Genomic DNA, 54858 nt, shown 5'->3' on the forward strand with positions numbered 1-54858 from the left:
CTTCGGCGACGACCGTCGCGAAGGCACCAGGGTCACCGCGATCTACACCCGTGACCGAGGATTCGGTGACCTCGTCGTCTCACATCAGCTCGCCGCCGCGCACCGGAACGGTGAACCGTCCGGCCAGGACACGGTGTACGTGCGCGCCCTGCCGGGACAGCAGCGGACAGTGGCGGAGGGGCTGGAGGCTCTGCGGCGAAAGCATCCGTCCTGGCAGGTACTCGACCGCACCGCGCACTGGTCCGAGGCGCGCCGCCAGCAGGACGCATCGATGGCCGCCACCTACCTGCTGCTGGTCGTGGTGACCGTGTTCACGTCGATCTCGGTGGTGAACACACTGGTGATGACCACCATGGAACGCGCCGGGGAATTCGCGTTGTTGCGGCTCGTCGGTGCGACGCGCAGGCAGGTCGCCCGCATGATGAGCGCGGAGAACGCCGTCACGGTGCTCGCCGCACTCGGCGTCGGCGCGACGGTGGCCGCAATGGTGCTGACCGGGTTCAGCAAGGCGTTGACCGACTCGCCGTACCCCTCCCTGGAAGGTCCCACCATCGCTCTGATCCTGGGCGCGGCAGGTGTCCTCGCACTCACCACGGGGCTACTGACCACGCACATCGCCCTTCGCCAGCAGCCGGGCACCGCCCTGCGCGGCGGCGAATAGCCCCCGCGCGGGCGACCGGGACGACACGGGCCTGACGGTGGTTCCCACGTGGCCCGCGAGTCACGCGCGGACACGGCCTGGTCGAACAGGGCGACGACCTCGTCCAGTTGGTCGATCGCCGCCTGCGCGACGAACGCCAGCAGGATCGGGTACTTGCGTTCCTCCCGCCGGTCCAGTGCCTGGTTCGTCGACCTCCGCGCCACCGTCGCCAGGAACCGGCGCCGCTCGTTCGGCAGCGCAGACAGATCCACGGTGTGCGCGTCGATCGCCCGCAGCCACAACAGCTTGTCGATCGACGTCTTCACCGCCGACGCGGTGGCCTCCCGCGCCCCCTGCCGCAACCACTCCAGCCGGGTCATCCCCAACCCCACGTCCACGATCGGCAGCCGCTCCAGGTCCGCCCGGACCTCCTCGGTCAGCAGATGCCCCAGCAGCTCCGTGGTCAGCGCGGTCGCACCGGTGCGGGCCTCGCCGACCATCTTGGCCAGCACCGTCGGACCTGGCCGCACCACGTGCGCCGACATCAGATACTCCCGCGCCAGGTTGAACAGCAACGTCGAGCTGTCGTGCTCCATCGCCCTGTCCAGCAGGAACTGGGTCAGCTCCTTCAACGCCTGGCTGCCCGGGGCGGTCGTCTTCCAGCCCAGATACTTGACCACCAGCTTCAGGTGGTCGGTCCGGGTATGGTCCCGCCGCCCGTATCCCTGCAACGCTCCCGGATGCAGCCGCAACTGCTCCGCCAACCGGGCCACCGCCGTGGGCGGCACCGACGCCACATCATCCGGCACGAACCCGAGCCAGGACAACGTTCCCAGCTGGACCGCAAGCCCCAGCTCTAGCTGTATTGACGCGTGCAGGGGGCGGCGGGCGGCTTGCCGATGCCCACCAGGAGGGAGTTCTCGATGAACTGCTTGGCCCGGGTCTCGGATTGGGTGACGGTGCCGGTCATCGCGAGCCGCTTCTTCGGCACGTAGAGCTGGAAGGCGCCGAAGAAGCCGTTGTGTCCGTAGACGGTCTCGCCCGCCAGCGCCATCCGGGAGATGCCCAGACCGTACGGCGAGCCGGCCTTGATGCTCTGCGGGGTGCTGCGCAGCATCGTCCGGAGCGTCGCCGGACGCTTGAAGACCTTGCCCTCGAACAGGCCGCGCATGAACCGGTTGAGGTCGGCCGCGGTGGAGACCAGGCCGCCCCCGCCGAACGTGTCGAACGTCGGGTTGAAGTCGTAGGTGTCGAGTTCGCCGATGTAGTTGTGGGCGCGCGGGCCGCGTGGCGCCTCCCGCCCTTCGAGGTAGGTGCGGTCCATCTTCAGCGGCCGTAGCAGCATCGACCGGTACAACCGGTGCAGCGGCTCGCGGGCGGCCTTCTCGATGACGAGCGCGGCCAGGACGTAGCCGGTGTCGGAGTAGTGGTAGCCCTGGCCGGGCGCGAAGTAGGGCTTGCCCGACCGCAGCGCCCAGTCCACCAGCTCCTGGGGCTTCCAGGTCTTGTGCGGGTGTTCGAGGGCGTACTGGAACCACTTCTCGTCCCGCACGTAGTCGTACAGGCCGGCGGTGTGGTCGAGGAGTTGCCGGACGGTGATCCGCGAGCCGTACGGGATGCGCGCGACCAGCTTCCGGTCCAGGTATCCGCCGATGGGAGCGTCCAGGCGCAGGTCGCCGCGTTCGGCGAGCCGGAGCGCGACGGCTGCGGTCATCGTCTTGGTGACGCTGGCCGTCCGGAAGGCATCGGAGGTGCGCAGGGCGCGTCCGCCCAACTCGTACACGCCGGCCGCGCCGTGGAAGCTCCGGCCGGGCCAGGTCACGGCGAGGATCGCGCCGGGCACGGGCGGCACGACGACGCCGTCCAGCAGGCAGCGGAGCTGCGCGTTCGAGGCGTCCCGGCCCTCGGCGGGGACGCGTGCCGTCCGGGCGCCGGCCGGGACGGCGAGGCCGCCACTGAGCACCACGCCCGCCAGGACGGCGCCGAACACCCGGGACTTCTGGACATGGTGGCTAATTTTTGACCGCATGGCCAGGATTCAATCCAGCTGGTATGAGTGAGACAAGAGGCCCGCGCGAATTCTGCGGTTTCCCGCACCAAGGAGGTGCCGCCATGCCCGACTCCGGCTGGGACGACTCCCTGCTCCCCCGAGAGCGTGAGGTGCTTGCCCTGATGGCCGAGGGCTGGTCCAACACCGGCATCGCCGACCAGATGTACGTGTCGCTGAGCGCGGTCGAGAAACACGTCACCGCGGTGTTCGCCAAACTCGGGGTGCCCGCGTCGGCGGCCGGCAACCGCCGGGTGCTGGCGGTGCTGCGCTACCTCGCGGCGACCGGCCGGACCGGCGAACGGCTCAGTGAACGGCCCGGCGCGGGGTGGGGGAAACCGCACAGTCGCTGACCAGGGCTTGCCGCGCGACGTTTCCCTGGCTTGAATTCTGGCCATGCGGTCAAAAATCATTCAGGACGGCCAGAAGAAGAAGGCCTCGTTCATCGAGGAGGCCCGGCGACGGCAGATCGTGGAGGGCGCCATCTCCACCATCGCCAGCGCCGGGCTGCCGCAGGCGTCGCTGGCCCGGATCGCCCAGGACGTCGGCGTCAGCAAGGGCGTGATCTCCTACCATTTCGCCGGTAAGGACGAACTGATCCAGCAGGTAGTCAACGCCCTGTTCGTCGAGACCAACCGGTTCATCAAGGCCCGGGTGGACCGGGCACCAGACGCCCCGCGCCGGCTACGCGCCTTCATCGAGGCCAGCTTCGAGTTCATGGCGGCCAACCGCGCCAACTTCGTCGCCCTGGTGGACATCTGGGGCAGCTTCGGATCGCCGGAGGCCAAGCGCCGTTTCAACGCCGACATGTACGACCCGTGCCGCCACCACCTGGAGGGCATCCTGCGGCGCGGCCAGGACAGCGGCGACTTTCGCGACTTCTCGCCGGGCACGCTGGCCGCCACCGTCCAGGGCGCGATCGACGGCGTGATGCTCCAGTGGGTCTTCGACGAGGAGGCCATCGACCTGGCCGACTGCGCCGCCGAGCTGGTGACGATGTTCGACCTGGCCACCCGGCGGCGGGCGTGACCGCCGCGCCGCCGTTCTGCGGGAGAACGGCCGAGAACATCGCGGGGGGCCTCGGCGGGTTACTCCGGGACCGGGCCGCCGCCGACGGCGACCGGGTGCTGTTCCGCTTCGCCGGCGTCGAGACCACCGTCGCGCAGGTGGAGGACCGGACCAACCGGCTGGCGGACGTGCTGGCCGCGCACGGCGTCCGCCGCGGCGACCGGGTCGCGGTGATGCTGGGCAACGGCGTCGGCTTCCCGGTCGCCTGGCTGGCGATCGCCAAGCTCGGCGCGGTGATCGTCCCGGTGAACCCCGGCTACCGCAGCGCCGACCTGGCCCACGTCGTCAAGGACTCCGGCGCGGTGCTGGCCCTGGCCGGCTCGGCCACCGCAGCCGAGGCGCTGCTGGCGCTGGACTTCGGCGAGGTCGGGCTGCTCGACCCCGCCGACGCCGGGCCCGCGCCCGAACCCGTCCGAGCCGCCGGCACCTTCGACGCGGGCGCCGAGCTGGCCGCCGCGTCCGGCGTCCGCGACCTGCCCGACATCGGCTGGGACGACCTCGTCAACCTCCAGTACACCTCGGGAACGACCGGGTTCCCCAAGGGCTGCATGCTCACCCACCGCTACTGGCTCCACCTGGCCGAGCTCGCGGCCGACGTCGCCGCCGTCACACCGGACGACGTGGACCTCACCGCGCAGCCCTTCTACTACATGGACCCGCAGTGGAACACGGTGCTGTGCCTGCTGACCGGCATCCCGCTGGTGATCCTGCCGCGCTTCTCCGCCTCGGGCTTCTGGCCGTCGGTCCGCGACCACGGCGTCACCTTCTTCTACGTCCTCGGCACGATGCCGCTGCTGCTGCTCAAGCAGCCGCCCGACCCTGAACTGGACCGGGCCCACCGCGTTCGGCTCGTCATGTGCTCGGGCATCACGCCCGCCCTGCACGCCGCGATCGAGGAGCGTTGGGGCGCGCCCTGGCGGGAAGCGTACGGCAGCACCGAGGCGGGGGTCGTGCTGGCCGTCCGGCCCGAGGACACCGCGTGCATTGGCACCGGTGCGATGGGACGGCCCGTTCCCGGCAAGGAGGCCAAGGTCGTTCGAGAGGACGGGTCCGACGCCGCAGACGGTGAGGTCGGCGAGATCGTGGTACGCGGCGAGCCGATGCTGACCGGCTACTGGAACCGGGACGAGCCGCTGCTACGCGACGGCTGGTACCCCATGGGCGACCTCGGCTACCGGGACGCGCGCGGCCACTACCACTTGGTCGGGCGGCTCAAGGAGATGATCCGGCGCGGCAGCGAGAACATCGCCGCCGCCGAGGTGGAGGCGGTCCTGACCGACCACCCGGCCGTGCGCGCCGCCGCCGTGGTCCCGGTGCCCGACGAGCTGTTCGGCGAGGAGGTCAAGGCGTTCGTACAGACCGCCGAGCCCGTCGAGCCGCACGAGCTGGTGGCGTACGTCCGCGCGCGGCTGGCCGACTTCAAGACGCCGAGGTTCGTGGAGTTCGTCGAGGCGTTCCCGATGACGCCGTCCGAACGCATCGCCAAGCACCTGCTGCCCGCCGGACGGGGCGGCGCCTACGACACCCGGGAGGAAATCCGATGAGCACCGATCTGCGGGTGCGCCGCGCCGGCTCGGCCCTGGTGGTCGCCTTCGATCGGCCCGAGGTGCTCAACGCCTTCCGGCAGCGCACCTACGGCGAGTTGGTCGCCGTCCTGGACGAAGCCGCCCACGACGACACGGTGGGCGCGGTGGTGCTCACCGGCACCGGCCGCGCCTTCTCGGCAGGCACAGACCTGAAGGAGGCCGGCGCGCAGTTGGCCGCAGGGTCCGACGCCGACCTGGTCGAACGGACCGCCGCGCTCCAGGACCTCACCCGCCGCTTCACCGGCCACCCCAAGGTGATCATCTCGGCGGTCAACGGGATCGCGGTCGGTGTCGGCGTGGAGCTGGCCATCGCCAGCGACCTGCGACTGGCCGGCCACGCCGCCTCGTTCGCCTTCAAGGAGGTGCACCGCGGCCTGTTCCCGAGCAACGGGGTACTGTACTCGCTGCCCCGCCTGGTCGGCCACGGTCGCGCGGTGGACCTGCTGCTGTCGGGCGAGACCGTCGGCGCCGCCGAGGCGTACCGCGCCGGGCTGGTCAGCCGGCTGGTCCCCGACGCCGACCTGCTCGACGCGGCACTGGAGCTGGCCGAACGCGTCGCCGCCGCCGCACCCACCCCGGTACGCCTGATCAAGAAGGCCATGCAGCGGGTCTGGGAGCTGGACCTGGAAGAGGTGCTCGACCTGGAGACCGAGGGGCTGCTGGCCTGCCTGCGCGGCCCGGACGTGCTCGAAGGCGTCCGGTCCTTCATCGAGCGGCGCCCCGCCGTCTACCGCGGCGACTGACCGTCCCGCGGCGGGACGCCGACCGCGCCCGCCGCCCGTCCCACCCCTGTGATCAACGAGACCCCGGCCCGCCCATGGGCCGGGGTCCCGACCTCCCCTACCCGAAAACAGCAGGGAGCCGAACGCCATGACCGGGCACGACAGCGGGGGATCGCTCCACCGCGGACTCAAACGACGGCACATGACCATGATCGGGCTCGGCGGCGTCATCAGCGCCGGCCTGTTCGTCAGCAGCGGCAAGGTGATCGCCGACACCGGCCCGGCGGCGCTGGTCGCCTACGCCCTGGGCGGCCTGATCGTCATCCTGGTGATGCGGATGCTCGGCGAGATGGCCGCCGCCCGGCCCTCGGCGGGCTCGTTCGCCGACTACGCCCGCACCGCGCTCGGCCCACGCGCCGGGTTCCTGGTGGGCTGGTGCTACTGGCTGTTTGCGATCGTCGCGGTCGCGTTCGAGGGCGTGGCGGGGGCCAAGCTGCTGCACTCCCTGTCCGGCGGCATCCCGGTGCTGCCGACGGCCGTCGCGCTGCTGGCGGCGCTCACCGCGGCCAATCTGGTCTCGGTGAGGCTGTTCGGCGAGACCGAGTTCTGGCTGGCCTCGACCAAGGTCGTGGTGATCGTGGCGTTCCTCGGCGCCGGGACGCTGTACGTCCTGGGCCTGTGGCCGTCCGACGGCGCCGGCGCCGGCCTCGCCACGCTGACCGAGCACGGCGGGTTCGCCCCCAAGGGCTGGGGCGCGGTCCTCCCCGCCCTCGTCACAGTGCTGTTCTCCTACTTCGGCGCGGAGATCGTCACCATCGCGGCCGCCGAGTCGGCCGAACCCGCCAAGGAGGTCGCGCGGGCCACCCTGCGGGTGGTCTGGCGAGTCCTGATCTTCTATGTCGGCTCGGTGCTGGTCATCCTGGTGGTCGTGCCGTGGAACCGCGTCCCGGCCAACGGCACCGACAGCCCGTTCGCCACCGCCATCGCCGAGCTCGGCGTCCCTGGCGCGGCGACCCTGATGACCTGGGTCATCCTGGTCGCGGTCGTGTCGGTGATGAACGCCGCGCTGTACGCTGCCTCGCGCGTCCTCTGCGCGATGGCCGCCCGCGGCGACGCCCCGGCCGCGGCGGCCCGGGTGCGCGCGTCCGGAGTCCCCGCGCCTGCGCTGCTCGGCGGCGCCGTGCTCGCGCTGGTTCTGATGGTCGCCGCTTTCGCGGTCGGCGACGACGCCTTCGACCTGCTGATCAACACGGCCGGGTTGCTGGTGCTGTTGCTCTACGTCTTCGTGGCGCTCAGCCAGCTGCGGCTGCGCCGCCGCATGGAAACCGAGTCGCCCGAGCTGCTCCGGCTGCGGATGTGGGGCTTCCCCTGGCTGAGCCGCGTCGTGGTGGCGCTGCTGGTCCTGGCGTTCGCCGCTGTCGCCTCGTCCGCCGAGGCGCTCCCAGTCGTCGGCGCGGTCTCCGCGGCCGTCGGCGGCACGCTCCTCGCCTACGAGATCAAGTCACGCCACAAGGAGGCCACCGATGCCGTTGCGTAGGACGTCGTAAATCAGCGGACGAGGCGTCGCCAGCAGATGATCGCTGCGGCGAGGGTCATGAGCGCTTCATGGATGTCGTCGGATTCTGGACGGCGGCGGAGGAGGCGTTCACCGACGGCGGGCCACACGCGTCGATAGAGGAGGTGGCGCGGCGCGCGCGCGTGGCGGTCGTCGTGCGTCGAGATCGCCTGTTGGCGGCTTGTCCGGAGCCTGCGGCGTGGAGGGGCGGGTCGAATGCGTGCTGCGCCCGGTTGCCGAGATCTGGAAATACGTACTAATCTCTAGGATTACTATGAATGAGGTAAATATCTACCGGCGTGACCCGGACGGCACCCTCTACGACCCCCGGGCCAGGGCCGCTATGGCGCAGTTCATCGGCGGCGACGGGGACCTGCTCGCCCTCGAGGCGAGCGCCGCCGTCCGCACCGCGTATCACGCCGTCGAGCGGATGCGCGCCCACGGCTCGGAGGGCAGAGGGGTCAGCGCGGGCGCTCTCGACGTGCTGATCCGGCTCAGCGGCAGTGACCAGGGGATCAGCATCGGCGAACTCGCCCGCGCCGGCGGGGTCAGCTCACGGAACGTCACCGGCTTGGTGGACACCTTGGAGCGCGACGGGCTGGTCCGCCGGGTCCCGGACCCGAAGGATCGCCGTTCGGTCCTCGCCGAGATCACGCCCGCCGGGCAGGCGTGGATCGACGCCTTCCGCAAGCCGTCGCAGCTCGCCATGCGGGCGATGTTCCACGGGTTCACGCCCGAAGAGCTGGTCGTCTTCCGCGATCTGTGCCTGCGGATGGCCGCCAACCAGCAGCGCCTCGCCGACCACCTTCGCCAGAACGGAACCCAGTCATGACTCTGACCGCTCAGGAACAGACCCGCCATGCCGTACGCGGCTATCACGAGGCCCGCTTCCGCGGGGATGCGGCCGGGGCCGCGGCGCACCTCGGGGAGCCGTTCCACTTCCAGAGCCCGTTCATCAGCTCGGACGACCGGACGGGACACCTGGCGACGTTGCCGGGATTCGTGTCGATCGTGACCGGGGTCGATCTCATCAGTGAGCTGTACGGCGAAGCCGAGGCGACTCTCGTGTACGACGTGCACACCACCACACCGGCCGGTACGCAGCGCACGGCCGAGCACTTCCGCCTGGAGAACGGCAAGATCGCCTCGATCATGCTGGTGTTCGACGCCTCGCCCTGGCAGTCGATGAAGGCCCACATCGAGCCGTGAAGTAACGGGGGCGCTCGTCGCGCGCGGAGCCACTGCCGGCCACGGTCATCGCGTCGGACCTGGACGCCGGAGCCGGGTGCGGCCGCCGCGAGCCCGGGCCGTATTATCGGCGGCTCGGACATCCGATGATCCCGCATCCGCGGGACGCCGCGGACGGGACGGTCGCCCCTTCGGCGCGTGACGCCCGGCGAGCGGCACGAGCAGGAGGGGGACGATCGGTGCGATCGGGCTGGACGCTCGCCGTGCTCCTGTCGGCCTGGTTCATGGCCCAGTTCGACTTCTTCGTGGTGAACGTGGCCGCTCCCTCCATCGAGCGTGAGCTGCAGGCGGGGCCCGCCGCGCTGGAGCTGATCGTGGGCGGGTACGCCTTCACGTACGCCGCCGGCATGATCACCGGCGGCCGACTCGGCGACCGGTACGGCTACCGGCGGATGTTCGTCTGGGGCGTGGTCGCGTTCACGGTGGCGTCCGTCCTGTGCGGCGTCGCGGCCACCTCCGCCCAGCTCGTGGCCGCGCGGTTGCTGCAGGGGTTGGCGGGCGCCGCGATGGTGCCGCAGGTGCTCGCCATGATCTCCGTCGTCTTCCCGCCGCACGAGCGGGCCCGCGCCATCGGCTGGTACGGCGCGGCCGGCGGCCTCGGCTCCATCGCCGGACAGGTGCTCGGCGGCCTGCTGCTGACGGCCGATGTGTTCGGTCTGGGCTGGCGGATCGTCTTCCTGGTCAACCTGCCGATCGGCCTGGTCGTCGTGCCGCTCGCCGCGCGGCTGCTCCCCAGGGCCGAGACCGCTGATCCGGCCAGGCTCGACCTGCTCGGCGCCGCCGGGCTCGCCACCGGCCTGGCCCTGCTGCTCGTGCCCCTCGGCCTCGGCAACAGCGCGGGCTGGCCCGCCTGGACGTGGATCTGCATCGCTTCGAGCGTCCCGGTGCTCGCGCTGAGCGGGCGTTGGCAGTACGTGCTCGGGGCGCGCGGCGGCCGTCCGGTGCTGGACCTGGCCCTGCTGAAGGTCCACTCCTACCTGGCCGGCGTCGGGGCGATCACCGCGTTCATGGCCTACTTCGCGTCGTTCATGTTCACGCTGACGCTGCTGCTCCAGGGTGGACTCGGCCTGAACGCGCTCCAGGCGGGGCTTGCGTTCGCGCCGATGGGCGTGGCCTTCTCGGTCACGTCGCTGCTGGGGAGGCGGCTGGTGCGACGGTACGGGCTGATCGTCGTCGTCTGCGGCGGGGCCGTCACGGCGCTCGGACTCGCGCTGCTCGTCGCCGGGGCCGGGCTCGGCCTGCCGTACGTGATGGTCGCGCTCACCTGCGTGGGCCTGGGCAACGGCCTGGTCCTGCCGCAGCTCATCGGCGCCGCGCTGGTCGAGGTGGCGTCGCACCAGGCGGGCATCGGGTCGGGGTTCCTGACCACGATGCAGCAGTTCGCCGGGTCCGGCGGCGTGGCCGTGATCGGAGCGGTCTTCTTCGCGGTAGGGGAGGGCGGGCGGCAGGTCCAGGCGATGCGCTGGTCGGCCGCGATCGACCTGGGGTTGATCCTGCTGGTGATCGCGATGGTCGCGTACGCCGGGCGCCGGGCCGCCCGGATCGCGCGCCGGGCGCCCTCCACCGCGGCCGCGACCCGCGGCGCCTGACGTCGGCTCGACCGGGTCACCCAGTTCCAGGAGAACGACGCCCGGAACGGCCGGCGAGTGTCAGGGCACCAGCGCGGCGAGCGTCCCCCACGTCGCCGCCGCGCCGGCCGCCGCCCCGGCGACCGCCTGCGCCGCCGTGTGATCGCCGAGCCGTACCCGCCCCCACGCGATGACCGCGACCAGGAGCCCGCCCACGAGATATACCGGCAGGGCCGGCCAGATATGGGCGAGGAACACCACGCTGCCGGAGGCCACCGCCGTGTGGAAGGAGATCTTCCACCAGTGGGTGACCGGACCCACGATCGCGAGCGTCGCGAGCATCGCCGCGACGGCGGCCACCATCACCCGCGGCGCGCCCAGGGCGGCGAGCAACAGCAGGGTGACGACCACCAGAGCGACGATCACGCCGATCAGCCATGGCCGCTGCTTCCGGTCGCCGATGTGCCGGTCCGTGAACCGGCCCGACCGTACGCCCGCCCAGATCACCACGGCGGGGATGCCTCCGCACAGGCCGGAGGCGACCGCGCCCCATGCGACGCCCGCCCAGCCGTTCGTCGTGGCACCCACGACGAGCGGCAGCCCGATCACCAGAGGGGCGGGCGCGAACACCTCCGTCACCGCGCGCGCCGCGACCCGGCCCTGCCTCATCCGGCGTGCTCGGCGAGCAGTCCATCGGGTTCCTGTGGCTTCATCCGTCCCCCTCACCGTCACGCGTCCTATCGATCTTCCTGCGGCACCTTATTACGGGGGTCGGCTGGAATGCGTGGGAAAGGGACAGCGGCTTCGGTCGGGTGGCGGAGGTGGTCACTTCGCCACCCGACCGGCCTCCTCGCACCTACTCGATCAGCTCGATGGCGGCCGCGGGGCAGACGGCGGCGGCCTCACGGACGGCGGCGTGCCGGTCCGCGCCGGGCTCGGGGTCGAGCAGGACGACGATGCCGTCGTCGTCGCGCTGGTCGAACACCTCCGGCGCGAGCAGTACGCACTGGCCGGCGCCGCAGCACTTGTCTTCGTCGACGGTGACCTTCACCGCGGGTTCCTCTCTGTCCGGACGGGTAGGGCGGCGCCGGCTCACCAGCGGACCGGGACGGTGCGCAGGCCGCCGACGGCCAGCCCCTCCACCCGCTCCGTCGCGGAGCGGCTGGGCGTGTCGCCGGCGGCGTTGTCGTTGTACGGGCAACGTGCGCAGACCCGCTCGGACCATCTGGCGCAGGCCGCCGAGTACCTGGAGTGGAAGACCGCCCCGGCGGGTGGTCAGGCGATGAAGGAGCTGGAGCAGTTCCTGCTGGATCGGGCGATGGAGCACGACTCGCCGACGCTGCTGTTCAACCTGGCGCGCGAGTATCTGATGGCGGCCAAGGTGATCCGGCCCGGCGCGCTGGTCCTCGCCAAGATGGTCGGCACGGCCCGCAAGGGCGCCTCCGATCTGACCTCGCAATTGGTGGGGCACCTGCTGACGGAGGAGGTCCGCGCCGACCTGGAGCGGATGCTGCTGGTGGATGCGGGGCTGGGGATGACCCGACTGGAGTGGCTGGTCAGCCCGGCCCGGGATGCCTCGGCGACCTCGGTGAAGACCGCGATCGACAAGCTGACCTGGCTGCGCGCGATCGACGCCCACCAGATGGATGTGTCGGTGCTGCCGAACGAACGACGCCGGTTCCTGGCCCAGGTCGCGCGCCGCTCGACGAACCAGGGCCTGGAGCGGCGCAAGGAGCGCAAGTTCCCGATCCTGCTGGCGTTCGTGGCCCAAGCCGCCATCGACCAGCTCGATGAGGTGGTGGCCCTGTTCGACCAGGCCGTCTCGGCGCGGGAGTCACGGGCGAAGTCCAAGACGGACGAGGCGCTGATCGAGCGGGCCAAGAAGGGCGAGACACGGCAGCTGCTGATGGAGGAGATCCTGCCCGCGCTGGCCGACCCGTCGATCCCCGACGATGAGGTGGGCGGGATGCTGCGCGAGCGGATCGGCATGCAGCGACTGCGGGAGATCACCTCCGATGCGTGGAAGCCGCTGCCCAGGGATCACGGTCGGCTGTCGGAGCTGGAGCCCTCCTACACCTACCTGCGTCAGTTCACCCCGATCGTGCTGGCCGCGATCGACTTCCAGGGCGGGCCGGGCACGGGCGAGCTGATGGAGGCGGTGGCCCTGTTGAAGGAGCTGAACCGGACCAGTGGCCGCAAGGTGCCCGCGGGCGCGCCGACCGGCTTCGTGCCCGCAAAGTACGCCGACTACCTCGACAAGGCCCGCAAGTCCGGCGAGGACACCGCCTACCGGCATTACTGGGAGCTCTGCGTGATCTTGTGCCTGCGCGACGGGCTGCGCAGCGGGGATGTGTTCGTGCCCGGCTCGCGCCGCTACGCCGACCCGGCCACCTACCTGTACACCCCCGAGCAGTGGACGCCCAAGCAGGCCGAGTACTGCCGCCTGGTGGGCAAACCCGCCAACGCGACCGACGCGCTGGAGCAGGGCAAGCAGGAGCTGCACGCCGCCCTGGCGGAGCTGGAGCAGACGCTGGCCGGCGCCTCATCCGACGACGCCGGCACGGTCCGGCTGGATGAGGAGGCGCATCTGGTGGTACCGCCGCTGTCGGCCGAGGACGTGCCGGCAGAGGCCAAGCAGCTGAGGGACGAGCTGGCCGCGATGCTGCCGTTCGCGCCGATCGCCTCGCTGCTGATCGAGCTGGACGCCCGCACCGGCTTCCTGGACTGCTTCACCCACGCCGGCGGGCGCAAGCTGGCCACATCGGCGGAGACCAAGCGCAACATCCTCGCTGTGCTGATCGCGATGGCCACGAACCTGGGCCTGGCACGGATGTCGGAGGCATGTGGGGTGTCGTATGACGTGCTGGCCTGGACGATGGAGTGGTACGTGCGGGAGGAGACGCTGCGCGAGGCCAACACGGTCATCGTCGATCACCACTACCAGTTGGAGCTGGCCAAGGTGTTCGGCGGCGGCACCATGAGCTCATCCGACGGCCAGCGTTTCCCGGTCCGGGGTAAGACTCTGACCGGCCGGAACATGGTCATCCACGGCGGTCAGGTGCTGTCGACCTACACCCACGTCTCGGATCAGTGGTCCACCTACGGCACGAAGATCATCGTACCGACGGCGCGGGAGGCGCACTTCGTCCTGGACGACTTCCTCGGCAACGCGACCGACCTGCCGATCGTCGAGCACGCGACCGATACACACGGCGCCACGCTGATCAACTTTGCACTGTTCGACCTGGTCGGCAAGGCCCTCACCCCGCGGATGCGGGACCTGACCCGGGTCACCCTGGTGCGCGACGACACCCCGACCGAGATCGCCAAGCGCTACCCGCATGCCGGGCCGCTGCTGGGCGCGCGCTGGAATGAGGACCTGGTGGCCGACTGCTGGCCGGACCTGCTGCGGATGGCCGGTTCGTTGAAGTACGGCCAGGCCACCGCGTCGCTGATCGTCGGCAAGTGGTCGGCCGCCTCCCGGCAGAACACCCTGGCCGCCGCCCTGAAGGAGTGGGGAATGCTGCGCAGGACCGTCCACCTCGCCAAATACCTGTCGGACCCGGCCTTCAGGAGGAAGATCTCGCGGCAACTGAACAAGGGCGAGAGCCTGCACGCGCTGCGACGCGACCTGCACTATGCCCAGCAGGGCACCATCACCCGCCCGCACCTGGAACAGCAGACCGAGCAGGCGTGGTGCCTGACCGTCTTGACCAACTCCGTGGTCGCCTGGACGACCGAATATTATTCTCGGGCGGTGCTGGAGTTGCGCTCGCAGGGCCGGGACGTGCCGGACGAGATCCTGTCGCACATCTCGCCCGGCCACAGCGACAACATCAACTTCTTCGGCGTCATCAACGTCGACGTCGAGGCGGAACTGGCCAAGCTCGACACCAGCGGATGGCGGCCGCTGCGGCCCGCGCAACTGCGCGAGATGGGGCTGACGCCCTGATCGGCCCTGCGCCGCGCTCCATGCAGGGGGATGGCACAGGCGGTTGATCTTAGGGGGTGGCCTGCGCCGGGCGCGGGCCACCCCCTAACGCTTGCGGCCCGGTCCGGGTGAGCGGCCTGGCCAAGCCGTACGTGCTGGACGACGCCACGGCGGCGCGGGTGAAGACCGTGTTCTCCCAGACGGCCGCCGACAACGAGCTACTCGCCAGGCCCGGCCTGGCGGGCGCGCAGGGCGCGGAGCTTGTGGCGGTTGCCGCAGCGTTCCATCGCGCACCAGCGGCGGGCGCCGGGGCGGGAGGTGTCGACGAACACCAACGGGCAGTTGTCGCTGGCACACTCGCGGATGCGTTCGGCGAGCGGCCCGGACAGCAGTTCGATCATCTCCCGTGCCAGGGTCGACAGCGCTTGCGTGGCCCGCACTGGCGGCGCCCATCCGGCGGTGGTGCCGTCGGCGGCCAGTTCGGGGATCAGTGGCGCCGCGGTCGCGGCCCGGTTGATGATCGCGATCGCTTCGGCGGGCATGGGGCGGCGCGCCGCCCGGGCGTGGGCCGCGTCCCAGATCGCCTGGCGCAGGGCCTTGGCCGTAGTCAGCTCGCGGGCGGTCACGGTGGCCGTCATGACTGTCACTAGTGGCGGCTGGGCCAGCCACTCAGCGAGGTCGGCAGGCTCGTGGAGGGTCTCGAATATCGCGTATTGGCCCTCGCCGCCCGTGTGGGCGAAGTCGAGGCAGACGGCGCCGGCGTCGAACCGGAACGACCCGCCCTTGGGGTCGTGCAGCACCCGTCCGGTTGCGTTCACTCGCATGACACCACTATAACTGGTGTCACAACGAAACCTCTATAACTGGTTTCAGCATCTAAGGGGGAAGTACATGGGCGTACGGCACATCAACCCTGAGGGGCTTCATCGCAGCCCGGCCTTCAGCCAGGCCGTCGTGGTCGAACAGCCGGCGAAGACGATCTACATCGGCGGGCAAAACGGCGTCGGCGCCGACGGCAAGGTCGTCGGTCCCACGGTCGGGGATCAGGCCAGGCAGGTATTCCGCAACCTCGCGACCATTTTGGAGAGCGAGGGGGCGAGCCTGGCGAACATCGTGCACTGGCGCATCGCCGTGGTCGACGGTCACACGTTCGACGAGGGTGTGGCCGCCTTCCAGGAGGTGTGGAACCGGGCCGACCCGCCGCCGGCCATCACGGTCCACGTCGTGGCCGGCTTGGGCCCCGGGTTCCTCGTCGAGATCGACGCCGTCGCCGTCGTGTAAGACCCCCGCCGGCGCGGGCTATTTCTAGGGGCGGGACCATCCACCGGTCGTCGGATTGGCCAGGATTGATGCTGAGTGCGATCCAACAGCGACGACCGGATGGAGAGCATCCGTCAGCATGCGCGCTCCGGACCCGAGGCGGCAGATGCCCGTCCGGCGGGCGGTCGAGCCGCTGGTCCCGCTTCCGGCCCCGCGCTCATTCGCTTGGTGTGACCCAGGACGGTTGCTCCGGCAAGCTCGTGCGCTGGGCCCGCGCCCGGCTGCGGCTCATGGTGTCGGATCGTGAAGCGATCCGACACCGCTGCTGCTTTCGCGACTACTAACGACTTCACATCACGAAGCCATGGTCCCGCTGGACCATTAACGAGATCTCGGATCATGACGAACGCAACTGATGCACCACCGTCCGGGCCGAGCACCGTCCAGCCGCCCGCCCCCGTCTGGCCGATCGTCGGGCTGGTCTGCCTGGCGCAGTTCATGATGGTCCTCGACGTGTCGATCGTCAACGTCGCGCTGCCCGCCATGGAATCCGACCTCCGCCTGGGTGCGGAGGGGCTGCAATGGGTGGTCAACGGCTACATCCTCACCTTCGCCGGGTTCCTGCTGCTGGGAGGCCGGGCGGCCGACCTGTTCGGACGCAGGCGCACCTTCGTCGCAGGCCTGGCCGTGTTCGCGATCGCCAGCCTGGCCGGCGGGCTCGCCACCACGCCGGAGTTGCTGATCGCCGCACGGGCGATCCAGGGGCTCGGTGCGGCCGTGGTCGCCCCGGCCACGCTGACGATCCTCACTACCGCGATCCCCGCCGGGCCGGCGCGGGCCAGGGCCATCGCCACCTGGGGCGCGGTCGGAGCGGCTGGCGGGGCGGCGGGGTCGCTCGCCGGCGGGCTGCTCACGGACTACCTGTCGTGGCGCTGGATCCTGCTGATCAACGCGCCGATCGGGGTGGTCGCGATCGTCGCCGCGCTGCGCCTGCTCGCCGAGAGCCGCGACGTCAGTACCCACGGGCTCGACCTGACCGGTGCGATCACGGTGACGGTGGGACTGTCTGCGCTGGAGTTCGGGGTGCTGCAGACCCCCGCGTACGGCTGGGGTTCGGCGCGCACGCTGATCCCGATGGGGGTGGGCGTACTGGCGCTGGCCGCGTTCGTCCTGGTACAGGCCAGATTCGCACGGGCGCCGCTGATGCCGCTGCGGATCTTCCGAGCCCGCTCGGTGTCCGGCGCGCTCCTCGTGCAGTTCCTGCTGGGCGCCGCGGGCTTCGCGGTCTGGTACTTCCTGTCTCTCTACATGCAGCAGGTACTGCGCTACAGCGCGCTACAGACGGGCCTGGCGTTCCTGCCACACACCCTCGCCATCATCGTCGCCTCCAAGGCCACGCCGCGGCTGGTCGGCCGGATCGGCCTGCGTCCGCTGCTGGCCGTAGGCGCGCTGATCTCGGCTGCGGGTTTCGCCTGGCAGGCCACCATCACACCAGAAAGCGGCCTGCTCACCGGCATCGTGCTGCCGGGCGTGCTCATCACCGGCGGAATGGGCCTCACCTCCGCGCCGATCGCCATGGCCGCCACGGCCGGAGTCGGCCCCGGCGAGGCGGGGCTGGTCTCCGGCATCCTCAACTCCTCCCGCCAGGTCGGCGGCTCGCTCGGCCTGGCCGCGCTGACCACCCTGGCCGCGGCCCACACCGGCGCGCCGACCTCTGGGTACGCCATGGCGTTCTGGGTCTGCGCCGGCGTCGTAACCGCCGGGGCGGCGGCCGTGCTCGCTCTGCCGAATACCTCGAAGGAACGTGCCTGATGCGCGCAATCGTCGTCAAGAGAAGTGCGGCTAGCGTCGCCGCGATCTTGCCGGTAGGCGAGGCGGTCAGTTACTGGGAGCTCTCTGAGAAGGAACTCTTTGATCTCTGGCGGACAGAATCGGTCCGCCATCTCTGGCAGAGCGGGTGACATGGACGTGGCAAGCGGTGACGAGCGGGGCACGACGGAGCGGGTGCTCGCCCTGCTCGGGCTGCTGCAGCAGCGTCAGGACTGGACCGGCCCCGAGCTCGCCGACCGGCTCGGGGTCACGCCGCGCACGGTACGGCGTGATGTCGGGCGGCTGCGCAGGCTCGGCTATCGGGTGCATGCCGGCCAGGGTGTCGGCGGCGGCTACCGGCTCGGCCCGGGGCAGGAGCTGCCGCCGTTGCTTCTCGACGACGAGGAGGCGATCGCCACTGCGGTCTCGCTGCTCGCCGGTGCGGGTGGCGCGGTCGCCGGCGCCGGCGACGCCGCACTCCGGGCATTGACCAAGCTTGACCGGGTGCTGCCCACCCGGTTGCGGCACGAGGTGCGCGCGCTCTCCGGTTCGGTGGAGCCCTTTGGCGGAGGGCGTGCGCCGGCCGACGCCGTCGAGGTGTTGATGATGCTGGTCAGAGCCTGCCGCGATGAGGTCGAGGCCGGCTTCGACTACCCGTCCGGGAGCGAGGTGCGTCGGCGGCGGGTCGAGCCCTACCGCCTCGTCGCGTCCGACCGGCGCTGGTACCTGCTCGCCTACGACCTCGATCGCGACGACTGGCGCAGCTTCCGCATCGACCGGATGACCGAGGTGTCTGTACGGACCTGGCGCTTCCGCCCACGCGCGGCGCCCGACGCGGAGGCTGCCGCCCGAAGGTACTCAGAAGCGGAGGGGGAGTTCTGAGCTATTTGTCGTCGGCAGAACGTCGTCCTGATTACTCGGCCGTTTGGCAAGGGGCGGAGAATCCCATGGCGGGCACGGGGTAGCGTTCACGCTCCGCAGTGTGACACAGAACTCCAATTATCTGTCACACTGACAGTCGGCGGGTCGCGTCAGCCCAGCTCAGCATCCAACGCCGCGACCGCGACTCGGCAACATTATGTGTCACATCGCCTCGGAGGAGGACGGCCCCATGTCCGTCGTGGCCTTCCCCTGCCAGCCGAGCCAGCCCGACCCGGCCACCGACCCGACGACCGCGGCCGCCGTCGAGCGCTTTCTCGACTCCCTCACCTCGGCCACCACCCGCGTCGGCTACGCCGAGACCCTCGCCCGGCTGACCGCCGTAGTCGGCACGCAGCATCTCGTCGCCGCGCTGGCCCCCGAGCACTACGCCGCGGTCATGGACCGCTGGCACACCGCAGCCGCCGCGACCTGGAACCGGCACCTGTCCGCCTTATGCTCCTTCACCGCCTGGGCCCAGCGCCAGGAACTGCTGGCCACCAACCCCGCCCGTCGGCTGGAGCGCCGCAAGAGCGCCCGCCGCGGCGACCGCGCCATCCCGCGCACCCGGCTGGACGCGCTCTTCACCGACCCTGCGCACGCCCTGCGCGAGCGGGTCCTGTGGCGGCTCTTGTACGACACGGCAGCCCGCGCCGAGGAGATCCTCACCCTCAACGTCGAGGACCTCGATCTGGAGTTCCGCCGCGCCCGCGTCACCAGCAAGGGCGGCACCGTCGAGTACGTGCACTGGGCCACCACGACGGCCCGGCTGCTGCCCCGCCTGCTGGGTGGCCGCACCACGGGGCCGGTGTTCCTGGCCGACCGGCGCGCCCCCGCCTCCGGCCGCCGCGCGCCGGCGGCCGACGACATCGACCCGGTCACCAAACGCGGCCGACTGTCCTACCCGCGCGCCGAATACCTGTTCAAGACCGCCTCGGCCACGCTCGACCCGCACCGCCAGGGGCGGACCCTGCACCAGCTCCGCCACTCGGCGCTGCAGCACCTCGCACAAGCCGGCCGCACCGCGCCCGAACTACAGGCCAAGAGCCGCCACCAGCACCTGGCCAGCCTCGGCCGCTACGTCCGCCTGGGCGAAGAGACCTCCGCCCGCATCACCGCCGAAGCAGACCCCGCCCGGCGCCGCCGCATCCGCTGAAATCAAGCCCCCATCACGATGACCTCATAGGGTCACCCGTCGGCCACGCCAGCAGCGTCTGATCATCATCGGGATCACGCTGGAGTCGGTAGCCGACCTTGCGCAGCGCCTCCTCATAACGGGCCAGTTCCCGCACCGCGATGTCAGCGTCGTCGGCGCAGGCGATGGCGAACGGCGCGCCGTCCTGCCCACCCTCGACGACGAACCCGCCGTGGCGCTCGCTGAACTTCCGACTGCCCGCCTTGCGCAGCACCGTGCGGATGACCTCCGCGTCCCGATCCCGCACCGTCCACAACGGCCGCCCGCCCGCGCCGTACCCGAATTGAGGGTCGTCGTCGCTCATGGTCCACACCGTAAGCGAATCGAGACCTTAGTCATTGCTGCCCAGGACCACCGCAGGTCAGAGGCTACTTCGTTGGAAATTTCTTCATTACTACCGGGACCCCGAGTCGTGCCGCGGCGGGCGGTCGCGGGTTCGTGCCTACGGGTGGAGGAGCACCTTGATGGCGCGGCGCTCGTCCATCGCCTTGTAGCCGTCGGCGGCCTGGTCGAGGGGCAGCTCGAGGTCGAAGACCCTGCCGGGGTCGATCTTCCGGTCCCAGATCAGGTCGAGCAGTTCGGTCAGCTCGTACCTGCCCGCGATCAGGGCGCCCCGTTCCACCTGCTACCTCCGGTGACCCTGTCGAGCAATGCTTGAGACCTGTGGATCGGCCGGGAAGGGGGCCCGGCTGCGGATCAGGGCCGTCGACTGCCGCTGCCTCATCATCCGTCAGGAACTCCACCGGCATAACCCGCAACGTAGGGCGAACCCACCATCACCTCACCCACAGCGGCCAAACCGTTACAAGATCCCGACCAGTCGACGCCCACCCAGGCCCTGTTCTCCCGAAGCTACGGTGAAGTGACAAGTAGCTCTCTGTAATCAGAGTGACGCTCGGTCAGGAGCAGCGGGGCGGGGTCCAGGGACTTTCGCCGACCTGGAGGGCGGCGAAGTCGGCGTGGGCCTGTTCGACGGCTTCCGGGTATGCCTCGCGTTTGGCACAGGTAGCAGGTCACCTGCTGCCCGCCGATCCGCACCGTCACATCACCGAAGTCGACCTCTGCCTCGGCGCCGGGTCGATGCGTCTGGGGGATGTAGGCCTCGACCGGTCCCCGGCCGGCCTCCACCCGGATCTGTGGGCGGCGCTCGGCGACGTAGCGGAGCACGATCCCATAGGACACCTGCGCACCGTGCTCGTCCACCAGCCGATCAAAGATCCGCTTGACCGTGTGGCGCTGCTTGCGTGGCGCATCCAGTCAGCCCCCAGCATGGCATCGATCACCGGCTTGAAGGGGTCCAGCAGCGACGCACGCGGAGCCATCTTCTTCCGCGGCCGCGGCCACGCCGACTCCAAAGCCTTGCGCACGGTCGGATGCGAGACCCCGTGCTTGCGCATCACCGCGCGGATCGACAGGCCCGCCCGCACATCACGCCGGAGCGCCGCATACAGCTCGGTCTTGGACTGCCGCGACATCCAGCGCCCCTCACGGTGGGTGACACACCAGACGCTCCCACAGCGGCCCAACGCCACCCCGGCGGAGATCGCGTTCGCGCGCCTCTGGCGGGACATGCCGAAGGTGGTGTTCTCATCGACGATCGACAAGGTCGACTGGAACACCCGCCTGGTCACCGGCGACGCGGTCGCCGAGATCGCCCGGCTCAAGGCCGAGGACGGCGCCCGATGGACATCGGCGGCGCGACGCTCGCCGGGGCGGCCATGCGGGCCGGGCTGATCGACGAGTACGCGCTGGTCGCCGCCCCGCCGGCAACGCCGGCGGGGCGGTGGTGTTCGCGTTGCCGCGTTGGTGTTCAGCTGGTCGGGGTGCTCACTCCGCGGTGACTTCGGTAACGCCGGCCCGTGCGCTGGACTCGTCGACGATGGGGACTTGCCTGATCACATCGTCGCGGGCAGGCCCAGCCATGGTTTGTCGGTGGCGTCGAATCCGGTGAGCTCGGCGATCTTCCCGTCGACGATGTGCAGGACCGCGATGGTGAACAAACGGTATTCCGGGTCGTCGGGGGTGCGGAGGTACAGCGCGGCGGCAGGCATGCGGTTGACCGTCGTGGCGATGCAGCGCCAGTCGTCGTAGCCGCGCTGGAAGAGCCCACTGGAGACCCAGCCATCCACCGCGTCCTCGGCCGTGACGATCAAGGTGCCCGGGTCGGGCAGCATCGCGAAGCGCAGATCGTCGCGCAGCAGGGCCATCAGCCCGTCGTACGTGAAAGTGCGTGAAGAACAGGGATCCGGCGCTAAATCCTCACGTCAGTGTGAGAGTCAAGCCGCTGCGTCACGCAGCGACAGGTCTCGGGCTTGCAGAGATCACGGTCTCCAGTGCGTCGACCGAGGTGCGCAGCGTGTCGATCCGCTCAAGGAGTTCGTCTCGTTCGGCGACGAGCTCGTCGTAGAGATCGGAGCAGGTCAGCGCGAGGCCGTCGTCGTGCTGGGTGAGGCAGGGCAGGATGCGCTCGATCTTGCGGGTGCTCAACCCGGCGGCCAAGAGCGCTCGGACGCGTTGCACGCGGATCACGTCGGCCTCGTCGTAGACGCGGTATCCGCTGGGCAGTCGCGTCGGTTGGAGCAGGTGCTGTTCCTCGTAGTACCGCAACGACCGGATGCTCACCCCGGCACGTCGCGACAACTCACCAATCCGCATCCCGACTCCTTTCGGACTTGACTCTCACGTCCATGTCAGACTTTAGCGTCGAGGGCATGTCCGCTCCTTGCTCCACCTCTGTTCCGCCGGTCGGGGTGCCACGCCTGCTGTCGTTCGCGTTCGTGCTCGGTGCCTTCGCGCTGGGCACCTCGGAGAACGTCATCGCCGGCGTCCTACCGCGCCTGTCCGAGGCATTCGCAGTGCCGGTTTCCGATGTGGGGCTGCTCGTGACGGCCTACGCGGGAACCGCCGTGATCGCCGGCCCGGTGCTTGCCCTGCTGACCGCACGGATGCCGCTGCGCAGACTGACGATCACGGCAATCGTCGTGTATGCCGCCGGAACAGTGCTGGCGGTCTGTGCTCCGACGTACCCGCTGCTGATGGCGGCCAGGATCGTCACCGGAGCACTGCACACTCCGGTGCTGGTCGCGTTCATGCTCACCGCTCTCCGCCTCGCACCAGCAGAACAGCGCGGGCGTACCGTCGGGCGCATCACCTTGGGCCTCGGCGTCGCCACGGTGATCGGGGTGCCCATCGGCAACGCCCTGTCAGAAACCCTCGGGTGGCAATGGACCTTCGCTCTCATCGCCGTCCTCGTCGGGTTCACGCTCCTGATCGTGTTTGCCGTCTTCCCCGACGATCGCACCCCGCGCGGCGAGACTGGCCGGCGATCACTGCGCGTCCTCACTCGCCGATCGGTGAACGGTGGAGTCGCAATGAGCGCACTGGCTGGGTTGGGCGCGATGACCCTGCTCACCTTCGCCGTGCCGTTCCTCACGAACACCGGGATCAGGGAGAAAACAGTTGCTCCGCTGCTGCTCGTCTACGGTGCGGCCTGTCTTGCGGGCAACGTTCTCGGCGGCAGGCTCGCCGACCACGGCCTCAGCAAGGCCCTCACCATGACGCTCACCGGAACCGGCCTCGCCCTACTCGTTGCGGGCCTCATCAGCGGGAGCACAGTGGGGGCGGTCGCGGGCTTGGCATTGGTCGGATTGACCTACTTCTCCACGTTCCCGCCCTTGAACACCTGGATCGCGACCCACGCAGATGGCGTCGCGCCCGATCTCGCCCTCGCTGTCAACAGCTCCGCGTTCAACATCGGAATCGCCGCCGCCGGATGGCTCGGCGGCACCACCCTCACTGCCGGGCTCAGTGCGGCACACCTGCCTTACCTCGGTCTCGGTGCCGTGATCAGCGCTGTTGTCGTCTCGATCCTGCTGCGCTCTGATCGTGAAGCCCCGGCCGCTCGATCACAGCCGCCGAGGCTCCCCGAGCATGATCAACCTTGTTGAGAACTGGCTGATCGGCTGATCAGGACTCTGCATCGGGCCTCTCACCAGCCCAGATCAACGCCGTTTGGGGCCTATGACAGCGTTCATGCCGACACCCCATGATGGGCCTCGCGGTCGTTTCGCATGATCAGTTCGTGGCAGAACGGATCATTACGGGACGACCGCACTCATGTGCGGATAGTTACGTAAGCGAGATCACGTACGTCAAGCCACAAGGAGCCTGCGCAACAGCGAGTGATTGCTCCACAGAGAAAGCGTCAGAGCCCCCACCCCGCTGATGCCGCTCGCTGAAAATTCGCAGAGCGCCAACACCCCTAGGGTAGATCAGATGCCCCCCGCTTTCCGTCGTTACGTCACCGCCGACGGCTTCAGCCAGTTCGGCACCCAGGTCACGCGCGTGGCCCTCCCGCTGGTCGCGCTGCTGGTGCTCGACGCGGGCCCGTTCCAGCTCGGCCTGCTCAGCGCCGCCGAGATGATCGGCTTCCTCCTCTTCGGGCTGCCCGCCGGCGTGTGGGTCGACCGGTTGCGCAGGAAGCCCATCCTGGTGACGGCCGACGTGCTGCGCGCAGTGTCCCTGGCCTCCATCCCGATCGCCGCGCTGTTCGACGCGCTCACGCTGGCGCAGCTCTACGCGGTCGCCGTGATCGTCAGCATCGGCACGGCCTTCTTCGACGTCGCCCACCTGAGCTTCCTGCCCTCCATCGTGACCAAGGAGCAATTGCCCAAGGGCATCGGAACCCTGGAGTCCGTGCGCAGCCTCGCCGTGCTCTTCGGCCCCGGGCTCGGCGGCTGGCTCGTGCAGGCGCTCACGGCGCCCATCGCCATCGTGGCCGACGCGGTCAGCTACATGATCTCCGCCACCTTCCTGGCGACCGTCAAGGCCGAGGAGACCCCCTCCGGGGGGCGCGTGAGCCTCATGGAGGGCCTGCGCTACGTGCTCGGCCACCCCATCCTGCGCCTGATCGGCCTCGTCGGCGCCATGAACATGTTCATCAACGGCATCTGGGCCATCGTCCAGCCGTTGTACCTGGTCGACGAGCTGGGCGTGAGCGCGACGGCCTACGGCCTGATGATCTCGGGCGCGGGGGCCGGCGGCCTGCTGGGCGCGCTCCTCGCGCCACGCGTGATCGCCCGCTACGGTCACGGCCCCACGATGTACGGCACAGCCGTTCTCATCATCCCGCTCAACGTGCTCGTCGCCTTCACAGGACCAGGCTGGCGGCTCGCCCTCTACCCGATCGGCATGGCGCTCATCTTCCTGGTCGCGGTCATGTACAACGTCGCCCAGGGCAGCTACCGCCAGGCGATCTGCCCAGAAGCCCTGCGCGGCAGGATGAACGCCAGCCTCCGCTTCCTCATGTGGGGTTCGCTGCCGCTCGGCGGTGTCGTCGGCGGCCTGCTGGGCGAGGCGGTCACCGTTCACCAGCTCCTGTGGATCGCCTGCCTCGGCACCGCGGCGGCCAACCTACCCTTCGTGCTGGCTCCCGCCGTACGAAAGCTCAAGATCACGGACGACGGCGGCCGTGTGGACGCCGACGCCAAGGAGGACAGCCGCGCGTAGGTCGTCGGGGGTGTCGACGTCGCGCCTGACCGAGTCGATGTCGTCGAGCCGCAGCTCCTTGGCGCCGCCCGCGAGGTGCTTGGCTCTCGACTCGCCGCCGAAACGCGGTGTGAACGGCGTGCCGGTGTAGAAGGTCGTGCCCACGTCGAGCGCATCGGGGACGAAGGCCTGCTCGAACTCCTCTGCCGCCTGAAGCACCCGGGCCAGCTCAGCCGGGCGCAGGGCGGGCAGGTCGGCCTGCAGCGCGCCGATGAAACCTTGTTGAGACCTGACTGATCGGCTGATCAGGACTCTGCATCGGGCCTCTCACCAGCCCAGATCAACACCGTTTGGGGCCTATGACAGCGTTCTTACCGACACCCCACATATGCCACCGCCGGCTCTCGGCTTTCGTCCGGCGACGGCTGTATGGCCGTATGCCGTGCCTGCTTATGGCAACAACGAGGAAACCGGCTTCATCTCGCGCGCGGGAGGTCCGGTTTATCGGGGGGACAACCTCCCCCCTCCTCCCTCGCCCGATACATACAGTGAAGGCGTGGACAACCGAGACGAGATCCGCGACTTCCTCGCCACCCGGCGTGCCAAGATCACGCCTGAGCAGGTCGGGCTACCCTCCGGAGGACGCCGCCGGGTGCCCGGACTCCGACGCGAGGAAGTCGCCGTGCTCGCCGGCGTGAGCACCGAGTGGTACACCCGTCTCGAGAAAGGCCACATCACCGGCGTCTCTGACGACGTCCTCAACGCCGTGGTCCGAGCCCTCCACCTCGACGACGCCGAACGCGCCCACCTGTTCGACCTGGCCCGCGCCGCCGGCCCCGGACACCCCCTCCAACGACGCCCTGCGACTCCTCGCCAGCTGGGCCGTCACCCTCGACCACACGGACAACCGGCCACGCAGGCAGACCGAGCAGCGCCAGGACACGGCCGTGAACACCAGGCGCAGCTGACGGCCTCGGCCGCCCCGCGATCTCGAAGCGACCCGCGGCTCAACCGGACGGGGTGGACGATTTGTCGGTCCGGACCAGGGGCGGCGTGAGTTTGACGGCGAGGCTGGTGACCACGGCCCCGACGGCGGCGATGCCGACGGCGATCAGGATGTCGTACAGGCCGTCGAAGTCGAAGGCGAAGAAGTCACGTACGTACGGCACGGCGAGGGCGGCCACGAAGAGCCCCGCCATGGCCGCGACCAGACCCAGCCGCCACGCGGTCCCGGGGCGTACGACCATCACGAGCACCCACCAGGTGACCAGGAACAGGGTGATGACGGCGGACGTCTGGTCCTGTTCCAGTGAGGACTCGGGGAGGTGCGCGGCCCAGAAGGACGCGAGCACCGCGGCCGCGCATGCCACGCCTGCCGGTACGGCGAAGCGCAGCACCCTCGGCACGAACCCCGGCCGGGCCCGCTGGATCGTGGGCGCCAGCGCGAGGAAGAAGGCGGGGACGCCGATGGTGAGCGCGTTGACCAGGGTGGAGTGCCGCGGCGCGAACGGGAAGGCCAGCCCGGTCAGCCCGGTGAGCAGCGACAGCGTGAGCGCGTAGAAGGTCTTGGTGAGGAACAGGTTCGAGACGCGCTCGATGTTGGCCAGCACCCGGCGTCCCTCGCCGACCAGGTGGGGGAGTGTGGCGAAGCGGTTCTCCATCAGGACCACCTGCGCGACCGCCTTGGTGGCGGGGCTGCCCGCGCCCATCGCGATGCCGAGGTCGGCGTCCTTGAGCGCCAGCACGTCGTTGACCCCGTCGCCGGTCATCGCCACCACGTGGCCGCGTGACTGGAGCGCGCCGACGAACATCCGCTTCTGGTGCGGGGTGACCCGTCCGAAGACCGTGTTGGAGTCGAGGATCTCGGCGAGCTTGTCGGGGTCGTCCTCGGGGAGGGTACGCGAGTCGACCGCCCTGTCACCGCCGGGGATGCCGAGTTCGGTGGCGATGGCGGAGACCGCCTGCGGGTTGTCGCCGGAAATGACCTTCACGGTGACGCCCTGCTTGGCGAAGTAGGCCAGGGTTTCCCGGGCGTCGGGGCGCAGGCGCTGCGCGAGCGTGACGAGCGCGACGGCCTCGGCGTCCTGACCGTCCAGGCCGGGCGCGCGGCAGAGGGCGAGCACGCGGGCGCCGGTGGCGGCGAGGTCGCTCGCCCTGGCGTACGCGGAGCTGTCGGGGTCGATGAGGACGTCCGGAGCACCGAGGAGCCACGCGCCGTGGCCGTCGAAGTCGGCGCCGCTCCACTTCCGGGCGGAGGAGAAGGGCATCCGCTCCCTGGCCGCCCACCCGGGCGGGGCCGAGGGGTAGCGGGCCTGGATGGCCTGGGCGGTGGGATTCGGTCGCGGGTCGGCGTTGGCGAGGGCGGCCAGGGCGTCCTCGACCGGCTCGCCGTCGCGCAGGGGCAGCACCTCGTCGAGATCCATGCCGCCCGCGGTGAGGGTGCCGGTCTTGTCCAGGCACAGGACGTCCACCCTGGCCAGGCCCTCGATGGCGGGGAGTTCCTGCACCAGGCACTTGCGGCGGCCCAGGCGGACGACGCCGACGGCGAAGGCGATGCTGGTCATCAGCACCAGCCCTTCGGGGATCATGGTGACGATGCCGGCCACGGCGCCGGTGATCGCGGCGCCGAAGTCGGCGTGGTGGCTGACCTGGCTGTAGATCAGCAGCGCGCCGATGGGGACGACCAGCCAGGTGATGTATTTGATGAAGCGGGTGACGCCGTCGCGCAGCTCCGAGCTGGCCAGGGCGAACTTGCTGGCCTCGGCGGTCAGGCGCGCGGCGTAGGCGTCCTCGCCGACTCTGGTCGCGGTGAACGCGCCCGAGCCCGCGACGACGAAGCTGCCCGACAGCACCTGGTCGCCCGGCTCCTTGTGCACGGGATCGGCCTCGCCGTTCAGCAGCGACTCGTCGACCTCCAGCCCCTCGGACGCCACGACCTCGCCGTCCACCAGCAGCCGGTCGCCGGGCCCGAGCAGGATGAGGTCGCCGAGCACGATGTCGCGCGGCTCGATCTCCCGCTCCGCGCCGTCCCTGCGCACTCTGACCGGGGCCTCGTTGACCACGGCCAGGCGGTCGAGGGTCCGTTTGGCGCGGAGCTCCTGCACGATGCCGATCAGCGAGTTGGCCACGATGACCAGGCCGAACAGCCCGTCCTTCCACTCTCCGAAGATCATGATGAGCAGCCAGAGAACGGCGATCACCAGGTTGAACAAGGTGAGGACGTTGGCTCTGACGATCGCGCCGAGAGATCGGCTGGATCTGCGCGGCACGTCGTTGCGTTTCGACGTGGCGACCTGCGCTGACGTGAGCCCGTCCAATCGATCCCCCCATAAGCACCTGGATTCGGCAGATCTCAAGGCTAGGAGACGCGCGGGGAATTCGGCGCGACGACGATCAGATTCCTCCACGATCGCGCAGCTCGGACGGCTTCGCCCGACCGCGATGTGCTTCATCCCATACTCGGCCGCGCCGTGATCCGCCCGGTCTGCGCCGCCGTCGCGGGTCGATCTCGGCCCGCGCCGCGTCCCGGCACGAGCACTGATATCGTCCGGAATGGAATGTTCCCCCGAGCAAGGGACGTTCCGCCACCGAAAGACCGCTCGGCGGCCGACCCCCTGCAGTGTCGGTAACAACCCCGGTCGAAGCCCACCATGACGGTGAGCTCCTCCGGGCTCTCCGTCGCCACCTGGACGGAGACCATGAAGTCCTATCTGAACGTTCTGGCGACACCGGGGGCCTGGCGGTTCCTGGCGCCCGCGCTCGTCGCCCGTCTGCCCTTCGCGATGGTGCAGATGGGCGTTCTGCTGCTCGTGCGGTGGTCCACCGGTTCGTACGGCGCGGCGGGCCTCGCCGCGGCCGCTGCCGCCGTCACGCAGGCCCTCGCCGGGCCGCAGACCGGACGGCTCGCCGACCGCCACGGCCAGGCGCGCGTCCTGGTGCCGCAGACCGCCGTCCACGCGCTGGCGCTCGGCGCGCTGCTGATCCTGGCCGCCGCGCACGTCCCCCTCCCGCTGCTCGTGATCACCGCCGCGCTCGTCGGCGGGTCGGCGCCGCAGGTCGGCGCGATGGTCAGGGCCCGGTGGGCGCACCGCCTGGGCGGCGCCTCCACCCTCAACACCGCCTTCGCCGTCGAGTCCATCACCGACGAGCTGACCTTCACCTTCGCGCCCGTGCTGCTCGTGGGCCTGGCGACCGCGTACTCGCCGGTGGTGGCGCTGCTCGTCGCCCTCGCCCTGAGCGTCGTGGGCACGCTGCTCTTCGCCGCCGTCCGTACGGCCGCGCCGGAGCCGCGCCCGGCACGCGTACGTTCCGCAGGCGGTGTCCTGGGCCTGCGCGGCGTCGCCCTGGTGGCCGTCGCGTTCCTCGCCATGGGGTCGGTGTTCGGCAGCCTCCAGGTCGGCGTGACCTCGCTGACCGCCGAGCTGGGCCGGCCCGGACTGGCCGGAGCCGTCTACGGCACGCTCGGGGCGGCCAGCGCCGTCGGCGGGTTCCTCTACGGGGCCGTCAACTGGGCGGTGAGCGCGAGGGTCAGGCTGGTGACCGGCCTGCCCCTGCTGGCCGTCACGATCCTCGCCTTCACCTTCGCGGAGACCGTCCCGCTCCTTTACGCCGCCGCGGCGGTGGCGGGGTTCGTCATCGCACCCGTGATGATCACCGGCTTCACGATCATCGAGGGACTGGTCCCCGACGGCGTACGCACCGAGGCGTTCACCTGGCTCATCGGGGCCAACGGCCTCGGCATCGCGGTGGGGTCGCTGGCGGCCGGGCAGCTCGTGGACCGCTTCGGCGCCGCGGTGGCCTTCCTCGTTGCCCCGGTGACCATCGGGCTGGCGGCGCTGCTGCTGCTCATCCGGCTGGGCAGCCTTCGCCCCCAGATCGTGGCGGCGCCGAGCAGGGAGCACGTGTCCCTGTAACGACGTGCCCCGCGGTCACGCCAAGGCGGCCACGTCCAGGACCGCCTTGCCCGCGATACGCCGGTCCCAGGAGCGCGCGGGCGGCCCCGGCGACGCGCTCCCAGGAGCCGTGCCAGTCGACCTCGGGGGAGAGCCTCCCGGCCGCCACGAACCCCAGCAGGGTGGCCAGGTCCGGGCCCACCTCGTGGATGTCGCCGAACGTGCTCATCGTCTTGCTGGTCCATCGGAGCTCCCCAATAGGCGACTGATCGCCGGGCGGTGCGCCCGCCGCCGAGAGGTTGTACGCGTTCCGGCTGGGAAACCGTCGCGATCGACAGCTCGCGGCTGCCGCCTCCCGCGCCGGGCGGCGAACCCGGGTCACTCCGCCAGGCGGACGGCCACCTCCACGCCCACCGGCTGCCCCTCCTCGTCGAGCAGGCCGATCTGCCGTACCTGGGCGAGGGAGACGCTCGCGCCGCGCCGCTCGGCGGCGGCGAGCAGCGCCAGCACCGCGGGATGCGCGGCGCCGTCGACGACGGGAGCGTCCTGATCGAACCGCCAGCGGGTGACCAGCTCCGCGCCGGGCTCGATGGTGCCCGATTCCACGTCCCAGTCGCCCGGCGGCAGGGCGGCGACCGGCCAGCAGCAGAGCACCTGAATCTCGGTCTCGCTTTCGGATGCGGTCCTGATCGTCGTCCAGAACGGCCCTACCGGCGGGTTGCCCGCCTCCGACAGCCGTTGCCAGAGCTGGGCGAACAGCTCGTTGGCCTGCTCGTTCGCGCTGTCGTCGTCGCTCCCGTCCGCGGGAAGGACCACCCCGGCCCAGTGCTGCGCCGCGGCCCGGCGCACCTCCGTCTCCCATTGCACCGGCTCGGCCAGGAGCCGTTCGAGCGTGTCGAGCGCGGCGTCCTGGCGCTCCCGCTCGGCCGCGAGTCTCGCGCGGTGCGCCGCCAGCGTCGCGGCCGCGCCTCCCTCGTCCGCGATCAGCGCGGGCATCTCGGCCAGCGGTAGGTCGGCGGAGCGCGCGCTCCGCAACCGGAGCGCCTGCTCGAACTGGGCGGCGGTATAGCGACGGTGCCGGGACCACGGGTCCACCATCGCGGGCGACAACAGGCCCCGCTCGTCGTAAAGACGCAGGGCTTTCACACTCAGACCTGTCAACTGCGCGAATTCACCGATGCTCATCACGCGACCAGTGTGGGACCTCCCCCTGGGGCAGGTTCCACCATGAGCCACTCCGGTCCGCCACTCGAACCCGCCCGGAAGGCCGCGACCGCGACGCCGACGTCTCGGGGGCGGCGGGTGAGGCGCCGCCCCCGGGGGGACGTCAGCGGAACCGGCGGAAGAAGCCGCGCAGGTCGTCGACCAGCAGGTCGGCGGCGTCGTGCGCGGCCCAGTGGCTGCCGCGGTCGTACTCGTTCCAGGACACGATGTTCTTGTGGTCGCGTTCGGCGAAGCGCCGCAACGGCCGGAAGTCGTACGCGAACGAGGCCAGCCCCATGGGGAAGGTCGTCGGCTCGGTCGCGCGCTCGGCGTGGTGGTTCTCGTAGTAGAAGCGCGCCGAAGACGCCGCTGTGTTGGTGAGCCAGTAGATCGTGGCGTTGGTCAAGATGACGTCGGGGTCGGGCACCCCGGCCAGGAGCTGGCCGATCCAGGCGAGCTGACCGGCGGGGGAGTCGGCCAGCGCGTGCGCGAGGGTCTGCGGCTGCGCCTGCTGGGCGCGGTCGTGGATCGAGTGCTCGACGAAGCCGCCGAGGAACCGCAGGTACCCCTCCTCCTCGGGGGTGAGGCCGGACAGCTCGGCGGGGTCGCCGGAGGGGAACGAGAAGATCTGGTTGACGTGCACGCCCAGCACGCGGTCGGCGTGGCGGCGGCCGATCTCGGGGCTGACGATCGCGCCCGCGTCGTTGCCGTGGGCGCCGAACCGCTCGTAACCGAGCCGCCGCATCAGCTCGGCCCACGCGTCGGCGACGCGGGCCGCGTCCCACCCCCTCGTACGGGTGTGGCCCGAGAAGCCGAACCCGGGCAGCGACGGGATCACCACATGGAAGGCGTCGGCCGGGTCCCCGTCGTACGCGGCGGGATCGGTGAGCGGGCCGACCAGGTCCAGGTACTCCACGAAGGTGTTGGGCCAGCCGTGGGTGAGCACGAGCGGGACCGCGTCGGGCCTGGGGGAGCGGACGTGCACGAAGTGGACGGTCTGGCCGTCGATCTCCGTCGTGAACTGCGGGAAGGAGTTGAGCTTGGCCTCCTGGGCCCGCCAGTCGAAGGCGTCGCGCCAGCGTGCCACCAGGTCACGGACGAAGGAGCCCGGCACGCCGTACTCCCAGCCGGGCTGGATCGGGCCGCGCTGCACACCGTCGGTCACCTCGTCGTACGGCAGCTCCTCGGCGAAGCGGCTGCGGGTCAGGCGGTCGGCCAGGTCGTCGAGGTCGGCCTGCGGGACGTCGATGCGGAACTCGCGGATCTCGCTCATGAGGCAACTCTGCCGGTCCTTTAGGCGAGGTTCGTTCCTAATGGTGCGGCATTCTGGGATCCATGTTGGAAACCTCGGCGCGTCTGCTGCGCCTGCTCGCCCTCCTGCAGACTCCCCGCGACTGGACGGGCGCCGAACTGGCCGAACGGCTCCGCGTGAGCGGCCGCACGGTCCGCGCCGACGTCGAGCGGCTGCGGTCGCTGGGCTACCCCGTTCTGGCCACGCGCGGCTCGGCGGGCGGCTATCGGCTCGGCGCGGGCGCGTCGATGCCGCCGCTGCTGCTGGACGACGAGGAGGCCGTCGCGGTGGCGGTCGGGCTGCGCACCGCCGCCGGCGGCGTCGCGGGGAACGCCGAGGCGTCGCTGCGCGCGCTGGCGAAGCTGGAGCAGGTCATGCCGTCCCGGCTGCGGCACCGGGTCAACACGCTGCAGACCTACACCGTGCCGGTGCCGAGCGACCGCCCGGGACCGGCGGTGGTCCCGGAGGTCCTGACCGCCCTCGCCGCCGCGTGCCGCGCGCACGAGCGGCTCCGTTTCGACTACACGACCCACGCGGGCGAGGCCGTCCGTCGCGAGGTCGAGCCGTACCGGCTGGTCACCTGGGGGCGCCGCTGGTACCTGCTGGCCTTCGATCTGGATCGCGCCGACTGGCGCACCTTCCGGGTGGACCGCCTCACACCGCGCGTGCCGACCGGGCCCCGCTTCACACCCCGCGACCTGCCCGACGGCGACGTGGCGGACTATGTCTCGGGCCGGGTCTCCGCCGCGGCCTGGCGCTACCGGGCGCGGGTCACGGTTCACGCGCCCGCCGAGGTCGTGGCGGACCGGATCAGCGCGGCGGTCGGCACCGTCGAGGCCGTCGACGCCGACACCTGCGTCCTGCACACCGGAGCCGACACCGTCGAGACGCTGGCCGTCTACCTGGGACTGCTGAACGCCGACTTCGTCGTCACCGAGCCGCCCGAGCTGGTCGCCCACCTGCGCACTCTCGCCGCCCGCTACGCGGCCTCCACGTCCTGAGTCCATGCCGATTTGTTGGTGGAGCCCACGAATGCAGCTCCCGCAGCTCCTCGTGCGGGATCCGGGCGAGTTCGGTGATCGGGACCATGACGACCCACCCGAATCGGCTCGGACGCCCGTCCGGACCGTTGCCCCTCGAACGGCTGCGCGGGGGCGAACTTCAGCGGTCTGACCGTCAGCGGCTCTCGGCCGCCAGGCGTAGGCCCAGGGCGACGAGGACTGTGCCGCTGACCGCGTCGAGCCGACGCCGAATCACCCGGCGGCGGAACCACGCGCCGGCCCGACCGACCGCGGCCGCCAGCGCCAGATACAGAACGATTTCGAGGGCCACCTGGAGCACGGCGAACAGCGCGGTCGTGGCGAACAGTGGCCGGTCGGCGGGAACGAACTGCGGATAGAACGCGATCATGAAGGCGGCGATCTTCGGATTCGCCAGCATCACCACCGACCCCTCGCCGAACGCCCTCCACCATGACAGCGACGAGCCGGGCTCCGGTTCGGCGACCGCCACCTCCTCGACCGTCCCGCCTGTGTCGCGGCTGCGCCAGGCTGAGCGCCAGGCCTTGATCCCGAGGTAGAGCAGGAAGCTCCCGCCCACCACGCGCAGGACCAGGAAGGCCACCTCTGAGGCGGCCACCAGGGTGGCGAGCCCGGCGGCGGCGAGCAACGCCCACAGGTACAGGCCCGCCTCCAGGCCCAGCACCGTGGGCACCGCGCCGGAGAAGCCATGCAGGGCCGCGCGGCGCAGGATCAGCGCCATCGCCGGGCCCGGTGACGCGGAGATCAGCACCACGGCGAGGGCGAAGGCGGGCAGCGAGGAGATGAGGTCCATGAGGGCTCATCATGGTTGCGCGTGTACTGCCCGTTCAACGCGTTTGCGTGGAACGCGGCATACGGAAAGCCTCCTGACCGCGTGCTCGAATGGGCCAGGGGAGATCCCAACACCGCGGGCGAGGCGTCCTACAAAGCCTGTTCATGATCCCGGCCCGGATCTTCTGGGCGCTGACCGAGGACGGCTGGATCCTGCGCAACCGGATCGTGTGGCACAGGACCGACGCGATGGATGACTTACGGACGCTCGGGAGCACCGAGCAGGCCGCGGTTGTACCCCTCCGCGACCGCGGCCGCACGATCGTTGACGTCGAGCTTCGCATAGATGTTGAGCAGGTGCGTCTTGACCGTGGCCTCGGTGATGAACAGCCGGGCGGCCGCCTCCCGGTTGGTGTGGCCGGCCGCGACCAGGCGCAGCACCTCCAGCTCGCGCCGGCTCAACGGGCCGGTCGGCGGCGCCGGGGTGCGCAGCCGGCTCATCAGGCGGGCGGCGACCGACGGCGAGAGCGCGACCTCGCCACGGGCGGCCGAGCGTACGGCGCGCAGCAGCTCGTCCCGCGGCGCGTCCTTGAGCAGGTAGCCGGTGGCGCCGGCCTCGATCGCGGGCAGCACGTGGCTGTCCGTGTCGTAGGTGGTCAGCACCAGTACCCGGGCCGGTACGCCGCGCCGGGTCAGCTCGCCGATCGCGGTGACGCCGTCCATGCCGGCCATCCGCAGGTCCATCAGGATCACGTCCGGCCCGAGCGCCTCGGCCAGCCGAACCGCCTCGGCCCCGTCCGCCGCCTCGCCGACCACGGTGAACTCGGGGTCGCGGGCGAACATGCTGCTCAGCCCGTCCCGTACCACCGGGTGGTCGTCGGCGATGAGCAGCTTGATCGGGTCACTCACTAACGCACCTCCGGCGCCTCGGCGGGCAGGCAGGCCGAGATCCCGGTCCCACCCCCCACCTCCGATTCGATCTGCAACGTGCCCGACAACGCCTCGATCCGCTGCCGCATCGCCACCAACCCGAAGCCGCCGTCACGCTCGACCTGGGCGGTCGGGTCGAAGCCGCGGCCATCATCGCGGACGTCGAGGGCCACCTGATGGTCCATGTACGAAAGGGTGAGACCGACGCGGGTGGCGGTGTCGGCATGCTTGGCGACGTTGGCCAGGGCCTCTTGGGCGATCCGTAACAGGGCGACCTCGGCCTCCGGGCGCATCGTGCGGGTTTCGCCGGTGATGGTGACCTGGGCGGGGATGCTGTGGCGGGCCGACCACTTGGCCGCCACCTCCGTGACAGCGTCGGCGAGGCGGCCGGTCTCCAGCGGCTCCGGGCGCAACTCGTTCACCGAGCGCCGCGCCTCGGTCAGGCTCTCCCGGGCCAGCGCGGTCGCCGCCGCGTGGTGCCGGCGCCACGCGGCCGGGTCGTCGGCCGCGTGCTCGGCCGCCTGCAACTGGGTGACGATGCCGGTCAGGCCCTGGGCCAGCGTGTCGTGGATCTCCCGAGCCATCCGGGCCCGCTCGTCCAGAACGCCGGCCGCGCGGGCCTGCTCGACCAGCCGTTCCTGCAGCGCCGCGTTTTCGGCGAGCGCCGCGGCCAGCCGCGCGTTGGCCTCCCGGGCCTCGCGCAGCGCCGTCTCGCGGGAGTCGTAGTACCGCGCGCCGATCTCGCCGACCCAGGCCAGCAGGCACATCGGCACGATGTTGGCGACCAGGGTCGCCAGGTACTCCAGGCGGCCGATCCAGGAGCCGGTGTCCAGTCCGGCCGCCTGTGCCGTGCCGGCCACCACCGCGACGCCGGCGATGAAGTACAGCTCGCGCGGCCACCCGATGATCCAGAACGCGTAGGAGTACAGCGCCGGCGTGTAGAAGCCGAACCACGGATCGCGCAGGACCATGACCAGCCCGAACAGGATCAGGCCGGCCATGAAGACGCCCATCACGCCGATCCGGTCGCGCCACGCCGGGCGCAGCGTGAAGAGCGCCAGGCTCCACACTGCGGCCGCCGCGCAGAGCGCGAGGTCGATGGCGAGGGAGCCCGGCTGGTCGTGCTTGAAGGCGATGGTCACGGCGGCCATGACCGCCAGCAGCACGTACGGGACCACGGTGACCATGGGCCGGAACCGCTGGTTCCAGGCCGCCGCCCCGGCCATCTGCCAACTCTCCATCGCGCACCTACTCCCAGCGGAACAATCTAGCCGCCGCCACGGACGCCCCGGCCGCCCACGCGAGCGACGTGACCAGAGCGAGCCAGGGCGGCCGGTGCCCGTTCGTGGCGTCCCGCATCGCGGTGACCGCGGCGCCCATCGGGGTGCCCTGGCTGATGTGGAGCGGCGTCGCCGGCATGGCCGGCCACCGTGCCTCCGTAGCTCCTGTGGAGGTTCTCCGCCTCGATCACCGCACTCACGGCCGGACCGCCGGGCGCCGGTTGATCTGCACGACCACGGCGAGCAGGAGCAGGCCGCAGATGCCCTGCTCGAGCTTGAACCAGAGCGGGAACATGCCGGGCAGCGCGACGATCACCACGATCGCGACCAGCATGACCGCGGTGACGATGCGCAGCCGCAGCAGCATCCGGCGATCGCCGCGGGCCGCCCGGACCGCGAAGAACAGCGTGAGCAGCGAGCCGAGGGCGACGAGGGTGCCGCGGATCCAGACCGCATCGGTGACCACGGTCGCGTCGTGCCGAAACACGATCATCGCCACCAGTGTCAGCAGGCTGACTGCGGCGTACCCGCTGATCAGCCAGACCACATTGCGCATGTCGATGTGCCTCCGTCTCTTCGTTCGCTGACGGGAATCAGCGTCGCAACGAAGGCACCCCATGCGGATCGCCCGATCTCCCGAGTGGGCGGTGGAATCGGCCGCTCACTCATGCGGTGGAGTGACTCCACCGATCGGTGGAGTCAGATCCGCGACTTGCGGGCGATGTCGGGGAGCCGCACTCCCTTGGCGCCCTGGGATCGGGTGCCACCTAAATACGGCGGAAACGGGCGGCACTGAGGCCGTCCGCACCTTGAAGATCGGCCGGTCCACCGCCGATGAGGCCCTCGCGAACGCAGAGGAGTGATCGCTTCAGGCTCGCGGGATGCCCTTCCCGGTAGGCAGGTATTCCACCAGCAATACCCGGCCATCGAGAGCCCGGTGCTCGACCAGTTCGAGGTCGGCGGACGCGTCGTTCGGCTCCGGCTGCGGGGGTGCGCACGATGAGGGGCCGGATCTCGCTCGCCGTGTCCGCCTATTCGGCAGTCTCCTGGCCCTCGGGTTCGCCGGCGAGTGCGCGTGCGGCCGCCACCTCGTCGCCGTCCCACCCCCAGTGGCCTGCGCCCTGGTGCCGGGCCTGTTCGTCGATCCAGCGCTGGTGCGCTTCCCAGGCGGCCTGCTTGGTGGTTCCCAAAGCGGCGCCGATCTGCGACCACGAAGCTCCGGCCCTGCGGGCCGATCGCACCGTGAGCTGACGTCCGTAGCTCGCCTTCCGTGCGATCACTTCGCCCAGCGCGAGAAGTTCCAGCGCTTCCTCCCGGGCCAGGGGCTTCGCACCCTGGTCGATCGACAGGGACTCGAAATCGTCCTCCTCGGCGGATGGGGCGAGGGCCTCACGAGTGCGTAGCGCGTCATAGCGCGCAGCCGCGGTCAGCAGCGTGTGCTGACGCTCAAGATCTTCGGCAGTGATCATGCCCTGAGTATTGCGTCAGGCTACCTTGACGTCAAGTTGCCCTGACGACAGGGTGTACGCCTTCCGTCCCTGCCGGTAATCAGGTGAGAAGCACACGTCGTTCAAGGAACGGCGCCACCGCGCCGAGGGTGATGTTCCGCTTCCGCATGGGGTCCCGGAAGCAATCGCGGATAGTCGGATTCCCAGTCGGCGGCGACTTGGCGGATGAGGTCAGGAGGTGCCGGCGCGTACGGCGGTCGCGGCCAGGGTGGTGTATTTCATCGTGAAGTGTCCACCCAGGGAGTCGATGGCGCTCCCGACCGCGTTCAGTATCTCGGCCCGCTGATCGGGACGGAGTGCCGTGAGGCCGCCGGTGGTGGGGAGCAGGTCCAGCCATTGGTCGCGCGTGTAGGACTGCTCCCAGTCGAATCGCCACTGCTCGGGATCGTCGAACTGTTCGGTCTCGCGGATCTTGTCGGCGAACTTCGCGTATGCCGCCTCGTAGAGGGCGAGCGGACGTCGGGCCGGTTGGCCGTTGAGCGGGGAGTCGGGCGCCACTCGCCGGTAGGCGGCGGCGAACGGTTCGGCCACCTCGGCAGGCGGCTCGTACACGTGCCCGAAGATCGCCAGCCGTCCCCCTGGACGCAGCACACGTGCCGCCTTGACGGCACCGGTGACCGGGTCCACCCAGTGCCACGACTGGGCGGCGATGACCGCGTCGAACGTCCGGCCCGCCGGCTGCCAGGCTTCGAAGGCCGCCACCTCAACCCGCAGGCCGCGGGCTCGCGCGAAGTCGGCCATCCGCGCATCGGGCTCGACGCCGAGAACGGCGCAGCCGGCGGCCTGGAACTGGCGAGCGGCGATGCCGGTGCCACAGCCGACGTCGAGCACGTCAGGCCCGGGGCTCCCGGCGACAATCCGCGCCACCAACGCATCGGGGTAGCCGGGCCGGGCTTGGTCGTAGCGTTGCGCGTCCACGCCGAACGACTCGGCCATCCGTCGGGCCTTGTGCGGCTCCGCTGGGGACGGGTCTGGTTGCTCCGATATTATGGGCATGTGCCCACCTTAGTGGGCGCACGCCCACTAGGCAACGGATGCCAACGGGTTGACGCACGAGAGGATCTTGTGGAATGCCGACTGGGGTGCACCTTCGTGACGCGCGGCAGCAGCTGTTCGACGCTGCCGAGCGCGTGCTTCTGCGGGACGGACCGAACGGGCTGACCAGCCGGGCCGTCACCGACGAGGCGGGCTGCGCCAAAGGCGTCCTGCACCGGCACTTCCCCGACTTCGACGCCTTCCTCACCGACCTCGTGCTCGACCGGGCCGCGCAGCTCGAGACGCAGGCGAGTGCGCTGCGCGCCTCCGCCGGCACCGGCACGGTGGCCAACAACCTCACCGGCGCGCTGACCACCCTGTTCGGACCGATTCCGGTGGCGATCATCCCGCTCATCACCTTCCGGGACGAGCTGCGCGCACGGCTGCGGCAAGCCAGGCCCGGAGGCGGCATCGCGATCCTCGCCCAGGCCACGACCGCGATCTCCGCTTATCTGGCCGACGAGCGTGAACTGGGCCGCATCGCGGCCGACGCCGACATCGACTCACTCACCCTGTCTCTGGTCGGTGGCGGGCATCTCCTGTTCGCAGACCGCGACCCCGGCCCGCCGGCCACGGCGGTCGTCAACAAGTTCGTGACAGCGGTCATCGCCGACGCCGTGCAACGGCGACCGGACTAGGGCCTGGCCGGCGGACCTTGTGACCGTCGCTCGGGGTGTTGGCATGGTCATGGGGCGGGGAGATCTGACGAACGCGGAGTGGGTTCGGCTCAGGCCGCATCTGCCGTCGGAGGACCCGCAGGAGCGTGCCGCGGCTGCCGGGAAAAGACGCACGCCCCGGCAGCATCGGCCCGACCACCTTGGCGGCGACAAGGCGTACTCGTCCCACCGCAACCGTCGCTACTTGCGACGATCCCAGATCAAGCGCGTCGGATCGCACGTCATCGAGCAAGGCATCGACACCGCCACCACGGAGGGCCGAGCCATGTTCGGACCCCGCGCGCTATCGCCGGCCGCGGAAGGTGCGCCGCAGGTCGTCGACCCACTCGTCCGGGATCTCCCAGGGGATGAAGTGGCCGCCGTGGTCGTGGGCGGTGAGGTTGACGTGGTTGTACCAGGACGCCCGGTCACTGTCGAGGAAGTGCCGCACCCGCCGGTCAGTGGTCACGCCGGGCGGGTTCTCGTAGCCGACGAACGTGACGCCCGTGGGCGCCTCGACGACCGGCCACCGGTCGTGGGACGGGGTCCACGGGTAGCGGTTGTTGTTCGCGTAGGTGCGAATCGAGGTGCCGATCGAGTTGGTCACCCAGAAGATCATGGCGTGGGTGAGCAGGTCGTCCTTGGTGAAGACGGTCTCGATGTCGCCGCCGTTGTCGCTCCAGCTCACCCAGCGTTCGAGGATCCAGGCGAGCATCCCGGCGGGTGAGTCGGACAACCCGTGCGCGAGCGTGCTCGGGGCGAGCACGTGCGCGGCGAGGTGCACGGCGAAGCGCTTCTCCAGGGCGACGACCTGGGCGTGGACGTCGGCGGGCAGCCCCTCAGGAATGGGCCGTCCGCCGCTGAGGTCCCAGGCCCGGTCTCCGTTGAACAGGGTGAGCTTCTGGCCGGAGCCGATGTGGACGGCGCGCACGGCGTGGGCGTACTTGTGCCCGAGCTGGCCGGTGACCATGGCGCCGACGTCGCAGCCGGCCGCGCCGTACGTGTCGTGGCCGAGGATCCGGGTCATCAGCGTGTGCCAGAGGTCGGCGACCTTCCAGAAGTTCATGTCCGGGTTGTTCGGCAACGGGGTGGAGAACCCGAATCCGGGGAACGAGGGCACGATCACGTCGAACGCCTCGGCGGGGTCGCCGCCGTACGCCCCCGGGTCGGCCAGCGGGCCGACGACCTTGGACCAGTGCCAGAACGTCCAGGGCCAGCCGTGCGTGAGGATCAGGGGAGTGGGGTCGGGGCCGACCCCGGGCTTGCGCATGAAGTGCACCGGCACCCCGTCGACCTCGACGCGGTAGTGCTCGTAGGCGTTGATCTCGGCTTCGGCCGCGCGCCAGTCGTACCCGTCGCGCCAGTAGTCGACGAGTTCGCGCAGGTAGGCGGCGCCCACGCCGTAGTGCCAGTCGTCGTTGCCCGCGTCGTCGGGCAGACGGGTCAGCTCCAGGCGCCGCCGCAGGTCGGCGAGCACGTCGTCCGACACGTGGATCGGCGCGGGCTCCAGGGGGAACGGCCGGGCCCCGGCGGAGGGGGTGGTCGCATGACTCATCGTCGTCTCCTCGTACTCTCGCGCGGCGTGTCCGTGCCGGTCCCCGCGGCCTCCGGCGCGGCGGCGTCGTCCTCACCGGTCGGCCGCTCGTGCAGTTCGACCATCCGGGCCAGGGCCGGGAGGGCGACGGCGATGGACGCCCGCTCCGCCGGCGTCAGCCGGTCGGCCAGTTCCGAGAGGCGGGCCATGCGCTCGGCGCGGCGTCCGTCCACGATCGCGGCGCCCGCAGCGGTGACGTGGACGAGGACCGCCCGGCCGTCCGACGGGTCCGGGTGACGCTCCACCAGGCCGTCGCGCTCCAGCTTGGTGACCATCTGCGTGATCGCCGACTGCGTGACCTGTTCGCTGCCGGCCAGCTCGGTGAGCCGCTTCGGGCCGCTGCCCGCCAGCGTGTGGAGCACGGACAGCGTCGTGAAGCTCAGCCGGCGCTCCGACGGCAGCCGGATGTGCATCCGGGTGAAGTCCTCGAGCACATGGGTCAGGTCGGCGATGCTCAGCTCGACGGATTCAGGCACGCGCGAACTGTATCAGAAACTTAATTAAGTTACTGATGCAAATAGCGGCCGGGAAGAACGCCGGCAGCGCCGGCTTGGCCTGGCGTTTCGCGCGGGCCATGCCCTCGCGGGTGCGCAGGTGGCCGAGATCGGCCTCGAACTCGGCCACCAACGGCCAGGGTCTGCGGGAACAGCAGACCGAACGGGTCGTCGCCGTCATCGAGACGACTTGATCGACCGCTCGCCTACCGAGCGGCCCCGGTGGTGTCCGCACAACCGATGAAAATCAGGACACAAGATGTCGGGTTTTGACGCGAGCATGGTTCGCTGGTCGGCGCCGATGGAAGACGTGGACCGAGCCCTACAGATAGACAAGGACCGTAATGCGCGAAACGCGAGAAGATCTCAAAGAGTTGCAGGCCCTGCTGGATGCTTCTCTCTCCCGTTCCACCTCGCATCTCCGCTCGATCATCAATACCGAGAGCACACTGACCGCAGAGGAGCTCACCGGGGTCCTCACCGGGATGTGCACCCTGGCCCTGTCCACCGTGACGGCGAAGGGCGAGCCGCGGATCAGCGGGGTGGACGGGCACTTCCTGCGCGGTAAGTGGCACTTCGGCACGGCGCGCAAGGCCGCCAAGGCCCGCCACCTGGCCGCTCGCCCCGCCGTCAGCGCCGCGCACATGCGCGGGGAGGACCTGGGCGTGTTCACGCACGGCATGGTGGAGATCCTCAATCCCCAGCACAGCGAGCCGGCCGCAGACTGGCCGGACCTGCTCGCCTACTTCAAGGACTTCTACGGCGACGACTTCTTCGACTGGGACAACGAAGTGGTCTACTACCGGCTGCATCCGCACTGGATGACCGTCCACGCCCCCGGCGTCGACAAGCTCACCGCGGTGTCCTGGTCTTGATCTGCGGCACGGGCCGCGTCGAGACCGGCCACGTGCTGAGAGATCTGGTGAAGCGGCCGCTCAGCGCCATTGTGACGAGCGGCCGCCGCGTAGTGGCGTAATCGGTTTGTTCGGCATGGGGGTCTGTCCGCCCATGTTCTGCTGCGTTGTGAGAGGGTGGACGAAGATTGACTACATTCGTACGGGACGTCGCGAGTATGGGGCGCGAGACCATCGACGTGGTGGGGGCTCGTACCAACAATCTGCGGGACGTGTCGGTGAGCATCCCCAAAGGGCGGCTTGTCGCCTTCACCGGAGTGAGCGGCAGCGGCAAGACCTCGCTGGCCGTCGACACCCTGCACAACGAGGCCCAACTGCGGTATCTGGAGGGGCTTTCGCCGTTCGTACGGCAGTACATTACCCAGCGCAATCGGCCGAAGGTCGACCGCATCTTGGGACTCGGCGCGACGCTCGCGGTCGACCAGCGCCGGCTGAACCGCAATCCCCGCTCCACAGTCGCGACGATCACCGGTATCGACGGGCACCTGGGGCTGCTGTACTCGCGCCTTCCGGGAATCGGCGCTGACCCGGCGGCGGAGAGTGGAGACGGGCATCTGGCGACCGCTCACTTCGACCGCAATACGCCGGAAGGGAGCTGCGCGGACTGCCACGGGGTAGGCGGGCGCTGGCAGGCGCAGGAGGACCTGGTCATCACCCATCCGGAGCTTCCGCTCTTCGAGGGGGCCTCGCCCTGGTACGCGAAGTGGCGGTCGGGGGAGCACGCGTTCGTGCCGGCGCTTGCCGAGAAGCGCGGCGTGGACCTCGGTCGGCCGTGGCAGTCGCTGCCTGAGGAGTTCCGCCACTGCGTGCTGTACGGCACGGGTGAGGAGAAGGTCGAGGCGACCGTCGACATGTCCAACAAAAAGGAGACGGTTTCGGTGACCTACACCTCGAGCCAGCCGCTGCGGGGCGCGCTCGCCGAGGTGGAGCGGGTGTTCATGAACGCCCAGACCTCCAGCGCCAAGCAGCGCTACTTGCCGTACATGCGCAAGCAGCCGTGCGGCACCTGCGGCGGCAGCGGGTACGGCCAGGTGGCCCGGTCCGTGCGGCTCGGCGGGCTGACCTATCCCGACCTGCTCGAGGTGGACGTACGGGAGGTGCACAGCTGGGCGGAGCGTGTGGCCGGCGACCTGGGCGCCCGGCAGCGCGAGGTGGGTGAGCCGCTGCTGCAGGACCTGGGCCGCAGGCTCGGGATCCTCGGCCGGCTCGGCCTGGCCCATCTCCAGCTGTCCCGGAGCGCGGCGACGCTGTCCGGGGGTGAGTTGCAGCGAACCCGCCTCGCCGCGCAGCTCAGCACCGAGCTGAGCGGCATCGTCTTCGTCCTGGACGAGCCCGGGACCGGGTTGCATCCGGCGGACAAGGCGCACCTGCTCGACATCGCCCTGGAGCTACGCAAGGCCGGCAACACGGTGCTCCTGGTCGAGCACGACCCTGAACTGATCGCCAGGGCCGACTGGGTGATCGATATGGGGCCCGGCGCGGGCCGCCTCGGCGGTGAGATCCTGGTGTCGGGGCCTCCCGCCGACGCGGCCGCCCATCCCACGTCGCTGACCGGACGCTATCTGGCCGGTGAGGGGCCGAGGCTGCGCCGGACCCGCCGTCCGGCCGGGGATGCCATTGGCTGGGTGGAGCTGCACGGCCTGCGTGCGCACAACGTGACCGCAGACCTGGTGCGTTTCCCCGCCGGTCGGCTCACCTGCCTGACCGGGGTGAGCGGCAGCGGCAAGAGCAGCCTGCTCGGCGCGCTCGCGGCGAGCGTGGAGGCCGCCCTGAACGGGACGACGACCGACACGGTGCGACAGGTGACCGGCCTGGAGGGGTTCGACTGGGTCGCCGTCGTCGATCAGGAACCTCTCGGGCGGACGCCGCGGTCCAACCCGGCCACCTACAGCAAGGCGTTCGACATTGTCCGCAAGCTGTTCGCCGAAACCGACGTGGCGCGCGGACGCGGTGTCAACGCCTCCTGGTTCAGCTTCAACACTGCGGGTGGTGGCCGCTGCGAGATCTGCACCGGTTATGGCCGCAAGTTGGTCGACATGCACTTTCTGCCGGATGTGTGGGTGGTCTGCGACGCGTGCGAGGGGCGGCGCTACAAACCGGAGGCTTTGGAGATCAAGTATCAGGGGCTGGCCATCGATCAGGTGCTGGAGCTGACCGTCGCCGAGGCCGTGGAGCAGTTCTCCGAGCCCCGGCAGCTCGCGGACACCCTGGGAGCCTTGAGCCAGGTCGGGCTTGGCTATCTCCAACTCGGCCAGAGCGCCACCGAGCTGTCCGGCGGCGAGGCGCAGCGGCTGAAGCTGGCGTCCGCGATCCAGCGCGGTGCGGCGAGCCGCAAGGCCGGTCTCGTCGTTCTCGACGAGCCCGTTTCGGGCCTGCACCCGTCTGACATCCAGCGTGTGGTGGATGCGCTCGATGTGTTGCTCGACTCGGGCAACACCGTCGTTGTGGCCGAACATGACATCCCCGTCGCCGCGTCCGCGGACTGGGTGATCGACCTGGGGCCGGGGGCCGGTCCGGACGGGGGTGTGGTGGTCGCGGAGGGCACTCCGGACGCCGTCGCGACGGCGGACACCCCGACGGCCGGTTTCTTCCGGAGGTACGCGGCGGGCCTGCCGCTCTTGGAAGTGCGAGAAGACGCGCGCTGCTGAGACGCCGGGGCTCGTGTAGCACATCCCGCACTGCCGTCCGCGCCCTCTCCGAGGACGAGCGCCCAGGGTCCGCCCAACAGGACGGCGCCTACTCGCAGAAGACTCGCACTTGGGCGTCGGGCTGCTCAATATCCACGGTCAACTCATCGAGGTGCTCCACGAACGCCTCGAGCTGTTCGGGCTTGAGCTGCGTGAGGTCGAACGGCACGCCCGACTTGTGCAGTTGGGCGTTGGCCCGATCGAGTGCCTGCGGCGGGATCAGGGCCGCCAGCTGTACGCCGGCCCGCAGCAGCTGCAGCGGCACCCGCACGTCGATCCGCCCCGGCTCGCCGTCCTCAACGGTGTGCACCATCAACCGCAGGTATTTCGCCTTGCCTTTCGGCCGGGCGTCGAATCTCGACGGCGCGGGCGGCTGGTCCCGTTGGAGCGCGGCGATGAGCTGCTCCGCCTCCTCTGCGGTGATCTTGCCATCGGCCAGCATGTCGAGGATGTCCTTGCGCTGTTCGTTCATCGGAACCTCTCCTATCGGATGGCTACGAGCACAGCCGTGCGGCTGTACTGGACGTCGAACCGGGTGCCGGGCAACGCGCAGGCGATGCGCCAGCCGGTGCCGAGTGCCCGCACCACACTGAGGCGATATACGAGGCAGGCCACGGCGGCCGCCAGTACGGCCAGGACCACGACCGGTGAGAGCACGAGCACCACGGGGAGTACCGGGACCCAGATCCGGATGGGACGACCGTCCGGGCGTTTGACCCGTACGGTCAACAACTGCGGCATCACGTCCGACCCTCCAATTCGGACAGTGCCTGCTGTGCGGTGATCTCGCCGCGGCGCAACCGATCGATGATGTCGGCCGGTGGCGGCGCCGGATCGGTCTCGACGAAGTCGAGCATCTGCGTGATCCGGTTCAGTCGTGACTTGATCGTCGGGTAGCTCACCCCGAAGATCCGTTCCATCTGCTTGATGGAACCGTGGCACCGCACGAACGCCGTGACGAAGATCTGATCCTCGACGTTGAGCTGAGCCAGTTGCGGTAGCTCGAACTCGCCCTCGATCGCGACGCCGCTGCCTGCCAGGCGCACCCGCTCGACGACGAACGGCTGGCCCCGGGTCAGGTTCGTGAGTTCCTGCCAGTCCATCGCCTGCTCTGTCATATCTAAAGATATACCGGGTTGGATCTCAACTTTCAAGAAGTTGATCTTAATTTTCTTAAGCCAGCATGTCCTTCGGGCTCCTTGCTGGTCCGCCGCCTGTCACGGCCCCGCCGCTTCCGCTGCCGCCGCTTGACTTGCACAAGCCGCTCAGCCGGTCCCCACGCGCGTGGGGGTGATCCGACCTGGCGCATGCCGGCGGCGCCCATCTCACCGGCCAGGTCCAGGGTGAAGGGACAGAACAGCGCGATGAACACGACGGACGGGAAGGGGGGGAAGGTCAGCGAGCGCCGTGCCGGCCGAGCGCCGCCGGCGCGGTCGTGGTGCGGCCGCGGCGTTCGGCACCCTGGTCGCCCAATACTCCGCAGGTGACGCGGACTGACCGTGAACCGAGCAGCGGACTCCACGGGCCACGATCAGGGTTGCCGCCTCGGGTTACGGACCGCTCGGTCCGCCGACGCCCCCGGCGTTCTTGACGATCACTGTGTCGCCGACCCGGCTGAAGTCGTAGAAGCGGTGGGCGTCCCCCGTGCTCAGGTGGATGCAGCCGTGTGAGCTGTCGACCTGGCCGATGGCGGGATCCCAGGGCGCCGCGTGGATGAACAGGCCGGAGTCGGTCAGGCGCACCGCCCAGTGGACCATGCGGTCGTAGTAGTTGGGATTATGCGGATCGCACGTGATGTTCGCGCTGCACGAGGTCATCCTGACAACCGCGTCCTTGCCGAGCACCTGGTACGTTCCGCTCGGCGTACGGAAGCCGGGCTTTCCGAAGCCCGCGGTGAAGGTCATCACCGTCCGGCCGTTCTCCGTGACGGTCATCTGGTGCGTCGCCGCGTCGAGCGTCGAAATGTGGCCCACGGAGGCCGCCCGGGCGGGACCGGCTCCCAGGGTCAGGGCGGCCGCCAGTGCGCCGGCCAGCACGAACCGGGCGGCGTCACGAACGTGTGAGCGTGAGATTTGGCGTTGGCGGACCACTTCTGATCACCGTTGCTCTCTACATAAATCAGGATATTCCGCCCCCTCTCCCTGCTCGGTGAGCGGGTGTGGTTCGTGAGCACCACAGCACCGTGCCCTCTCGGGCAGGCGTAGCGTCGTCGTCCATGTGGAGGACTCGTCACGGCACTGCGGGAGGCCGCGGACCAGACCTGCTGGAACACCGTGCGCTCGCTTCTGCTGCCCTGACCCGTCCACCCCATCCCCGCGGAGCGGTACCTTCTCGAATGCTCGTGACCGCACCGCGTGGTGGCGTGGACAGAACCGAACACAGAACCGAACTCAGCCCCGATCCGCGCCGGCCCGGATGCCCCGGTACGGCGAGCAGAACCTTGGAGTCTCTCGACGTGATCGGCCCCGGCGTCACCTCGCCGGGCCGAACCAGGTGGCGAGCGCCTCGCCCAGGCCGTCGCGCTCGCCGGCCCAGGCCACGTACCCGTCTGGCCGTACGAGCAGGGCACCCGCGCCCTCGACGGAGGCCGTACGTACGCGGTCCCGGTAGCCCGCCACGGCCTCGCCGGGCCGGCCCTGACCGGGCGGTCCGACGAGCAGTCCCCGGCCGTCCGCCAGCAGCCCTCCGCTCGGCGCCTCCGGCGGCGTCGCCGATGGCGGGACGAATCGGCCGACCAGAGGCTCGGCGGCGGGCGCGTAGTCCACGTTCGTGCCCTCGGCCATCGCCGAGAAGTACTGCCGGGCGTCCGGCAGCTCCAGCACCTCGGTCAGCACCTCACGCAACGCGTCCACCTGCGCCCCTGGCCGCATGAGCGCCACCTGCGCCCGGGTGTTGCGCAGCACCCGGGCGGCCACCGGGTGCCGCTCGGCGGTATAGGTGTCCAGCAGGCTGTCGGGGGCCAGTCCACGCGCCACCAGCCCGAGTTTCCAGCCCAGGTTGACCGCGTCCTGCAGGCCGAGGTTGAGCCCCTGCCCGCCGATGGGCGAGTGGACGTGCGCCGCGTCTCCGGCCAGCAGCACCCTGCCCTTGCGGTAGGTGTCGGCATGCCGGGTGTTGTCGCTGTAGCGGATCCCGGCCTTCAGCCGGGTGACGACCACGTTGACGCCGGTCACGCGGCGCAGGCTTCCCTGTAGCTCCTCCGCCGTCATCGGCGCGTCCCGCTCGCCCGGCCCGCCGTCGAACTCGATGGTGGCGATCTCGCCCGGCACCAGCGACAGGTTCACCAGCCCGCCCTGGCCGCGCAATGACGAGGTGATCGCGCCGGGGTCGGCCAGCTCGGCCACCGCCGTCCGTCCGGTCATGGTCCCGGGCGTTCCGGAGAAGGCGAACCCGGACCGCTTGCGCACCACGCTCCGGCCGCCGTCGCATCCGACCAGGTACGCCGCCCGCACCACCTGCCCGTCGGCGAGCGTGGCGGCGACGCCGTTCTCGTCCTGCGTCACGTCGGTCACCCGGCAGTCATGGCGGACCGTGACTCCGAGCTCGGCGGCCCGTGCGGCCAGCACGCCTTCGATCCGGTGCTGCTTGAGCATGAGGTATTCGGCGCCCCCGCCCGGCTCCAGCAGCGGCAGACCGCTGAAGTGCCCTCTGACCATGCCCTTCTGGACCACCTCGACCATGAGGGCGACCACGTCGGCCTGCACGCCCATCGGATCGTCTCCGGACTCCGGACGACGGCCCAGCCCCTCGAACATCGCCCGCTGCGCCTCGGCCAGCGGCTCGACCAGCCCGCGCAGGGCGAGCGACTGCAGGGTGCGGGCGTTGAGGGAACGCAGGCCGAGGCTGCGGGTCCTGCGTTCCTCGCCCGAGGCCGCCTCCAGGACCAGAACGCCGGCCCCGGCCAGGGTCAGTTCGCAGGCCAGCAGCAGGCCGACCGGTCCGCCGCCCACGACGATCACGTCGGTCATCCCGACTCCTTTACTTACGCCGTATGCTTACACCGTAAGTAGATCACGTACGGCGTAAGCTTTGTCAAACGATCGAGGAGGAAAGGACGGCTTGATGGCACGGCGCGAGCCGCTGAACAGGGAGAAGGTTCTCGACGCGGCCCTCGAACTGGCCGACGGGGAGGGCCTGGAGGGACTGTCCATGCGGCGCCTGGCCAAAGCGCTCGGCGTCGAGGCGATGTCGCTCTACAACCACGTCTCCAACAAGGCGGATCTCGTCGACGGCATCGTGGAGCGCGTGTTCGCGCAGGTCGAGCCGCCCGACCCGGCCCTGCCGTGGCCGGAGCAGGTGCGTACGGCCGCGCTGAGCATGTACCGCGTCTTCAGCCGCCATCCGGTGGTGCCGCTGGCGCTGGCCACCGACCGGTCCAATCCGACCTCGCCCCACGCCATGGCGGCGATGGACGGTCTGGTCGGGGCGCTGTTCCAGGCCGGGTTCGACGAGCGGGGCGCCTGGCGCGCGCTCGGGGCGATAAACGGCCTGGTGTTCGGAGCGCTGCTGCTGTCGACGGGCGGCTTCACCGGCGCCCCCGGGGTGCACGCGGGGGAGGAGCAGGTCGGGGTCTACATCCGGCGGCTCGACCCCGCGCGGCTGCCGCACTTCAGCAGGCTGCTGGCCTGGACGACGAAGGGCGGCGTGGAACCGCCGGCGGACTTCGAACAGGCTCTGGACACGCTGATCCAGGGTCTGGAGGCTACGGCGAAAAGCGGTCACAGCGGATGACGCCCGCGAACCCTCCCATAAACCGGTCGCCAGTGCCCGAGAATCGGACACCAGGTCATTGGGAGGTAATGAAACGGTCAGTCTTTGATAAGGCTTGACGTTCTTTGACCGGTGTTGGGATTAGTCAGGGGTTTTCGTAAGGTTTTTCCCTTTGTCGGTGCCGGAGGTCAGAGGGGGAGACCGCCATGAGATCGAGAAGGCCGCACCTACCATTGCCCAGTTCCATCCAGGGGCGGTACACCCTCGTCGTCGGAGCGCTGTTCCTCGTGGTTCTCATCACGGCCGGCGCGGCCATCGACTTCGTGGCTCGTAGCAATATGGGCGGACGCGTCCCGCGTGGAACGCAGCCGCTCACCGCGGCGTGGATCGCCGGAGGCGTCCTGCTCCTCGCCGTCGCCGCCGCGTGGATCACCTGGTTGGTGGTCGGCCGCATCCTCCACCCCCTGAAGGCGATCACGAAGCGGATCGACCTGACGACCAATGACCTGAGCCTGCGGCGGCTGCCCCAGGCGAGCGGCGACGACGAGATCGCGCGGCTCGCCCGCTCCTCCAACAAGCTGTTCGAGCGGTTGGAGGAGGTCATGACCAACCAGCGCCGATTCGCCTCCCTGGTCTCCCACGAACTCCGGTCACCCGTCACCGCGCTGCGCGCCCAGGTCGAGGAGGCGCTCGACTACCCCGACGAGGTCGACCCGTACGAGACGCTGCGTGCCACGCTGCGCAGCGCCGAGCGGTTCCAGGCGATCATCGACGAGCTGCTCGCGTACACGAAGGTGAAGAACGCCGGTTCGGCGGCTCCCGAGCCGCTCGACCTGACCGAGCTGGTACGGGAGGAGATCGCGTTCCGCGCCCAGGGCGTGCAGGTGCGGCTCCATGCCAGCGGCGAGCCGACCGCCTTCGCCACCAGGCTGGCCGTCATCGGGGCGGTGGGCAACCTGCTGGCCAACGCGCAGCGGCACGCGCACACACGGGTGGACGTCCAGGTGGAACGCGCGGGAGATCAGGCCGTGGTCGTGGTGCAGGACGACGGCGACGGCATCGCGCCCGAGGACCGCGAGCGGGTCTTCGAACCCTTCGTCCGGCTGGCGGACGGGCGCCGACGTGACCCCGGCGGCAGCGGGCTCGGTCTCGCCTTCAGCCGGGAGGCCGCCATGGCCAACCACGGCTCCCTCACCATCGAGGACTCCCCGCGAGGGGCGCGCTTCGTGCTGCGCCTTCCCTTGACGACCACCCCCGTCGCCGTTCCGGCCCCCCAGCCGCTCTCCTCCTGACCGGGGAAAGCGGCTGGGACGCTGAAACGGCCTACCCGGCCTGGACGCGGCCGTGCCGGTCGCGGGCCTTGAGCCGTACGGTGGGCATCTCGGGCGCCGGGAGCGGGCCCTCCTCGCAGGAGCCGACCCTGCCGAAGCGGGTGGCCGGGTGACCCCCCTCGTCGAAACCGGCGTCCCGCATCCAGTCTTCGCGTGCCCGCACGATCTCCTCATGTGAACGCGCCACGAAGTTCCACCACATGACCAGCGGCTCCTCGAACGGCTCGCCACCGAGCAGGAACAGCCGCGCGGGCGCGTCGGCCTCCATCACCAGCTCGGAGCGGCCCTCCCCGAGGTACAGCAGAGCGCCGGGGGAGAGCGGCTCGCCCGCGACGCGCGCCGCGCCGCACATGACCAGCACGGCGGTCTCGAACGACGGATCGACCGGCAGCCGACACCGGCCGGGACCGTGGAACAGCACCTCGGCGCCGAGCAGCGGCGTGTGCACCAGCGCGGGGGAGCGGAGTGACCCGATCTCGCCCACCACGACGGTTACCGTGACGTCGCCCTCGCGCAGCGACGGCAGCGCGGCGTGATGCTCGAACCGCGCGGCGCCGTGCCTGGCCACCTCCGGCAGCGCCACCCAGAGCTGCAGGCCGTGCATGACCGCCGGATGCTCCGGCGGCGTCTGCTCGGAGTGGGCGATGCCGTGTCCCGCCGTCATCAGGTTGAGCTGGCCGGGCACGATCGTCTGCGCGTTGCCCAGGCTGTCGCGGTGCAGGATCTCTCCCTCGGCCAGCCAGGTGACCGTCTGCAGCCCGGTGTGCGGGTGCGGCGGCACCTGCATGCCCGGACGGTCACGTACGTCGTCCGGACCGAAGTGGTCGACGAAGCACCAGGCCCCCACCATCCGGCGGGGCCGCTGCGGCAGCAGCCGGCGCACCGTCGTGTAGCGGCCGAGCGGGACGTCGTGCCCTGCCAGGAGCACGCTCTCCGGCTCGGTCACCGTCGCCGCCGCGCACTCGTACGCCTCAGGCGTCGGCGGGGCGGTCACGCCGGCTCTCCGTCGCTGTCGCCCGCACCGGCGGGGAGGGAGAAGCCCTCGCGCCGGTCGGGCGGCACCAGGTCGAGGTAGCCCGGGTGCCGGGCGATGTAGTCGCGGACGAACGGGCAGTACGGCAGGACCGACAGCCCGGCGGTCCGGGACGCGTCCAGCGCGCCCCGGACCAGCGTCGAGCCGAGGCCGCGGCCACCGTACGCGGGGTCGATCTCGGTGTGGGTGAACGAGATCCGCGATCCGCGGCGCCGGTAGTCGGCGAAGCCGACGACCTTCCCCTCCACGGTGATCTCGAACCGGCCGGCCTCCGGGTCGTCGACGACCCGTGGTTCGGTGTGTTCCATGACGTCTCGGCTCCTTCGACGGGCGCCCGGATCGCCCCACGATATCCCGGGTGTACGGACGAACTCCTGGCGCGGTGACGGTCAGGCGGCGATCGTGGCGTGCATCTCCCACACCAGGATCTCGGCGGGCTCGACCGCGGTCACCCGCTGGCCGCCCGTCGCGGTGAACCGTACGGCGTCGCCGGGGCCGAGCGTGCCCGCGCCCTCGAGGGCGACCGTGCCGCGCGGCACGAACAGGTGCAGGAACGGCGCCTCGGGCAGCTCGACGCTCTGCTCCGGTCGCAGCCGCGCGGCGTAGAGCGCGGCGTACCGGTTCTTGATCCGGATGGCGGAGACGCCGTCGTGCTTGTCCATACCGGACGCCACCGGCACCAGGCCGCCGGACAGCAGCTCGGCCTCGATTTCGAGCTGCTCGTAACCGGGCGTGATCCCGGGCTCGTCGGGGACGACCCACATCTGGACGAAGTGCACCGGCTCGTCATGCGCCGCGCCACCCCGCAGCCGCCAGGAGTCGTTCTTCTCCGAGTGCAGGATGCCGGTGCCCGCGCTCATCCGCTGCGCCAGGCCGGGGTAGATCACGCCGGAGTGGCCGGTCGAGTCCTGGTGGACGAGGGAGCCCTCCATGACCCAGGTGACGATCTCCATGTCGCGGTGCGGGTGAGTGTCGAACCCGGTGCCGGGGAGGACGCGGTCGTCGTTGTTGACCAGCAGCACGCCGTGGTGGGTGTTGTCCGAGTCGTGGTGATGGCCGAAGGAGAAGGAGTGGTGGGAATCCAGCCACGTGGTGGCGGTGGTGAACCGCTCGTCCGCGCGGCGGACATCCACGCGCGGAGTCGGCGTGTTCCTGGTCATGGGATCCCCTTCCGGAGGTCTCGCCCGAAGGGCCGTACGCGGGTGTCCGGCCCTGTAGATGATCTGTCATCTACATTCGGCCCGCAACGTAGATGACGCGTCATTTATTTCCAACCGCATGACGTGTCATCGTTCCGGATAGGGTGGACGGCATGGACGGTCCCTCCCGGCCCGGTCCCTCCGATCGGGCGGCCTCCGGACACGACGCGCGCTGGCTGGACGCCGACGAGCAGCGTGCCTGGCGGGCCTACCTGCGCATGCAGGGCCGGCTGGCGGCGGCGCTCAACCGCCAGCTCCAGCTTGAGTCGGGCCTGTCCCCCGCCGACTACGAGGTGCTCGTCCACCTCACCGACACCCCCGAGGCGCGGCTTCGGCCGTACGAGCTGCAATGGGCGTTGCAGTGGGAGCAGAGCCGGCTGTCACACCACCTGACCCGGATGCGGCGCCGTGGCCTCGTCGAGCGCGAGGAGTGCTCCGAGGACGGGCGCGGCGCGTTCGTCGTGCTCACCGAGAAGGGGCGCCAGGCCATCACCGCCGCCGCGCCCGGTCACGTCGGCGTGGTGCGGCGGTTCTTCTTCGACGGGTTCAGCCGCGAGGAGGTCGCCCTGCTCGAACGGCTGAGCACGCGGATCCTCGACCGCCTCGACAACGCGGACGCCGGCCCCGAAGCCGACCCCCGCTGACGCTTCCGGCGCTGAGGCGTCAGAGCCGGATGACGACCAGTGCGATGTCGTCGCGGCCGCCGCCGCTGACACCGAGGCGGGCAAGCAGGGTGTCGGCCAGGTGTTCTGCGCCGAGCCCGGTGCACTCGGTAAGGGTGTCAGTCAGGCGGCCCAGCCCGGTGTCGATGTCCTCATCGCGGCGTTCGATGAGCCCGTCGGTGTAGAGCACGAGAACGTCGCCGGGGACGTACCCGAGGGTGGCCTGCGGGCGGGGGACGTGATAGGGGCGCACGCCCAGGGGTGGGTCGGTGGCCTGGTCCAGCAGCGTGCAGCCACCGCCGGGATGAGCCAGCACCGGCGGAAGGTGGCCGGCGCTGCTGTAGATGAGCAGGTGGCTGCGCCGGTCGATCAGTACTTCGACGGCGGTGGTGCCCAGCGAGCCGTCGATGGAGCGGGCATACAGACCGAGGACCTCCAGCGCTTGGGCGGGGCGTGGAATGGCGCGGATGGCGGAGCTGAGGGAGCTGCGGAGCATGCCCATAACGGCGGCGGCCTCGAGGCCGTGACCGACGACGTCGCCGACCGCCACGGCGATGGCGTCGGGGGGCAGGTCGACCAGGTCGTACCAGTCTC

54 protein-coding genes and 4 pseudogenes (2 of these 58 running past the window's edge) are annotated in these 54858 nt (G+C 70.4%); 26 read left to right on the forward strand and 32 right to left on the reverse strand.

What is annotated here, in order from left to right; translation table 11 throughout:
- Window positions 1–661 carry the end of an FtsX-like permease family protein gene (locus tag AWQ68_RS22795; protein WP_218006985.1) on the forward strand. Its footprint begins 1193 nt before the window's first position, so 661 of the gene's 1854 nt are visible here — the last part of the coding sequence; its start codon lies beyond the left edge, outside the window; the stop codon is at window positions 659–661.
- Between the two features lie 476 nt (window positions 662–1137).
- Here the strand turns inward: AWQ68_RS22795 and AWQ68_RS45770 are convergent.
- Both AWQ68_RS45770 and AWQ68_RS22800 read right to left on the reverse strand, forming a co-directional pair.
- A pseudogene (locus tag AWQ68_RS45770) lies at window positions 1138–1590 on the reverse strand (DUF4158 domain-containing protein); the annotation flags it as partial.
- Entirely contained in the window at window positions 1497–2669 is a 1173-nt protein-coding gene (locus tag AWQ68_RS22800) for a serine hydrolase domain-containing protein (RefSeq protein ID WP_157545597.1), read from the reverse strand. The gene AWQ68_RS22800 and the pseudogene AWQ68_RS45770, both read right to left, overlap by 94 nt.
- Window positions 2670–2752: 83 nt before the next feature.
- Between AWQ68_RS22800 and AWQ68_RS22805 the strand changes: the two genes are divergently transcribed.
- From AWQ68_RS22805 to AWQ68_RS22840, 8 genes are all read left to right on the forward strand, one after another.
- Window positions 2753–3040 carry a response regulator transcription factor gene (locus AWQ68_RS22805; RefSeq protein WP_066943427.1) on the forward strand — a complete coding sequence of 96 codons (288 nt, stop codon included), beginning with the start codon at window positions 2753–2755 and terminating at the stop codon, window positions 3038–3040.
- A gap of 43 nt (window positions 3041–3083) precedes the next feature.
- Window positions 3084–3716 (forward strand): TetR/AcrR family transcriptional regulator, encoded by a 633-nt coding sequence (locus AWQ68_RS22810; protein ID WP_066943429.1) that lies wholly within the window; start codon window positions 3084–3086, stop codon window positions 3714–3716.
- Window positions 3713–5299 (forward strand): AMP-binding protein, encoded by a 1587-nt coding sequence (locus AWQ68_RS22815; protein ID WP_157545599.1) that lies wholly within the window; start codon window positions 3713–3715, stop codon window positions 5297–5299. The genes AWQ68_RS22810 and AWQ68_RS22815 overlap by 4 nt, the downstream gene beginning before the upstream one ends.
- Window positions 5296–6084, forward strand: a complete 789-nt coding sequence (locus AWQ68_RS22820) for an enoyl-CoA hydratase/isomerase family protein (protein WP_066943431.1) — start codon at window positions 5296–5298, stop codon at window positions 6082–6084. The genes AWQ68_RS22815 and AWQ68_RS22820 overlap by 4 nt, the downstream gene beginning before the upstream one ends.
- A gap of 127 nt (window positions 6085–6211) precedes the next feature.
- A complete protein-coding gene (locus AWQ68_RS22825) occupies window positions 6212–7600 on the forward strand; it encodes an amino acid permease (RefSeq protein WP_084464303.1) in 1389 nt (462 codons plus the stop codon).
- A gap of 292 nt (window positions 7601–7892) precedes the next feature.
- Window positions 7893–8450: a MarR family winged helix-turn-helix transcriptional regulator gene (locus tag AWQ68_RS22830; protein WP_066943433.1), complete on the forward strand. Its 558-nt coding sequence runs from the start codon at window positions 7893–7895 to the stop codon at window positions 8448–8450.
- Entirely contained in the window at window positions 8447–8827 is a 381-nt protein-coding gene (locus AWQ68_RS22835) for a hypothetical protein (protein WP_174554134.1), read from the forward strand. Before AWQ68_RS22830 ends, AWQ68_RS22835 begins: the two co-directional genes overlap by 4 nt.
- Window positions 8828–9045: 218 nt before the next feature.
- On the forward strand, window positions 9046–10455 hold the full coding sequence (locus AWQ68_RS22840; protein ID WP_218006986.1) for an MFS transporter: 1410 nt from the start codon (window positions 9046–9048) through the stop codon (window positions 10453–10455).
- A 60-nt stretch (window positions 10456–10515) separates the two neighbouring features.
- Here the strand turns inward: AWQ68_RS22840 and AWQ68_RS22845 are convergent, their stop codons facing one another.
- Window positions 10516–11103 (reverse strand): hypothetical protein, encoded by a 588-nt coding sequence (locus AWQ68_RS22845; protein ID WP_066943437.1) that lies wholly within the window; start codon window positions 11101–11103, stop codon window positions 10516–10518.
- Between the two features lie 187 nt (window positions 11104–11290).
- Complete coding sequence (locus AWQ68_RS22850; protein ID WP_066943439.1) at window positions 11291–11485, reverse strand: ferredoxin; 195 nt, start codon at window positions 11483–11485, stop codon at window positions 11291–11293.
- A 60-nt stretch (window positions 11486–11545) separates the two neighbouring features.
- On the opposite strand from AWQ68_RS22850, the gene AWQ68_RS22855 reads away from it, so the two are divergent.
- Window positions 11546–14386, forward strand: coding sequence for a Tn3 family transposase (locus AWQ68_RS22855; RefSeq protein ID WP_066943441.1), 2841 nt, complete (start codon window positions 11546–11548; stop codon window positions 14384–14386).
- Window positions 14387–14583: 197 nt separating this feature from the next.
- Here the strand turns inward: AWQ68_RS22855 and AWQ68_RS22860 are convergent, their stop codons facing one another.
- Entirely contained in the window at window positions 14584–15189 is a 606-nt protein-coding gene (locus tag AWQ68_RS22860) for a CGNR zinc finger domain-containing protein (RefSeq protein ID WP_066943443.1), read from the reverse strand.
- Window positions 15190–15256: 67 nt separating this feature from the next.
- On the opposite strand from AWQ68_RS22860, the gene AWQ68_RS22865 reads away from it, so the two are divergent.
- The 4 genes and pseudogenes from AWQ68_RS22865 (at window position 15257) to AWQ68_RS22880 (ending at window position 19508) form a co-directional block, all read left to right on the forward strand.
- The gene (locus tag AWQ68_RS22865) at window positions 15257–15646 is read left to right on the forward strand and encodes a RidA family protein (protein WP_066943445.1); all 390 of its coding nucleotides are present in this window, start codon (window positions 15257–15259) and stop codon (window positions 15644–15646) included.
- A gap of 378 nt (window positions 15647–16024) precedes the next feature.
- Window positions 16025–17437, forward strand: a complete 1413-nt coding sequence (locus AWQ68_RS22870) for an MFS transporter (RefSeq protein WP_066943447.1) — start codon at window positions 16025–16027, stop codon at window positions 17435–17437.
- 150 nt (window positions 17438–17587) lie between these two features.
- Window positions 17588–18271, forward strand: a pseudogene (locus AWQ68_RS22875) (helix-turn-helix transcriptional regulator); the annotation flags it as partial.
- A gap of 274 nt (window positions 18272–18545) precedes the next feature.
- Window positions 18546–19508, forward strand: coding sequence for a tyrosine-type recombinase/integrase (locus AWQ68_RS22880; protein ID WP_084464305.1), 963 nt, complete (start codon window positions 18546–18548; stop codon window positions 19506–19508).
- Between the two features lie 13 nt (window positions 19509–19521).
- On the opposite strand, the gene AWQ68_RS22885 is transcribed toward AWQ68_RS22880, so the two are convergent.
- Both AWQ68_RS22885 and AWQ68_RS22890 read right to left on the reverse strand, forming a co-directional pair.
- Window positions 19522–19851, reverse strand: coding sequence for a hypothetical protein (locus AWQ68_RS22885; protein ID WP_157545601.1), 330 nt, complete (start codon window positions 19849–19851; stop codon window positions 19522–19524).
- Between the two features lie 138 nt (window positions 19852–19989).
- Window positions 19990–20133: pseudogene (locus tag AWQ68_RS22890) on the reverse strand (IMP dehydrogenase); the annotation flags it as partial.
- 935 nt (window positions 20134–21068) lie between these two features.
- On the opposite strand from AWQ68_RS22890, the pseudogene AWQ68_RS45990 reads away from it, so the two are divergent.
- Window positions 21069–21328 (forward strand): annotated as a pseudogene (locus tag AWQ68_RS45990) (dihydrofolate reductase family protein); the annotation flags it as partial.
- Window positions 21329–21442: 114 nt separating this feature from the next.
- On the opposite strand, the gene AWQ68_RS22900 reads toward AWQ68_RS45990, so the two are convergent.
- Together AWQ68_RS22900 and AWQ68_RS22905 are read right to left on the reverse strand one after the other, a co-directional pair.
- Complete coding sequence (locus AWQ68_RS22900; protein ID WP_066943454.1) at window positions 21443–21754, reverse strand: sigma-70 family RNA polymerase sigma factor family protein; 312 nt, start codon at window positions 21752–21754, stop codon at window positions 21443–21445.
- Between the two features lie 82 nt (window positions 21755–21836).
- The gene (locus tag AWQ68_RS22905; protein WP_066943456.1) at window positions 21837–22202 is read right to left on the reverse strand and encodes a MerR family transcriptional regulator; all 366 of its coding nucleotides are present in this window, start codon (window positions 22200–22202) and stop codon (window positions 21837–21839) included.
- A gap of 32 nt (window positions 22203–22234) precedes the next feature.
- Here AWQ68_RS22905 and AWQ68_RS22910 point away from each other — a divergent pair, with 32 nt between their 5' ends.
- Together AWQ68_RS22910 and AWQ68_RS22915 are read left to right on the forward strand one after the other, a co-directional pair.
- The gene (locus AWQ68_RS22910) at window positions 22235–23494 is read left to right on the forward strand and encodes an MFS transporter (RefSeq protein ID WP_245656046.1); all 1260 of its coding nucleotides are present in this window, start codon (window positions 22235–22237) and stop codon (window positions 23492–23494) included.
- A gap of 328 nt (window positions 23495–23822) precedes the next feature.
- Complete coding sequence (locus tag AWQ68_RS22915; protein ID WP_066943458.1) at window positions 23823–25055, forward strand: MFS transporter; 1233 nt, start codon at window positions 23823–23825, stop codon at window positions 25053–25055.
- Here the strand turns inward: AWQ68_RS22915 and AWQ68_RS22920 are convergent.
- A complete protein-coding gene (locus AWQ68_RS22920; protein ID WP_306306815.1) occupies window positions 24960–25253 on the reverse strand; it encodes a glycosyltransferase family protein in 294 nt (97 codons plus the stop codon). The two genes, AWQ68_RS22915 and AWQ68_RS22920, sit on opposite strands and share 96 nt — an antisense overlap.
- 169 nt (window positions 25254–25422) lie before the next feature.
- Here AWQ68_RS22920 and AWQ68_RS46370 point away from each other — a divergent pair, with 169 nt between their 5' ends.
- Complete coding sequence (locus AWQ68_RS46370; protein WP_444543172.1) at window positions 25423–26091, forward strand: helix-turn-helix domain-containing protein; 669 nt, start codon at window positions 25423–25425, stop codon at window positions 26089–26091.
- Here the strand turns inward: AWQ68_RS46370 and AWQ68_RS22930 are convergent.
- Window positions 26042–28303, reverse strand: coding sequence for an HAD-IC family P-type ATPase (locus tag AWQ68_RS22930; RefSeq protein ID WP_245656047.1), 2262 nt, complete (start codon window positions 28301–28303; stop codon window positions 26042–26044). The genes AWQ68_RS46370 and AWQ68_RS22930 overlap by 50 nt on opposite strands.
- Window positions 28304–28684: 381 nt before the next feature.
- Between AWQ68_RS22930 and AWQ68_RS22935 the strand changes: the two genes are divergently transcribed.
- Window positions 28685–29947, forward strand: a complete 1263-nt coding sequence (locus tag AWQ68_RS22935; protein WP_157545603.1) for an MFS transporter — start codon at window positions 28685–28687, stop codon at window positions 29945–29947.
- Between the two features lie 357 nt (window positions 29948–30304).
- Here AWQ68_RS22935 and AWQ68_RS22940 read toward each other — a convergent pair whose 3' ends face one another.
- Complete coding sequence (locus tag AWQ68_RS22940) at window positions 30305–31111, reverse strand: MerR family DNA-binding transcriptional regulator (protein WP_066943650.1); 807 nt, start codon at window positions 31109–31111, stop codon at window positions 30305–30307.
- A gap of 142 nt (window positions 31112–31253) precedes the next feature.
- Window positions 31254–32402, reverse strand: coding sequence for an epoxide hydrolase family protein (locus AWQ68_RS22945; RefSeq protein ID WP_066943464.1), 1149 nt, complete (start codon window positions 32400–32402; stop codon window positions 31254–31256).
- Between the two features lie 62 nt (window positions 32403–32464).
- Here AWQ68_RS22945 and AWQ68_RS22950 point away from each other — a divergent pair, with 62 nt between their 5' ends.
- Window positions 32465–33421 (forward strand): helix-turn-helix transcriptional regulator, encoded by a 957-nt coding sequence (locus AWQ68_RS22950; RefSeq protein ID WP_066943466.1) that lies wholly within the window; start codon window positions 32465–32467, stop codon window positions 33419–33421.
- 175 nt (window positions 33422–33596) lie between these two features.
- Here AWQ68_RS22950 and AWQ68_RS22955 read toward each other — a convergent pair whose 3' ends face one another.
- The 7 genes from AWQ68_RS22955 to AWQ68_RS22980 all read right to left on the reverse strand — a co-directional run bounded on the left by AWQ68_RS22955 (window position 33597) and on the right by AWQ68_RS22980 (window position 38885).
- Window positions 33597–34253 (reverse strand): LysE family translocator, encoded by a 657-nt coding sequence (locus tag AWQ68_RS22955; protein ID WP_066943468.1) that lies wholly within the window; start codon window positions 34251–34253, stop codon window positions 33597–33599.
- Window positions 34254–34489: 236 nt separating this feature from the next.
- Window positions 34490–35140 (reverse strand): response regulator, encoded by a 651-nt coding sequence (locus AWQ68_RS22960; RefSeq protein WP_066943470.1) that lies wholly within the window; start codon window positions 35138–35140, stop codon window positions 34490–34492.
- Entirely contained in the window at window positions 35140–36402 is a 1263-nt protein-coding gene (locus tag AWQ68_RS22965) for a sensor histidine kinase (RefSeq protein WP_245656048.1), read from the reverse strand. The genes AWQ68_RS22960 and AWQ68_RS22965 overlap by 1 nt, the downstream gene beginning before the upstream one ends.
- A 7-nt stretch (window positions 36403–36409) precedes the next feature.
- Window positions 36410–36580: a hypothetical protein gene (locus tag AWQ68_RS41200; RefSeq protein WP_174554135.1), complete on the reverse strand. Its 171-nt coding sequence runs from the start codon at window positions 36578–36580 to the stop codon at window positions 36410–36412.
- Window positions 36581–36637: 57 nt separating this feature from the next.
- The gene (locus AWQ68_RS22970) at window positions 36638–36997 is read right to left on the reverse strand and encodes a hypothetical protein (RefSeq protein WP_066943474.1); all 360 of its coding nucleotides are present in this window, start codon (window positions 36995–36997) and stop codon (window positions 36638–36640) included.
- Window positions 36998–37472: 475 nt separating this feature from the next.
- Window positions 37473–37910: a hypothetical protein gene (locus tag AWQ68_RS22975; protein ID WP_066943476.1), complete on the reverse strand. Its 438-nt coding sequence runs from the start codon at window positions 37908–37910 to the stop codon at window positions 37473–37475.
- Window positions 37911–38120: 210 nt separating this feature from the next.
- Entirely contained in the window at window positions 38121–38885 is a 765-nt protein-coding gene (locus AWQ68_RS22980) for a class I SAM-dependent methyltransferase (RefSeq protein WP_218006988.1), read from the reverse strand.
- Window positions 38886–39019: 134 nt separating this feature from the next.
- Here AWQ68_RS22980 and AWQ68_RS22985 point away from each other — a divergent pair, with 134 nt between their 5' ends.
- Window positions 39020–39622 (forward strand): TetR/AcrR family transcriptional regulator, encoded by a 603-nt coding sequence (locus AWQ68_RS22985; protein ID WP_066943480.1) that lies wholly within the window; start codon window positions 39020–39022, stop codon window positions 39620–39622.
- A gap of 322 nt (window positions 39623–39944) precedes the next feature.
- On the opposite strand, the gene AWQ68_RS22990 is transcribed toward AWQ68_RS22985, so the two are convergent.
- The 3 genes from AWQ68_RS22990 to AWQ68_RS44320 are packed head-to-tail and all read right to left on the reverse strand — an operon-like array spanning window position 39945 to window position 41858.
- Window positions 39945–41195: an epoxide hydrolase family protein gene (locus AWQ68_RS22990; protein WP_066943482.1), complete on the reverse strand. Its 1251-nt coding sequence runs from the start codon at window positions 41193–41195 to the stop codon at window positions 39945–39947.
- Complete coding sequence (locus AWQ68_RS22995) at window positions 41192–41710, reverse strand: MarR family winged helix-turn-helix transcriptional regulator (protein WP_245656049.1); 519 nt, start codon at window positions 41708–41710, stop codon at window positions 41192–41194. Before AWQ68_RS22995 ends, AWQ68_RS22990 begins: the two co-directional genes overlap by 4 nt.
- The gene (locus AWQ68_RS44320; protein WP_218006989.1) at window positions 41703–41858 is read right to left on the reverse strand and encodes a recombinase family protein; all 156 of its coding nucleotides are present in this window, start codon (window positions 41856–41858) and stop codon (window positions 41703–41705) included. The genes AWQ68_RS22995 and AWQ68_RS44320 overlap by 8 nt, the downstream gene beginning before the upstream one ends.
- 214 nt (window positions 41859–42072) lie before the next feature.
- On the opposite strand from AWQ68_RS44320, the gene AWQ68_RS23000 reads away from it, so the two are divergent.
- The gene (locus tag AWQ68_RS23000) at window positions 42073–42603 is read left to right on the forward strand and encodes a pyridoxamine 5'-phosphate oxidase family protein (protein WP_066943483.1); all 531 of its coding nucleotides are present in this window, start codon (window positions 42073–42075) and stop codon (window positions 42601–42603) included.
- Between the two features lie 167 nt (window positions 42604–42770).
- The gene (locus AWQ68_RS23005) at window positions 42771–45290 is read left to right on the forward strand and encodes an excinuclease ABC subunit UvrA (RefSeq protein WP_245656050.1); all 2520 of its coding nucleotides are present in this window, start codon (window positions 42771–42773) and stop codon (window positions 45288–45290) included.
- Window positions 45291–45378: 88 nt separating this feature from the next.
- Here AWQ68_RS23005 and AWQ68_RS23010 read toward each other — a convergent pair whose 3' ends face one another.
- From AWQ68_RS23010 to AWQ68_RS23030, 5 genes are all read right to left on the reverse strand, one after another.
- Window positions 45379–45801, reverse strand: a complete 423-nt coding sequence (locus tag AWQ68_RS23010; protein WP_066943486.1) for an SHOCT-like domain-containing protein — start codon at window positions 45799–45801, stop codon at window positions 45379–45381.
- Window positions 45802–45812: 11 nt separating this feature from the next.
- On the reverse strand, window positions 45813–46070 hold the full coding sequence (locus tag AWQ68_RS23015; protein ID WP_066943655.1) for a hypothetical protein: 258 nt from the start codon (window positions 46068–46070) through the stop codon (window positions 45813–45815).
- Window positions 46070–46447 (reverse strand): DUF2089 domain-containing protein, encoded by a 378-nt coding sequence (locus AWQ68_RS23020; protein WP_218006990.1) that lies wholly within the window; start codon window positions 46445–46447, stop codon window positions 46070–46072. Before AWQ68_RS23020 ends, AWQ68_RS23015 begins: the two co-directional genes overlap by 1 nt.
- 432 nt (window positions 46448–46879) lie before the next feature.
- Window positions 46880–47365: a L,D-transpeptidase gene (locus AWQ68_RS23025; protein ID WP_066943488.1), complete on the reverse strand. Its 486-nt coding sequence runs from the start codon at window positions 47363–47365 to the stop codon at window positions 46880–46882.
- A 435-nt stretch (window positions 47366–47800) separates the two neighbouring features.
- On the reverse strand, window positions 47801–49297 hold the full coding sequence (locus tag AWQ68_RS23030) for an FAD-dependent monooxygenase (protein WP_084464309.1): 1497 nt from the start codon (window positions 49295–49297) through the stop codon (window positions 47801–47803).
- A gap of 94 nt (window positions 49298–49391) precedes the next feature.
- On the opposite strand from AWQ68_RS23030, the gene AWQ68_RS23035 reads away from it, so the two are divergent.
- Both AWQ68_RS23035 and AWQ68_RS23040 read left to right on the forward strand, forming a co-directional pair.
- On the forward strand, window positions 49392–50060 hold the full coding sequence (locus AWQ68_RS23035; protein ID WP_066943490.1) for a TetR/AcrR family transcriptional regulator: 669 nt from the start codon (window positions 49392–49394) through the stop codon (window positions 50058–50060).
- Window positions 50061–50272: 212 nt separating this feature from the next.
- The gene (locus AWQ68_RS23040; RefSeq protein ID WP_066943492.1) at window positions 50273–51331 is read left to right on the forward strand and encodes a sensor histidine kinase; all 1059 of its coding nucleotides are present in this window, start codon (window positions 50273–50275) and stop codon (window positions 51329–51331) included.
- 31 nt (window positions 51332–51362) lie between these two features.
- On the opposite strand, the gene AWQ68_RS23045 is transcribed toward AWQ68_RS23040, so the two are convergent.
- From AWQ68_RS23045 to AWQ68_RS23055, 3 genes are all read right to left on the reverse strand, one after another.
- Window positions 51363–52364: a pirin family protein gene (locus AWQ68_RS23045; RefSeq protein ID WP_066943494.1), complete on the reverse strand. Its 1002-nt coding sequence runs from the start codon at window positions 52362–52364 to the stop codon at window positions 51363–51365.
- A complete protein-coding gene (locus tag AWQ68_RS23050; protein ID WP_066943496.1) occupies window positions 52361–52711 on the reverse strand; it encodes a GNAT family N-acetyltransferase in 351 nt (116 codons plus the stop codon). Before AWQ68_RS23050 ends, AWQ68_RS23045 begins: the two co-directional genes overlap by 4 nt.
- Window positions 52712–52792: 81 nt before the next feature.
- Window positions 52793–53563 (reverse strand): pirin family protein, encoded by a 771-nt coding sequence (locus AWQ68_RS23055; protein WP_066943498.1) that lies wholly within the window; start codon window positions 53561–53563, stop codon window positions 52793–52795.
- A 152-nt stretch (window positions 53564–53715) separates the two neighbouring features.
- Between AWQ68_RS23055 and AWQ68_RS23060 the strand changes: the two genes are divergently transcribed.
- Complete coding sequence (locus AWQ68_RS23060) at window positions 53716–54246, forward strand: MarR family winged helix-turn-helix transcriptional regulator (RefSeq protein WP_066943500.1); 531 nt, start codon at window positions 53716–53718, stop codon at window positions 54244–54246.
- 19 nt (window positions 54247–54265) lie between these two features.
- On the opposite strand, the gene AWQ68_RS23065 is transcribed toward AWQ68_RS23060, so the two are convergent.
- A protein-coding gene (locus AWQ68_RS23065) for a PP2C family protein-serine/threonine phosphatase (RefSeq protein WP_066943502.1) crosses the window boundary here: on the reverse strand, window positions 54266–54858 show its 3' portion. It continues 667 nt past the right edge of the window; only the last 593 of its 1260 coding nucleotides appear in the window; its start codon lies beyond the right edge, outside the window; its stop codon occupies window positions 54266–54268.

Source organism: Microtetraspora fusca (assembly GCF_001570365.1).
GTDB classification, from domain to species: Bacteria; Actinomycetota; Actinomycetes; order Streptosporangiales; family Streptosporangiaceae; genus Microtetraspora; species Microtetraspora fusca.

What these genes read in the sequence shown, in the direction of transcription:
- AWQ68_RS22800 (WP_157545597.1), bottom strand. Translation starts at nt 2,669, where the DNA reads ATGCGGTCAAAAATTAGCCACCATGTCCAGAAGTCCCGGGTGTTCGGC.
- AWQ68_RS22805 (WP_066943427.1), top strand. Translation starts at nt 2,753, where the DNA reads ATGCCCGACTCCGGCTGGGACGACTCCCTGCTCCCCCGAGAGCGTGAG.
- AWQ68_RS22810 (WP_066943429.1), top strand. Translation starts at nt 3,084, where the DNA reads ATGCGGTCAAAAATCATTCAGGACGGCCAGAAGAAGAAGGCCTCGTTC.
- AWQ68_RS22820 (WP_066943431.1), top strand. Translation starts at nt 5,296, where the DNA reads ATGAGCACCGATCTGCGGGTGCGCCGCGCCGGCTCGGCCCTGGTGGTC.
- AWQ68_RS22825 (WP_084464303.1), top strand. Translation starts at nt 6,212, where the DNA reads ATGACCGGGCACGACAGCGGGGGATCGCTCCACCGCGGACTCAAACGA.
- AWQ68_RS22830 (WP_066943433.1), top strand. Translation starts at nt 7,893, where the DNA reads ATGAATGAGGTAAATATCTACCGGCGTGACCCGGACGGCACCCTCTAC.
- AWQ68_RS22835 (WP_174554134.1), top strand. Translation starts at nt 8,447, where the DNA reads ATGACTCTGACCGCTCAGGAACAGACCCGCCATGCCGTACGCGGCTAT.
- AWQ68_RS22845 (WP_066943437.1), bottom strand. Translation starts at nt 11,103, where the DNA reads ATGAGGCAGGGCCGGGTCGCGGCGCGCGCGGTGACGGAGGTGTTCGCG.
- AWQ68_RS22860 (WP_066943443.1), bottom strand. Translation starts at nt 15,189, where the DNA reads ATGCGAGTGAACGCAACCGGACGGGTGCTGCACGACCCCAAGGGCGGG.
- AWQ68_RS22865 (WP_066943445.1), top strand. Translation starts at nt 15,257, where the DNA reads ATGGGCGTACGGCACATCAACCCTGAGGGGCTTCATCGCAGCCCGGCC.
- AWQ68_RS22870 (WP_066943447.1), top strand. Translation starts at nt 16,025, where the DNA reads ATGACGAACGCAACTGATGCACCACCGTCCGGGCCGAGCACCGTCCAG.
- AWQ68_RS22880 (WP_084464305.1), top strand. Translation starts at nt 18,546, where the DNA reads ATGTCCGTCGTGGCCTTCCCCTGCCAGCCGAGCCAGCCCGACCCGGCC.
- AWQ68_RS22885 (WP_157545601.1), bottom strand. Translation starts at nt 19,851, where the DNA reads ATGAGCGACGACGACCCTCAATTCGGGTACGGCGCGGGCGGGCGGCCG.
- AWQ68_RS22900 (WP_066943454.1), bottom strand. Translation starts at nt 21,754, where the DNA reads ATGGCCCTGCTGCGCGACGATCTGCGCTTCGCGATGCTGCCCGACCCG.
- AWQ68_RS22905 (WP_066943456.1), bottom strand. Translation starts at nt 22,202, where the DNA reads ATGCGGATTGGTGAGTTGTCGCGACGTGCCGGGGTGAGCATCCGGTCG.
- AWQ68_RS22910 (WP_245656046.1), top strand. Translation starts at nt 22,235, where the DNA reads ATGTCAGACTTTAGCGTCGAGGGCATGTCCGCTCCTTGCTCCACCTCT.
- AWQ68_RS22915 (WP_066943458.1), top strand. Translation starts at nt 23,823, where the DNA reads ATGCCCCCCGCTTTCCGTCGTTACGTCACCGCCGACGGCTTCAGCCAG.
- AWQ68_RS46370 (WP_444543172.1), top strand. Translation starts at nt 25,423, where the DNA reads ATGCCACCGCCGGCTCTCGGCTTTCGTCCGGCGACGGCTGTATGGCCG.
- AWQ68_RS22935 (WP_157545603.1), top strand. Translation starts at nt 28,685, where the DNA reads ATGACGGTGAGCTCCTCCGGGCTCTCCGTCGCCACCTGGACGGAGACC.
- AWQ68_RS22940 (WP_066943650.1), bottom strand. Translation starts at nt 31,111, where the DNA reads ATGAGCATCGGTGAATTCGCGCAGTTGACAGGTCTGAGTGTGAAAGCC.
- AWQ68_RS22945 (WP_066943464.1), bottom strand. Translation starts at nt 32,402, where the DNA reads ATGAGCGAGATCCGCGAGTTCCGCATCGACGTCCCGCAGGCCGACCTC.
- AWQ68_RS22950 (WP_066943466.1), top strand. Translation starts at nt 32,465, where the DNA reads ATGTTGGAAACCTCGGCGCGTCTGCTGCGCCTGCTCGCCCTCCTGCAG.
- AWQ68_RS22955 (WP_066943468.1), bottom strand. Translation starts at nt 34,253, where the DNA reads ATGGACCTCATCTCCTCGCTGCCCGCCTTCGCCCTCGCCGTGGTGCTG.
- AWQ68_RS22965 (WP_245656048.1), bottom strand. Translation starts at nt 36,402, where the DNA reads ATGGAGAGTTGGCAGATGGCCGGGGCGGCGGCCTGGAACCAGCGGTTC.
- AWQ68_RS41200 (WP_174554135.1), bottom strand. Translation starts at nt 36,580, where the DNA reads ATGCCGGCGACGCCGCTCCACATCAGCCAGGGCACCCCGATGGGCGCC.
- AWQ68_RS22970 (WP_066943474.1), bottom strand. Translation starts at nt 36,997, where the DNA reads ATGCGCAATGTGGTCTGGCTGATCAGCGGGTACGCCGCAGTCAGCCTG.
- AWQ68_RS22975 (WP_066943476.1), bottom strand. Translation starts at nt 37,910, where the DNA reads ATGATCACTGCCGAAGATCTTGAGCGTCAGCACACGCTGCTGACCGCG.
- AWQ68_RS22980 (WP_218006988.1), bottom strand. Translation starts at nt 38,885, where the DNA reads ATGGCCGAGTCGTTCGGCGTGGACGCGCAACGCTACGACCAAGCCCGG.
- AWQ68_RS22985 (WP_066943480.1), top strand. Translation starts at nt 39,020, where the DNA reads ATGCCGACTGGGGTGCACCTTCGTGACGCGCGGCAGCAGCTGTTCGAC.
- AWQ68_RS22990 (WP_066943482.1), bottom strand. Translation starts at nt 41,195, where the DNA reads ATGAGTCATGCGACCACCCCCTCCGCCGGGGCCCGGCCGTTCCCCCTG.
- AWQ68_RS23000 (WP_066943483.1), top strand. Translation starts at nt 42,073, where the DNA reads ATGCGCGAAACGCGAGAAGATCTCAAAGAGTTGCAGGCCCTGCTGGAT.
- AWQ68_RS23010 (WP_066943486.1), bottom strand. Translation starts at nt 45,801, where the DNA reads ATGAACGAACAGCGCAAGGACATCCTCGACATGCTGGCCGATGGCAAG.
- AWQ68_RS23015 (WP_066943655.1), bottom strand. Translation starts at nt 46,070, where the DNA reads ATGCCGCAGTTGTTGACCGTACGGGTCAAACGCCCGGACGGTCGTCCC.
- AWQ68_RS23020 (WP_218006990.1), bottom strand. Translation starts at nt 46,447, where the DNA reads ATGACAGAGCAGGCGATGGACTGGCAGGAACTCACGAACCTGACCCGG.
- AWQ68_RS23030 (WP_084464309.1), bottom strand. Translation starts at nt 49,297, where the DNA reads ATGACCGACGTGATCGTCGTGGGCGGCGGACCGGTCGGCCTGCTGCTG.
- AWQ68_RS23035 (WP_066943490.1), top strand. Translation starts at nt 49,392, where the DNA reads ATGGCACGGCGCGAGCCGCTGAACAGGGAGAAGGTTCTCGACGCGGCC.
- AWQ68_RS23050 (WP_066943496.1), bottom strand. Translation starts at nt 52,711, where the DNA reads ATGGAACACACCGAACCACGGGTCGTCGACGACCCGGAGGCCGGCCGG.
- AWQ68_RS23055 (WP_066943498.1), bottom strand. Translation starts at nt 53,563, where the DNA reads ATGACCAGGAACACGCCGACTCCGCGCGTGGATGTCCGCCGCGCGGAC.
- AWQ68_RS23060 (WP_066943500.1), top strand. Translation starts at nt 53,716, where the DNA reads ATGGACGGTCCCTCCCGGCCCGGTCCCTCCGATCGGGCGGCCTCCGGA.